A 49289-nucleotide genomic window follows, 5' to 3' on the forward strand; every position below is an offset into this window, starting at 1 on the left:
CATCCATAGTAGCAGATAGGTCCATCAATCACCAGTTTGCCGTGGGTTGTATCAATAACCGGTCCTAAGGAAACTTCGCCATCGGACCAAGCCATTGCATCGCCCGGATTTCTTGCGATACCACACTCGATGATCGGCTCCATCTGGTTCATTTCCATGTAAAGGTCTGTACCTGCCGGTGTGGTGATGTGAGCCATCTTATGACCTCTCCAGATTGCCTGCAGCTTCTCGCCGTCTGCATAAACTGCTTCATAATCTGCCAGTGCGCCGCCTCTTGTGAAGTTATCGATGCTTCTTAAGCAGATGGAAACCTCACGGAGTTTCTTCTGGTTGATGAGCTCTTTTAAGTGGTTATTGTAAATCGCTGCACCGGATGCAGTAGTCATGCCGACAAATACATCGCAGGCATCCATGCCAAGTTCCAGGGATTTCGGGAAGATGGTTGCTTTGTCTTTTCCACGAATCGGCATCATGTATACGCCGTACTCAGCGCCACAGTTTAAAGCGGCTGCTGCCATCGCCTGGGTCATTCTCTCATCGGTCTGCGGGTCTACTACGATTAAAACTTCCTCGCCCGGTTTTACAGCCATCAGGTTGCCAAGAAGATACTGTGCACGTTCCATACATTCGATAATTCTGTTATCACTCATAGTTTTAATCTCCTTTTCTTGTTTTGTCTGGTTCCCTTAAATTTTTGCACCTTTGCAAGTGGGAATTATTTCTGTTTTTTTCCTTTTTATCCGGAAAACGTGGACTTTTCAGAACCGGGTGTTCCATATTCCATCTTTGATTCACGTTCTGCACAAATTTGTCGTTTCCCCGCTTTCCGGGTTCCATACATAACTACTGCCCAGATATATTTCACATTTCATACGAATCCGGGATGTCTCTTTCTAAAACTCAAGCTGCCTTTTTGGCTTCTTCCTGATTGAAAATCTCGTGATCCAGTTCGCCTTCCATCTGAGAAATGCAGACAGATGCTACCAGGTCGCCTACAGAGTTAGTAGATGTGTGAATCTGGTCGATGATTCGATAGATTCCAGCTACCAGTGCGTATGCATCCAGCGGAAGTCCCATCTGGGTCATCAGGGTTAAACTGATAACCAGACCAATCTGCGGAGTTGCTGCACAGCCAACGCTTAAGAAGGTTGCCTGTACAACCAGCATAATCTGCTGCTGAATACTTAACTCTACGCCGTACAGCTGTGCGGCAAAGAGAACAACGATACCAAAGTATGCACATGTTCCGTTCATCTGAGCGGTACATCCAAGTGGAAGTACGAAACTCGCAATATCTCTCGGAACGCCCATCTTCTTCGGTGCTACTTCCATCGATACCGGAAGTGCTGCGGAAGAGGTACAGGTACTGAATGCGATCATCCAAGGTTCAAACGCTTTGCGCCAGAATTTCATCGGATTTACCTTTCCAATCACGCTAAGGAAAATGCTGTATCCAACAATACTCATGGTGATGCAGGCAAGATAGTCAGTTAAGATGAATTTCAGAACCGGTCCGAAGATGGCAACGCCATATTTTGCAAGTGCTACAGTCATCAAACTGAATACGCCGTAAGGGATGATTCCAAGAATCATATCGATAACCTTAAACATCGTCCGTGAGCAAAGGCTGATGATGTCACATAACGGCTGCGCTTCCTTGCCGATGCTGATGATGGCAAATCCAAGAAACAGGGAGAAGACGATAATCTGCATCATCTCGCCACTTGTCAGTGCCTGGAATGGGTTGGATGGGATTAAGTCAAGCAGTGTCTGGTAGATACCCGGAAGTTCTTTCACCTCCATTGCTGTCTCTGCCGTTCCCAGCTGCAAGCCGTGTCCCGGTTTGATAATATTGGCAAGTATCAGACCGATGGTTGCTGAAATACCGCCAGTTGCTAAAAACCAGATGATGGTTTTAACGCCGATGCTTCGAAGTTTCTTGATATCACCCAGTGAGAGCGCCGCGTCGATGATACAGAAGAACACCAGCGGAACGACAATCATCTTGATCAACTTGATAAACAAATCTCCAATGAACTGGAAGAACGGAAGGACATATCCGTTAATGATCTCATTCTCCACGCCGCCCATAAAATTTAAGACGTAACCAAACGCGATACCTGCAAACAATGCAATGAATATTTTCACGTACAACGGAGTTTCTTTTTTCTCCGCCCCATTTTTAGTTTTCTCCACCATGTGATACCCCCTTATGTAATGGTTTTTTATTTCTCGTGTTCCTCATGAGGTTTGACTACATAGTATCAAAAAGCCGGATTATTATAAACAAATATATCGAATCGCGAATAAGTTATAATAATTCAGTGATACAGAGTTAGTTCTGACTTACTTTTTAGGTATTATCTCCATAATAAAAACAATTTTATTTTTGCAAATCAGTTCCGTGCTGTTTTCTGTAAAATACCAAAAGCGGGTAAAAGTTTTTTCGCTTTTACCCGCTTCTTGCTTGAACCTTCTTCTTAAAGGTTTCTATTTTATTTCGTCTGCATCATCTGATTTTTTAGAAATGGCATTATATGTGAATCATTTTAGCTTTTACTGGTTATCCGAAACATAAACCGCTGCTTCTGTTCCTGCAGTCGAACCAAACACAACCGCCTCGGTCAGCTCATTGCCGGAGAGCACACCTTCACCGTCTACTGCCGCTGACAGGATCGGACCTGCTGCATAAAGACCATTGAGCAGCTCGCCGCTATCTTTGTTTAGCTGTTCCGCATTGTTGCTGACAACCAAGGCAGCTGCCTTTCCATCTGCCTCATATACCTGAGATTCCTCAAAAACCGGAATCAGGGAGACATCGGTCGCTACCAGTGCCAGGCAGTCAATCTCCTGATCCTTGCCGTCCACCGTCACAGTGATGCGGTCAAGCGCGCCTTCTTCATTGTAAGCGACGCTCTTTAATTCTGCCTTATATTCAACCGGAATCTTCAGCTCTTCGACTTTTTTAAGCAGCGCTTCCTGTGCAAGCTCGTTCAGATTTCCCTCTTTTGCCGGGAAACTGCGGGCTACCGTGGAACCTGCCTCCTGTGTCAGATCGCCGTACTCCATTCCCAGTGTGTCGGCAAGCCAGTCTTTCGCCTCTTCGCTGTTCTCCGATACATCTGCCGCCATATCCGAATTGTTCGTATTATTTCCTGCCGTCATAATATCCGACAGATAAATCTCAAAATCATCCGTAAGATTCGCCTGGAACTGCTCATCTGTATCGGCTGCATTGACATACGGCGCCATCTCCGCCATATCTGCCGCCAGCTCTTCGCCCGGTGCCAGAATCAGGATCTTCGACGGATCCATGCCCTCGGCTGCCGCCTGAACCGCCGCGATCAATCCGGCGCTGTCTCCGCCTGCGATGACAAGCTGTGCATCCGATGCTTCTGCCTCTCCGGCCGCTTCGGTTGCTTCCTCGCTTGCCGCTGCACTCTCTGTTGTATCTGCCTTACTGCCGCATCCCGCCAGTGCCGCTGTTCCCAGAACCGCTGCCGCCGTCAGAATCCCTGCCTTTTTAACTGTATGGAATGATTTTTTCATAATCGTTCTCTCCTTTCCCTCTCGCCGGAGTTCCTGCAGCCGTCTTCAAACATGCACAGTACCTCTCGGTTGTGGATTTCAGTCTAACATAGAACCTGCGGCGAATCAATTAAGGTTTCTTTAATTCTTACGGCGGAAAAAACGAAATTTTCTGTTACTTACACAAATCCGCAATCACCTGTGCAAAAATCTTCGCACTTGCCACCAGATCACTCACATAGGCAAATTCATCTGCCCCGTGCATCCGGTTGTCCACGCCCGGCATCGACGCGCCAAATGCAACGCCGTTTTTCAGGTCATGCACATATGTGCCGCCGCCGGTGTAGTTGCACTCGCCCTTGTTGCCGGTATAAAGCTCATAAGCATTCAGAAGTGTTCTGATAAACTCGGAATTGCCGTCTACAAAATGCGGCTCTCGCAGCTGCGGGGACTCTAACTTCATGCCGTGGGACGCAAGTTTTGCCTCCACCGGTTTCAACAGGTTGTCATCATTGCCGCCGATCGGGAAACGTCCGTCAAAGTACGCTTCCATCCGTGTCTCCGTCATCGTAAGCATCGTGAATGCCAGAGACAGCGCTCCGGATCCTTCTGCCTGCATCGCCACGCCAAGCGCCTTGCCCTCGGTATCATTCCACGGGAAGCACTCAGTCAGGCTGTGAATCAGCTTCGTCTGTCCGCAGGATGCAAATGGCAGGCGATCCAGAAGCAGAAGCAGAGATGCCAGCGCATTTTTGCCCTCCTCCGGTGTCGAGGCGTGTGCGCCCTCACCGACTGCGGTGATTACGATGGCATCTTCCTCTGCCTGAAGCTCAAACTGTACGCCGGTCTCCTTCGTCACGCCCTCTGCCATCGGACGTACCTCTTCCTCGGTCAGTCCTGTAATTGTCGCATGCGCCTTGCCCGGAACGACATTGATCTTGATGCCAGCCTCGATGGACAGGATCCGCGCTTTCTCCGTCGATACCTCAAAAGAAGCTGTCACATGCCCCGGGAATCGTCCTTTTTCGATATTGATAACCGGGAACGAAGCATCCGGGGAAAATGTCATCGGCGCTTCCTTCTCCACTTTATAATAATGTTCAATATCGCTGCTGCCGCACTCCTCATCTGTTCCCAGAATCAGGCGGACATTTTTTGTCACCGGGATTCCCAGTTCTTTGACCGCGCGCATCGCATACAGGGCTGCTACCGCCGGTCCCTTGTCATCCGCCGTGCCGCGTCCGTACAGTTTGCCGTCTTTTACAATCGGTTCAAACGGCTGTGTCACAGTCCAGCCCTCGCCTGCCGGGACAACATCCAGGTGTGCCAGAATATCCAGCTGGTGTTCACCGTCGTTTAAATCGGCGGTTCCTACATAATTATCGTAATTGTTGATGGAAAATCCATACTCTTCCGCCATTTTTAGTGCCTGTGCCAGTGCCCGGCTCGGACCTTCTCCGAACGGATCGCCCTCCTGGTATGCCGAACGCTCGCTGTTGATGCTGCACAGCGTGCAGATGTCATCTAACATCTCCTGCTTGTGCGCCTCGATATACTGCTCTATTTTCTTTTTATACATAAATCTTCCGCCTCGTTCTTTTCCTTCGGTTATTATTTGGACAGAATTCCAGCCAGTACCTGGTTCACTACCTTTCCGTCTGCCTTGCCCTTTACCTTCGGCATCAAGGTTTTCATGATTTTGCCCTTGTCAGACGGTGCCGGATTTTCAATGCCAAGCTCTGCCAGAACACTTTTGATCACCTCTGCGATCTGCTCTTCGGTCAGATCCTCCGGTGCAAATTCCTGATAAACTGCCAGACGTGCCTGTGCCTCCTCGCGGATATCCGCACGATCTGCCGGAGCCAGTTCCAGAGTCTCCTTCGTCTGCTTGATCTCTTTCTTTACAACTGCGTCCGCCTCTTCCTCAGTCAGCGGAGAACGCTTGTCGATCTCCGCATTTTTCAGTGCGGATAACAGCATGGATAAGGAATCTTTTCTTGCTTTGTCTTTTGCTTTCATGGCTTCTACCATGGCTGCACGTACTACATCTACTCTGCTCATATGAAATGTCTCCTTTTCTTTTTTTATGGTCTCGCCATGCCCAGATGGGACGATGGGGACTCTCTCTTGTTTCACCATGCCCAGTGGTGCGATAGGGACTCTCTCTTGTTTTACCATGCCCAGTGGTGCAAAACCTGCGGTTTCGCACCACTGTCCGGCTGCGCCGTATAGCAGAAATCCCCCTTTCAGCGCCTGAAAAATAAATTTTCCATTCGCTGAAACGGTGCTTTCCGCTACATGGCTTTAGTTACGCCCAAACTCGCTTAACTTAAGCTTCGGATTCCGCTCTTCCACCATTCCCACACTCCAGCTGTTGACAAACAGAAGCAGCGGATTGTCTTTGAGGTCTTTGATCCGCTTCATATCCGAAGTTCCCTGAATCTTGGCAACGTCGATTTCGTCAGCGTTTTCTACCCAGCGGATGTACTCGTATGGAAGCTTTTCCAGCTTGACTTCTACATTGTACTCATTTTCCAGACGGTAGGTCAGTACCTCGAACTGGAGGACGCCGACTACGCCGACGATGATCTCTTCCATACCTGTGTTGAACTCCTGGAAGATCTGGATCGCACCTTCCTGGGCGATCTGGCTGATGCCCTTGATGAACTGCTTGCGCTTCATCGTGTCCATCTGGCGCACGCGTGCAAAATGTTCCGGTGCGAACGTAGGAATGCCTTCAAATTCTACCTTTTCACCTGTACAGAGTGTATCACCGATCGAGAAAATACCCGGATCGAATACACCGATGATATCGCCCGCATATGCCTCCTCGACGATCTTTCGATCCTGCGCCATCATCTGCTGTGGCTGGGAGAGACGGATCTTGCGTCCGCCCTGCACATGCGTTACTTCCATGCCTGCCTCAAATTTGCCGGAACAGATACGCATAAATGCGATACGGTCGCGGTGCGCCTTGTTCATATTTGCCTGAATCTTGAAGACAAACGCGCTGAAATTCGGAGAGAACGGATCCACCATGCCGGTTGTCGTATTTCTCGGCAGCGGCGAGGTTGTCATTTTCAGGAAATGCTCCAGGAATGTCTCTACACCAAAGTTTGTCAGCGCCGAACCAAAGAATACCGGGGATAAATTTCCGCGGCTGACACGCTCCATATCCAGCTCATCGCATGCGCCGTCCAGAAGCTCGATATCATCCATCAGCTGCCGATGGTAGTCTGGACCGATGATGGAGTTAACCTCATCGCCCTCTAACGAGAACTCCTGAGATGCGACCTCCTTCTGTCCGCCCATTGCTGCTGTGAAGGTTGTGATCTTCTTTGTGGCACGGTCATACACGCCCTTAAAATTCTTACCGCAGCCGATCGGCCAGTTGACCGGGCAGGTACGGATGCCGAGCACGCTCTCGATCTCATCCATCAACTCAAACGGATCGCGCGCCTCGCGGTCCATCTTGTTGATAAAGGTAAAAATCGGGATGTGGCGCATAACGCAAACCTTGAAAAGCTTGATCGTCTGCGCCTCGACACCCTTAGAACCATCGATGACCATGACCGCCGAATCGGCTGCCATCAGAGTACGGTAGGTATCCTCCGAGAAATCCTGATGTCCCGGTGTATCCAGGATATTGATGCAAAATCCCTCATAATTAAACTGTAATACGGAAGAGGTAACCGAAATACCTCTCTCCTTCTCTATCTCCATCCAGTCAGAAACCGCGTGCTTGGCCGCTTTTCTTCCCTTGACCGTACCAGCCAGGTTGATCGCGCCTCCGTAGAGAAGAAACTTCTCCGTCAGGGTTGTCTTACCAGCATCCGGGTGGGAAATAATGGCGAATGTACGCCGTTTTTTGATCTGCTCCGCTATATTTTCCAAAAAAATCTTCCTCCAAACTTACTACCATTCTTTAACTTTGTCTAAACGTATTTATTCTATATTATTTTAAACGAATACGCAAGTCCAAGTTACGGTTCACTCACGCGCGATCGGTAACAGATCTTAAAAACATTTTTCATCTTCTTCTTGATCCTTTTCTTTAAAAAACATATAATCATACTATTAACGTGGATATATAATAAATAGTAACAGTTGAACATATGAAACCGTTGCGATAACTATACAATCAACATTTTATAAGAGATGTTAATTATTGTAGAGATGCAGGAGATATAAAGGAGTTATTTTATGATTCTAGCTATCGACGTTGGAAACACCAACATTATTATCGGCGTGATCGACGCAAAAAAAACGTATTTTGTAGAACGCATCACGACCACCATCGGAAAACCGAATCTGGAATATGCCGTGGCGCTGAAAAGTATTCTTGAAATTTACCATATCGCCCCAGATCAGCTTGATGGTGCGATCGTCTCCTCGGTCGTTCCGCCGCTTAACCGGACGATTCTTGCCGCCATCCGTAAAATAACGGGACTAAACGCAATGCTGGTCGGTTCCGGCATGAAAACCGGCTTAAACATCCTGATGGACAACCCGAAATCCGTCGGCAGCGATATGATCGTAAACGCAGTCGGTGCCCTTGCAGAGCATGAACCGCCAATCATCATCATCGAAATGGGAACCGCTACGACCATGTCTGTCATCGACAAAAACGGACGCTATGTCGGCGGCGCGATCCTGCCGGGACTTCGCGTTTCCCTCGACAGCATGAGCGCCAGCACTGCCCAGCTGCCGCGCATCAGCCTCGATACGCCGCGCCATGTCATTGGCAAAAATACCATAGACTGCATGAGAAGCGGCGTCATATTTGGCAATGCCGCGATGATCGACGGTATGCTGGATCGCATCGAGGCAGAACTCGGAGAGAAAACTTCCATCATCGCCACCGGCGGCATCTCCAAGATTGTCCTGCCGCTCTGTTCGCATACGATCACGTATGATGGGGCGCTGTTGATGAAGGGATTACTACATTTATATGAAAAAAACAGGAGAACCGAATAATCAAAAAGGCTGTCTCTCGGCAGATGCATCTATATGATACATTCTGATGGGAGACAGCCTTTTTATCACAGTTTATTATGCTGACATCTATTCATTACCGGTCACGGTCACAGCAGCATTTATTTTACAACCTTCAGCTTCATATTCTCTTTCTCAATCCGATCCAGCTTCTCGCCGTCCAGACGGAGTGCAAATCCAAACGGATTTACCACGATTCCATTCACGTAATCCAGATATTTTTTCAGATCGCGGAAGCGGACTTCCATTGCTCCAAACTGATGTTTACGGTCAAATTTGCCAAATTCTACTAAATCCGTAAATGCCGGGTAATAGCGTACACCCTTTCCGGTGGTCAGAACCGGCACTGCCGTCGTCTTCTGCGGGTCAGCAACCGGAACCAGCAGACGCGCACCGTAAAGCTCTTTGCACATCAGATCCTGCATCTGCGGGAATGCCTGGTGCTGTACCAGTGCCTGATAGAACTGATTTGCAGAACGGACCAGGGACGGGTTCATCACGATCTCGGATGTATCCTTTGGTTTCTCGATGATGCTGAACAGCGACATGGACATATGATTTTCCTGTCCCTTGTCGATCACAACTGCCTCAAAACCGCTGCGGTAGAGGTCGTTGAAAAAGGAAATACGCTGTAATGGGCGGATCTCCAGTACCTTCGTCTCTACACCGACCATCTCCAGCCCTTTCACGAACTCATCTGCATACTCGCGGCTGGTGTAAAGGAAAGCAGCCGCCTTGCCGTTCTCTGCACCCAGGAAGAAGTTTTTCGTCGCATGGACAGTCACAACAAACAGTCCCGGCTCTCTCTGAAGCAGCTCCAGAACCTCTCCCATAACTTTTTTATCTGCTTTATCCTGATGTTCTTTCATCAGCTCACGTAATTTCTCCATTTGAATTCCTCCGGCTCTTTTTAATGTACTCTCGGAATCTTTCTGTGCTTGATTTTGTGAGATGATTTTTTGTCAGCTGTGCCCAAATTTCTGGGGCGTACGCGGTGCGTACGTTGATGAAATTCGGGTACGGCTGGCGGAAAATCAGCCACAAAAGCGAGTGCAGAAAAGACTCCGAGAGTACATTTTATCATGCGCGAGGCTCAATCCGCCTGCGCCTGTCTTTTCTACTCTGTCTGCTGTCCATGACTGCCTGAACGCCGCATCGCCAAGCTGCCTTTATCACTATATCAGATGGCATATTCCGCTCAACCCCAGTTCAGATAACAGTCATCTGCTTGATTTTCAGATTCTTTTTGCAGACTATATCCTCTATATTTTAACACAGAGCCGCCAAACAATCAATCAGAAGAATCTCACACAATCTCTATAACACAATCCCTATCAACATTCAGCTCAAATAATGCTTCATGCTTTTTAACGCACTCTTCTCCAGCCGTGACACCTGCGCCTGCGAAATATGGATTTCTTCGGCAACCTCTGTCTGGGTCTTTCCCTCAAAAAAGCGCATATCAATAATGCGGCGTTCCCGGTCCGGCAGGCGCTGCATCGCCTCCCCCAGCGACAGATCCTCGACCCAATGTTCCTCTGAATTTTTCTTGTCACTGAGCTGATCCATCACGTAGAGCGGATCGCCGCCGTCCGTATAGACCGGTTCGTACAGGCTGACCGGGCTCTGGATAGCATCGAGCGCATACGCAATCTCCTCTTTGCTGACTCCCAATTCTTTGGCAATCTCGCAGAGTGTCGGCTCCTTTGACTGCTTTTTCAGCAGATTTTCACGGGTATAGATCGCTTTGTATGCCGTATCGCGGAGCGACCGGCTGACCCGGATTGAATTGTTATCCCTCAAATACCGTTTCACCTCCCCCAGAATCATCGGAACCGCATACGTCGAAAAACGGACATTCTGGGTAATATCAAAATTATCAATCGCCTTGATGAGGCCGATACAGCCAATCTGGAACAGATCGTCCACATTTTCCCGGCTGCCCGAAAAGCGCTGTATTACACTGAGCACCAGCCGCAGATTCCCCTTGATATACTGTTCTCTTGCCTCCCGATCACCCTTTAGAATCCGGCGAAACAGTTCTTCTTTCTCCTCATTACTTAAAAGAGGCAGCTTGGATGTATTGACCCCGCAGATTTCCACTTTATAGACCGGCATTTCCATTCCCTCCGTATGATGGACGATCAACGCAAGCGGTTGAATCGTTTTGATTTTTGTTTTGTCACCTATACATTAGAATGGACAATTCAAAGCTCATTTATACCCGGACAAATGAGAACCGTTTTCACTCATTCCAATTTCTTGCCTTTTCTGCCGTTCCATAGTAAAATATATTTTCAGGGATTTTACGATCAATATTATTTATAGAAAATAGAATTCAACCACAAGGAGATCCATTCATGAACACACAAAAAAAAGCCCGTTCCCTCTACTGGGATATCGTAAAGGGATGGGGCATTATTGCGATCGTGCTGGGGCATACCGGATATTTCGCCGGTGCGTTCGTCTATCTATTCCACCTGGCGCTGTTCTTCTTTATCACGGGCTATTTTTATAATGAAACGAAATACGGGGATACGCCGTTTCGCTACTTCGGCTCCCGTCTCGCTGGTGCATGGCCCAGGTATATGTTCTACACGCTGTTTTTTGTCCTGCTCCACAACTTTTTTGTAACGCACAGGCTCTATGCGGGACAGGAACTTTACAACCATACCAGAATGCTTACGGCATGGATGAGCAGTCTTACCTTCAACTCCCCGGAACAGGTTCAGGGTGCCCTCTGGTTTCTGCCGGTCTGGCTGGTGTCCTCCGGACTCTTTGCCGGATGCGTCTGGTTTGGACGCGCGGCTGCCCGCTTTACCCGGAAAGATAATGTCAAGCTTCCTGTATGTGCATTTGCATGCATCCTGATTGGTCTTGCCGGTGTCTTCTTAAATATGAGAAGCTGCCCGCTCCCTTACAATCTGCAGGCGGCGCTGCTCGTTGTTCCGGTCTATCTCATCGCCTGGCTGATGCAGCAGTTTTTCTCCAATTTCCGCCACTATACGGTCTGGTACGGCTGCCTGATAAGCGCCCTGCTTCTGCACCTGACGAACACAAAGCTTCACATTTTCATCGATCTGGCAAGCATGCACATTCCGGGCGTCTTATTTTATCCGATCTCCATCATTGGAATTTACTTCGTCCTTTCGCTCTCCGACCTGTCCGAGCGCATCAGACCGCTGGCAAAGGTCCTTGCCTTTTTAGGACGCCATTCCTTTGACATTATGGCGATTCATTTCACGCTGTTCAAGCTGATCGATTTTGCCTATGCCCGCTTCATTTTGAAGGAAATACCGGAAACGCTTTCCAACTTCCCGGTCTCCTTCCGCTATGAAATGGGTCCGTTTTACATCCTGATCGGTCTGTTTCTTCCAGCACTTATCGGCTGGTGTATAGACCGCATTGCTGCGAAATTTCTTTCTTGAGGCGTTTCATAATCTTCTTTTCCAGCCTCGATATGTATGACTGCGAGATACCCAGAAGGTCGGCAACCTCCTTCTGGGTCATTTCATCTTCCTGCTCTCTCCCCAGACCAAAGCGCAGCTTCACGATTTTCTGTTCCCGCGGATTCAGGCGGTCGATCGCCGCATTCAACAGTTTCCGCTCTGTCTCATCCTCCAGATCCCGGTAAATAATATCCTCATCCGTTCCCAAAATATCCGACAGAAGCAATTCATTTCCATCCCAGTCCACATTCAACGGCTCATCGATCGAAACCTCGAGCTTCGTCTTATTATTTCTCCGGAGATACATCAGAATCTCATTTTCAATACAACGGGATGCATAGGTCGCCAGCTTAATATTTTTATCCACGTCAAACGTGTTGATCGCCTTGATGAGACCGATCGTCCCGATCGAAATCAGATCTTCCACGCCCACGCTGGTGTTGTCAAACTTTCTTGCTATGTAGACCACCAGGCGCAGGTTGTGTTCGATCAGCGCCGAACGCGCCTCTTTATCCTCACTGGTTCCAAATTTTCTTAAAACCTCCGCCTCCCGCACACTGTCAAACGGTGCCGGAAGGATATCGGTTCCCCCGATATAATGAACTTCCCCGTCCCGGTGCATCAGAAATGACCGGAACGACGGCATCATTTTTAAACGAAACTGATCTGGAACTGAAACTTTTATAAACATACGCTTTCCCCCTTATGTTGTTCGCTATGGTTCGATTGTCTGCATGGTTTTCTTCACAACCAATATTTTTCATTGAGCAGCATCTGGTACTCGCCCTTCTGCGACAGCGCCTCCTGTGAAATGGCAATCCACGGCTTCTCAATCACCCGCATACCGCCCTGACCGGACACTTCCATCCGCTCCGCCTGATATGCCGGAATCACGCCGCCGCCCTTTCCGACACTCCGAAATGGGATGTATTGGACACCGTCCTCCCAGGAAAAAAATTTCTCTGCCGCACACGCATCCAGCACCTGCACCGGACGCCCCGAAAGCGGCATCGTCAGATGGTTGCCTGTGTCGAGAATCGCCTGCACATGCCGCTCCCTGCCTTTGTTAAAAAGCGTTACCGCGTACTGGTGTTCCAGCTTCATACACCGCTGCATACCAAACCGCCACACCGCAGATGGAATCAGAAAACTCCCCCCCGCGGTAAACAGCCAGAACAGAAGATTCACCCGTATTCCAAGCGGCTGAACCAGTTCCATGCAGCCAGCCGCCAGCATAGATGCTATGTAAAGCCCGATCGCAGCTTCTGCCGCCTCCGACTTCCTATGGATGGAAAATGCCGTCCATGCCATCAGCACGCTCATCGTGGCGCTTAGGAGCATCCGCCCGGCATATCCCAGCGGAATCGGAGCTAACACCATTCCTAACGCATACACGGCTCCCAGAAGACTCCCTGCCAACCGCCCATACCGGCGTTCCGGCAGACGCAGGCAATTCTTCACCACCGACAGAAGCAGGAAATCCGCTGCCAGATTTTGCAGCAGGATGACATCCGCATACACACGATAAGTCACTGTCTCTTCCCACCTTTCTGTCCGACACGGGATATTATAAGAAAAAAATTCCGCAAAATTTGTCAAACCGAGGGCGCAAAACGCCTGTTTTGATCGCCAAAAATCGGGGGAAAAACGTAAAATTTGAATAGATTCGACATAAGTCGAAGGTCTGAATCGACGATAAAAAAGAATGTGCCTTTTTGTGTAATAGGGGATTCCAAGGAATTTCCTATTACACAAAAAAACACGCATCAGAAATTTTCACTTCTAATGCGTGTCTCTTCCAAAAACAACTGCTTCTGTATATATTTTGTATTTTTGCTAAAGCAAGAGCAGTTCATCTCTCACTCTTATATTATTTCTTATTTCTCAGAAAATCCGGAATATTGATCTGTGTTTCCTGGCGCATCGGGCGGAACGGCTGTGCCGGTGCCGACTGCGGTGCTTCCTTCGGAGCGACTGGCTGTGCCGGTGCTGCTGCAGATGGTGCACGGAAGGTCGGTGCCTTGTAGGTCGGCTGCGCTGCCGCTGCAGTCTGTGCTGCCGGCTGAGCGTATGTATTGCCAGTCGTCTTTGCCTTGAACGGAGTCTTGAACTCAGTCATCGCTTTTGCGACCGGTGTGTTCACACCGTGGGAATCCAGTCCAGTCGCAATAACAGTGATCGTCGCCTCATCCTGTGCATTCTCATCGTACATCGCACCGAAGATGATATTGGCATCGTCGCCTGCAAGCTCCTGTACATAGCTGGCTGCGTCATTTGCCTCGATCAGGCTGATATCGCCGGAAATATTGATGATAACGTGGCTTGCACCCTCGATGGTTGTCTCAAGCAGCGGGCTGGATACAGCCTGCTTAACAGCCTCAAGTGCTTTGTCATCACCCTTCGCATGACCGATACCGATATGAGCGATACCCTTGTCCACCATAACGGTCTGAACATCTGCAAAGTCAAGATTGATAAGACCCGGAACATTGATCAGGTCGGTAATACCCTGTACTGCCTGCTGAAGAACCTCATCTGCTTTCTTCAGTGCATCCGGCATCGTGGTACGGCGGTCTACGATCTCAAGAAGTTTATCATTCGGGATAACGATCAGAGTATCGACAGCTGCTTTCAGTTTTTCGATACCATTGAGCGCGTTGCTCATACGGGTCTTTGCCTCGAAACGGAACGGCTTTGTGACAACGCCGACCGTCAGAATGCCCATATCTTTTGCGATACGTGCAATAACCGGAGCTGCACCTGTACCGGTACCGCCGCCCATACCTGCGGTAACGAATACCATATCTGCACCCTTGAGAGCCTGTGCCAATTCTTCCTGGCTTTCCTCAGCTGCTTTCTCACCGATCTCCGGCTTTGCGCCTGCACCAAGTCCCTTGGTCAGCTTCTCACCAATCTGCATAGCTGTGGACGCCTTGCAGAACTGCAGTGCCTGCTTATCTGTATTGATACCGATAAATTCTACACCGGCAATATCTTCATCGATCATACGGTTGACAGCGTTGTTACCGGCTCCGCCGACACCTACTACTATAATTCTGGCAGAGTTCTCTGCTTCATTTATCTTTATCTCTAACAAGATACTTCCTCCTTCATTTTCCCATCTATTCCGGTTTTATCATTTTTATACTAAAATTAGGGTCTTTTAAATCTAGCCTACCTAATACTATATTTGATTTTCAGCAAAAAATCAATCGTTTCTTTTATAAATTTTCAATAAACCAGTCACAATGTTACTGTTCACGCATACGTGCCAGTAACGGATTTTGCCGATTCTTCCTAGTTTTTATCAAACCGGTACATCGGATTTGCATTCGATTCATCGTAGCTGTCCAGATAGAGGGTTCCGGACAGATCCGGATAATCCCGCAGAATATCCGTCAGCTCCGAAAGTTTCCCGTTCATCTCACTGTTGCTTCCCAGCTCAACCTTCAAGCTCCTGATTTGAAGCGTCGCTTCCTTTTCCTTATTAAAACGGATCTCGTCCACCGCAACCTCGTTGACCGACAGCACCTGCGTCAGGTTCAGAATCTCGTTGAAAACGCTGATATCCTCGACCGGCAGCGGCTGATGCAGCACGATATGTCCAAAGGAAAGTCCGGCAATCTTCGGCACACCCGGCAATGTCTCGCTTGTGCTCTCCACAATGATGCCGTCCTTGTCAAAATACATCCGGCTGTTCATGTAGGAAACGTAACCAACCACACTCTTCTCGTAGACGATCACCTCCACGTCCGACGGGCTGCGGAACACCAGCTTGTAATCCTGCACGAACGGAATTGACTTGTGCGGCCGGAAGCGGTACTGCAGATAGCAGAACACCGGATTCCGGCTCAGCCGCGAATCGAAAATAGACGCCTCTATCTGCTCTGCCGTATATTGCCGGTTTCCACTGACATGGATTGTATTGATCTGAAGCAGCGACAGACCGACAAAAAACGCGGCTGCCACAAGAAGTGCTGCCGCCGTGATCCAGATATGTTTTTTTCCACGGCGGCGCCATACCTTTTCCTCTGTCTTTTTTTCAATCTGTATCTTCTCTATCTCCATCATCCTCCCGGCGCCGGATCTCTGCTCCTAATGCCCGCAAGTCCCGGCAAATATCTTCATATCCCCGCTCAATATGTTCACATTCTGATACTCTGGTCCATCCGTCCGCCCCCAGGGCTGCCACCGTCAGGGCTGCACCGCCCCGCAGATCACGGGCACGCACCAAAGCTCCCCGCAAGGTTTCCACTCCGTCAATCCGAGCAATGTTCCCGCTGCATTCGATGTTCGCCCCCATTTTTTGAAGCTCCGCCGCTGTGCCAAACCGGTTTTCAAATACCGTCTCCCGCAGCATACTGGTTCCATCTGCCCGTGACAGCGCCGCCATCAAAAACGGCTGCAGATCGGTCGGAAACGCCGGATACGGTCCGGTTTTCACCGATACCGCCCGCAGGCGCTGTCCGCTGTGTACATATATAAGTTCCGGTTCCTGATAAAGCGAAACGCCCATATGCTCCAGCACCCCGGTCAATGCACGCAGCTCCTGTGTCTGCACGCCGTCCACGATCACCTCACCGCTGCAGGACGCAGCAGCAAGAAGATAGGTCCCGGCTACGATCCGGTCGCCGCCGATCACAAACCGGCTGTCATGGAGCGGCAATCCGCCTTCTATGATCAGCGCATCCGTCCCAATCCCCCGGATCGATGCCCCCATACCATTTAGGAAATGGCACAGCTGTCCAATCTCCGGTTCCCGCGCGCATCCCCGCAGAACCGTCCGCCCCACCGCTGCCACAGCGGCAAACAGGGCATTTTCCACCGCGCCGACACTCGGAAACGGAAAAATAATCTCTGCCCCGCGAAGTCCCGTTGTCTGTGCATGCAGGAAGCCGTCCGGCTCCGGTTCCTGTATTTCCGCGCCCAGCGCACGGAGTGCCCGCAAATGCCAGTCGATTGGACGTTTTCCGATCATACATCCGCCGGGGCTGTAGACACCCGCCTCGCAAAAGCGTCCCAGAAGCGCTCCCAAAAGCATAATGGACGAGCGCATTTTCCCCATCGCTTTCTGCTCGATCCGCCAGCCATTCATCTTCGAAGTATCAATTTCCAGACGGTTTCCGTGCAACGCACACCGGCATCCCAGAGAATCAAGAATCCCCATCATACAGAACACATCCTGTATTCTGGGGACATTTTCAAGCACGGTAATTCCGCGGTTTAACACCGACGCCGCCATTATCGGCAAAACTGCATTTTTCGACCCCTGCACCGTGAGTCCGCCCTGAATCCGGCACGGTCCGTGAATCTCGATGAAAGCCAAACAATCCCCTCCCACCGGCATCTATGTATTATTATATGCCAACGAGAGAAAATGGTTCTCATTTTCTACATTTCCCGAAGTAAATATGTAACTCCGCCAAATATTCCTACTGCTCCAGCTTAATCTGGTTCGAGACGCTTAACACCATCCCCATCTCCAGCATCAGAAACATGACGGACGTACCTCCGTAACTGATAAACGGCAGCGTAACACCCGTGTTCGGGATCGTATTCGTAACAACCGCGATATTTAAGATAACCTGAATCGCGATGTGTGCCATCACGCCGATCACGATCATCGCACCCATCAAATCCGGTGCATTTCCAGCAATTACCATGAAGCGGTAAATCATAAACATGAAAATCAGAATGACCGAAATCGCGCCAAACAGACCTAATTCCTCACAGATAATCGAAAAAATCATATCATTCTGCGCCTCCGGCACGAAACCGAGCTTCTGGAGACTCTCGCCCAGTCCCTTTCCAAACAGACCGCCGGAACCGATCGCGTACAGACCCTGGAGCACCTGATAACCGCCGGAACGTGCATACTGCACCGGGTTGACCCAGACATTGATTCGTCCCAGCTGATAATCCTTCAGGATATGGAGCTTTACCAGCAGATGCCCTATATAGGGGGCGACCGCCAGAAGTCCGACGCCGCCTCCGATGCAGAGGAAAAACGGCCATTTGATCTTGCACGCCACAAACAGCATCACAAACACGATGCCGCAGATGATGATACCAGAACTTAAGTTGTTCGCCGTAACCAAAAGTGCCAGCGGCGCCGACAGCGCCACGATAAATCCGACTGCCCGCAGCTGGTTGATCCGCACGCCCAGATTGGCAATCAGAACCGCCAGAAGCAGAATCAGGGAAATCTTGACAATCTCGGTCGGCTGGAACTGGAGCGGTCCCAGGCGCAGCCAGCGCTTCTTACCATGCGATGCCACGCCCAGAGGTGTAAAACGCGTCAGAAGCAGCGTCACGTATGAAGCGATATATCCCAGCATCGCAAACCGCGCAAACCAGTGATAATCTATCTTGGAGACGATATACATCGCAACAAAGCTGACACCCGCGATGCCCGCCTGACGAAGCATAAAATATCCCGGATTGCCGTAATCAAGCTGCGCCTTATAGGAGCTCGCGCTGTAAATCATGATCAGTCCGAATACCGTCAGGAAAATGATGGTAAACAGCAGACTGTAATCATAAAACCGATGTGGTTTTTTCTTTTTAATTTTTCCCGGTTCCGGCATACTTCCACTCCCCTGCTTTTTGTTGTTACAGTTTCGAAATTCTGCCTGTAAACGACAGTTTTCCTTCAAATCAGGGCTGCCGCAGACAAATGCCGGCTGCGACAGCCCCCTTAAATACATTAAGCCTTTATTCGTTACTGTTCACGCATACGTGCCCAGTAACCTTTATTCTTCCAATACCGAATTGCTGCGTGCTTTGCACTCCGCAATTCTCAAAAGTCACAATTCCTCCTGCAAGCAATCTTGCGTCGGATTTCCGACCTTTGAACCTTGGTATTACAAATTTCTCACAAACTCTTTGAATTTGCGTCCGCGCTCTTCAAAGTTCTTGAACTGCCCCCAGCTTGCACATGCCGGTGAAAGCAGGACGTTATCGCCCGGATTTGCGTAGGATGCACATACCTGTACAGCCTCCTGCAGATCTTCCGCGTACATGATATCATTGAAGCCGTGGCGTTTTGCACACTCGGCAATCTTGTCGCGGGTCTGGCCGATCAGCACCAGATAGCGTACCTTTCCGCCAAAGCTCTCGATCCACTCGTCAAACTCGGAATGCTTATCATATCCGCCTGCGATTAATAAGGTCGGTCCCGGCATCGCCTTGATCGCCTGCATCGCTGCGTCCGGGTTGGTTCCCTTGGAATCGTTGTAGTATTTGACACCAAAACGCTCGGTTACGAACTCAATGCGGTGTTCAACTGCCTTAAATTCCTTGATCACCTTCTGGATCTTCTCCAGCGGAACGCCCATGTTCATACTGATAGCAATCGCTGCCATAACATTTTCATGGTTATGACGGCCAAGTAGCTTCAGATCGTGGATATTGACAATCACGGTCTCTTTCTCGCCGTCGTTGTATACAATCTCATCCTCTTTCAGATAGAAACCTTGTTTCAGGGTGCGCAGACTGGAAAAATATACCACCTTGATGTCTTTTAAAGTCTCACCAAATTCACGCAGTACCGGATCCTCATAGTTCAGGACACAGACATCGCCCTCTTTCTGGTTCTTGGTAATGCTCTCTTTCGTCTCGATGTAGCATTCCATCGTCTTATGACGATCCAGATGATCCGGGGTAATATTTAAAATAGCGCTTACATTCGGGTGGAAATCAGTCATGGTCTCCAGCATGAAGCTCGATACCTCTGCGACGGTTACGGTCTCATCCGTTGTCTCCAATGCATGGAATGCAAACGGCTCACCGATATTTCCAACTACAAATACGCTGTCATAGAATGACTTCATGATCTCACCGGTCAGGGAAGTCGTCGTTGTCTTTCCGTTCGTGCCGGTAATGGCTGCCATACGTCCTTTGGCACAGTGATATGCAAGCTGCATCTCGCCCCAGATCGGAATACCGGTTTCACGAATCATCTCTACAAACGGTGCATCGGTCGGGATGCCCGGGCTTAAAATTGCCAGCTCCACGCCTAACAAATCCGTCTTTTTCAGCTCTCCGAGGACGAACGTGATCGTCGCGCCTTCGTCAAATTTCTTTTTCAGCTCCTCTGGATCCAGTTTTTCATTGCCATCGTAAAGCACTACCTCCCCGCCTTTTGAGAGAAGGAGCTTTGCAGCTGCAATACCGCTGATACCTGTTCCTGCTACTAATACTTTCTGACTCATAATCTTCCTCCTATAATCCTAAGTATGCTATAAGGCAAAGGATTGCCGTAATAATCGAAAATACGCCTACGACTCTGGTCTCAGACCATCCGCAGAGCTCGAAATGGTGATGGATCGGCGCCATCTTGAAAAAACGCTTTCCGCCCGTCTTCTTAAAATAGGTTACCTGAATAATAACAGATAATACTTCCACCAGATAAATCAGACCCACGATCGCGATAAAGATCGGCATCTGCATCATAAAGGCACTGGAAGCAACAAAACCACCAAGTGCCAGTGAACCGGTATCGCCCATAAACACACGCGCCGGATAGACATTGAACAGAAGAAAGCCCAGAAGACTTCCAACTACTGCGCCGGTAATCGGGCTAATGCCGCTGTTCTCCCCGATCGCCACGATCGTAAAGAACGTTGCTACCAGAATCGTCACACTGGTGCACAGACCGTCCAGACCATCTGTGAAGTTCACGCCATTGTCAGTTCCCAGAATGATGAAGAACAGTGCCGGTACAAACAGCCAGACCGGAAGCTGTAAATACTTGCCGGTAAATGGAATCAGCATCCCTGTTCCGATGTCCGGTGAGGTTACAATATAATAGGCAAAAATACCTGTGATCACAAACTGTCCGATCAGCTTCTGGATCGGATTTAAGCCCTCCGAACGTTTCATCACGATCTTGATGTAATCGTCCAGAAATCCAACCACGCCGAATCCAACGGTCATAAACAGCACCGGAATGATCTTCGGATAATCCTGGATATAGAGCAGAGACGTAATGATGATGCTGGAAAGAATTACCAGACCGCCCATCGTCGGGGTTCCCTGCTTTTTCAGATGCGTCTGCGGCCCGTCATCGCGCACCTGCTGTCCAAATTTCAACCTGTGGAGAAACGGTATCACGATCGGGCACAGCACTGCGCTGACCACAAATGCGATGATAACCGCCAGTATTGTTTCATTTACCATGTCACACCTCTAACTTATCTTCCTATGTATACAGAGATAGTTCCTCAAATTATACACTTCAATAGTATACGTCTTTTTAGGGGAATAATCAACCTCTTTTCTCCACCCCCAGATACGGCAAAATGACCTCAAACAGATCGCGGATCACCGGGGCGGCAATCGTCCCGCCATAGTAGATTCCTTCCGGTTCATCGATGGTGATGAGCGCGATCACCTGCGGATCGTCCGCCGGTGCAAACCCTAAAAATGAGGAAATATATTTTTTCCGGCTCCTTGGAAGTTTCTCCGATGTTGCCGTCTTTCCGCCGATCCGGTAGCCCTCGATCCGGGCGTTTTTTCCACTCCCCTCCGCCACCACCTGTTCCAGAATATAACGCAGCGTCTCACTCGTCTGCTCCGATAAGATTCTCTCTCCTTTTGGATAGGCAAACACGTGGACTGCCTGACCATCTGCCCGCACGGCACGGATACCGATGTGCGGTGTGATGCGCGTGCCTCCGTTGATCAGGGAGGATGCCGTTGTAATGAGCTGGATCGGCGTGATCTGAAACGACTGCCCAAAAGAGACGGTCGCCAGCTCCACCGGTCCGATCTGATCCGGCTGGTGCATGATCGTCCCCGCCTCACCCGGCAGATCAATCCCAGTCTTTCCCAGCAGACCAAACTGCTTAAAATACTGATAGTACCGCTCCGGTCCCAGCCGCTGTCCGACATCGATCAGAACAGGATTGCAGGAATTCATCATTCCCTGTAAAAACGTCTCCCCGCCGTGTCCGCCCACCTTGTGACACCGAATCTTCCGATCTTCCACGATCCGGAATCCCGGGCAGGAAAACTGATCAGTCAGGTTGACCACGCCCGCCTCCAGTCCCGCAGCGGCAGTCACGATTTTGAATGTAGACCCCGGTTCGTATGTATCATTTAAACAGGGATTGCGCCACATCTGATTGAGGAGAGCTTGTTTATTTTGCGCTGATGCTGCGTGTGACTGCACTTCATTCTTCCAGGATATGTCTTCTTCTGTTTCTGAATCTTCGTTTTTTTTATCTGTCACCAGCTCAAACGGCTCATTCAATGAAAACTCCGGTGCATTTACCATTGCATAGATTTCCCCGTTCTTCGGGTTCATCACGATGATCGAGACGCGGTTCGCATTCTTTTTCTGCATCGTCTGGTACGCCGCCTGTTCCGCGTACATCTGGATATTGACATCCAGACTCGCCTGCAGATCCCGCCCTGCCTCCGGCTCGATGCGGTCCTCCGCCTCATTTTCCAGCTCGATCCCCGCCGCGTCCGTGAGCGTCAGAATCTTGCCGTCCGTACCCTTTAAATACTTCTCATACTGTACTTCCAGACCGATGATCCCCTGGTTGTCTCCCCCGGTAAATCCCAGTACCTTCGATGCCAGACGTCCATATGGATAATATCGCTTATAGTCCTCATCCACCTTGACCCCCTCCAGGCGCCTTGCCCGGATCGCATCGCCCCGCGTTTTCTCTACATTGGACTTGATCACCTCCCTGGAAGATCGTTTTTCCGTCTTTTTCCGCACCTCTGTCTCCGGAAGTCCCAGTTCTTCGCTCAAAACCCGGATAACTGCCTCCGGATCTTTTATCTGATTATGAATCACAGAGATGGTACACACAGTCCGGTTATCGGCGATCACCGTTCCGTTCCGGTCAAGGATCCGCCCGCGCGGCGCTTTGATACTGCGCTCCCGCCGATGCAGCTCCTCCGCCATCTGGCTGTAATAATCCGCTTTATACAGCATGAGGAAGAACAGTCTCCCCGCTAATCCTGCCATGCACAAGCAGATGGCGGCGCACAAAAAGACAGTTCTTCCTCTGTGATGCGTCCGGTTCCGATTCATACTGCTTCCTGTCTGATCTCATTGCTACAGTATATCATAAGAACCGTTTCTTTATTCTGTATTTTCGTTACTGTTCACACACGTGTGCCCAGCAACGGGATTTTGCCGATGCTACGCATTCCAAATCAGCAAAATCTGCAGCCAGAACTGTATCGTACGGATTTTTCAGTTCAGAAAATTCCTACCTGTGAACAGTTACGTATTTTCCACACAAGATAGATAACTCTTCCCGACAGGCACAATTCTTAATCTCCCGCTGCCTGCGCTTCCTGGGAAGCTGCCGTTTCTCCGGCATTATCCGCTGTTCCGGTGTCTCTGCCCGTTCCAGACATTTCTCCGTTTCCAACCGCCGCCGATTCATCCTGCACATTTCCCATCGTATCCGGATAGCTGTACTCGTCTCCGGAATCGATAAATTCCTCATCGTAGTTCGCCCAGCCGCCCTCCGGAGCCGGAGTCGTCTCTGCCGGTGTTTCAGCTGCATTCGGATCCTCGGTTGCTGTGCCGCTTATAATGCCTTCTTCCTGGCTGGAAAGATTGGTCTCGAGATCCTGTGCCGCGCCTCCTGCCGGGAATACATTCTTATATGGAAGGACTTCCGCCATGATCTTGCTGAAAATCTCGCTGGCAAAAGTCGAATGTGCCTGCTGCTCGCCCGGCAGATGCGGGGTATCTACTACCACATAGCAGAGTACCTGCGGATTGTATGCCGGTGCATATCCGATAAAGGAAACCAGATAATTCTTCTCCGCACGCGGCTGCTTCTGCGCCGTACCTGTCTTACCAGCCACTTCGTAACCGGCAACTGCCGCCGCGCCCGCGGTACCGCCATCACCTGATACTGTCTGGTAAAGCGCATTATTAATGAAGTTCGAGGTCGATTCCGAAACCGTCTCTCGCACCAGATTTGGGGAAACGGATTTGACAACGGATCCTTCGTCGTTCAGAATCTCTTTTACCACATGCGGCTCATAATAGGAACCGCCGTTGATTAAGGACGCATATCCAGCTGCCATCTGCACCATCGTACAGTTATAGTTCTGTCCAAATGCGTTGGTCGCCAGAGATGCCGGATCCATATTGGATGCCTGATAAATCAGACCGGACGCCTCGCCCGGAAGGTCGATGCCCGTCTTCTCGCCAAATCCGAAAATCTTCTGATACTGGACAAACTTCTCTTTTCCCTCCAGTGATACAATACGCATCATAACGACGTTGCAGGATTTCATCAATCCCTGTGTGATCGTCAGCGGTCCGTGGCCGGCTCGGGCAACACACCGGATATCCCAGTCTCCGAAATGCAGTTTTCCGCCGCACTCAAAGACCTCGTTTCCGGAAATCGCGCCTTCCTCGATCGCCCCGGCTACCGTAAATGCTTTCTGTGGAGAACCCGGCTCATAGGAGTCGCTCACACAGAAGTTTCTCCACATTTTATACCACGCCTCGGACTTCGTCTTTTCATCCATCGCCTGGATTTCCTCATCCGTATAGTAGGCACTTAAATTGTACGGATCGTTCAGATTGTAACGGGTCGTCGTATCCATCGCCAGGATCTCACCGCTGTTCGGATCCATGACGATCGCCGCCGCCAGATTACTTCCAATGCCCGCCTGCCACTCATCCAGATATTTCTGGACAATCTTCTGGATATTGACGTCGATCGTCAACTCCAGCGTCTTTCCGTTCTGCGCCGGTTTTACCGTTCGCTCGACGTTCGAATCGCCGTTTAAATAACCGTACTCACGACCGCTCACACCGTTCAGGATATCGTTATAATACTGTTCAACACCGCCGGATGCATTGCCATCCTTGAGGGCAAAACCAACCACATTGCATGCCAGCTCATTGTACGGATACGTTCTCTTATATTCTTCCTCGAACCATACGCCCGTGATACGCTGGTTGCCGCCTTCCTCCGTCGGCAGCGCCCGGTATTCCTTGTTCTTGTCCTTCTCATAAGTCTCAAACTTCTCTTTGTCTTCCGCTGGAAGCTGTTTCGCATAGATCACATACTGGCTGTCTTTTTTCTCCTCGATCATCGCCTGCAGCTCGTCCCGCTTGTAACCGAAGCACTCCACCAGCGCGTCCAGCGTAGCATCGAGATACTGGTAGTTCTCCTCCGTATCCAGAATCTGCTTCGGATCGACGACCAGATTGTAAACCTTCTCGCTAATCGCCAGATACGTCCCGTTCCGGTCGATAATATTGCCGCGCTTGTAGGGAATCGTGCGGCTCTCATAGTCCTGATGGCTCAGGACTATCTGATTGTACGACTCGCCCTTACTTTTTACCAGATTATAAAGCACCAGCACCAATGCAAACAAAGCCAGCATAATTACCAGGACGGTAATTGCCAGCTTTTCCTGCATATATTTCCGAAAGGTCTGTCTGCCGTTAGTGTTTTGGGATGTCCTCATACTGTCTTACATACTCGCTTTCCGTCTTGTCATATAAAAGAATCTGATCCTTATTTGCATATACCATGCCGAGCTCTTCGGTCGCCACTTTATATACATGATCCAGATCCACATACGTGTCAATCCGGGTCTGAAGTGCATCATTCTCGGACTTCAGGTTCTCCAGTTTCAGCTCCAGATCCTCAATGTGGTTAATACGGGTCGTGATCGACGCCTGCTTATGCAGATAATTCATACATAAAACCAGCGTAATCAGCGCAGCGATGGTCAGCGCCAGCACATACGGTCCGTTCATGTAAAGCGCCTTTTCCTGGTTGCGGCGCACGGCGTGTTTATGCCGGTACTCCTCTCTCTCATCTCTTTCTGGTCTTATCTCCACGGTTCTCTGAACTTTTCGCACGGTATTACCGTCCACATACGTGGAGGCCGATACATGTTGTCTCCTTCTGACAGACATAACGTTCCCTCCCTGCTCTTTCGCTTTTTCTCTCTTTTATCTCCCCCGCACCTGAAACGATCTCTGTTCTGCGGTGCAGTTATGCTTTTGTTTATGATTTTTCAAATACCCGGAGCTTTGCGCTCTTGGAACGCGGGTTTTCTTCCATCTCCTGATCGGTCGGAAGAATCGGTTTTCTTGTAATCACCCTGCCGCGGCTTTTGCGTCCACAGACACAGACCGGAAAATCCGGCGGGCAGATGCATGGATTTTCATTCGTCCGAAAACGGTTCTTTACGATTCTATCTTCCAGGGAGTGGAACGTAATGATCGAAAGCCGTCCGCCCGGTGCCAGGCGCTCAATCATCGTATCGATCGAATCTTCCAGCACATCCAGTTCCCGGTTTAACTCGATCCGGATCGCCTGAAACGTACGCTTTGCCGGATGACCGCCGGTCGCCCGGACCTTTGCCGGAATCGATGCCCGGATGATCTCCGTCAGCTCGCCTGTCGTCTCAATCTCTTTTTTCTGTCGTGCCTGAACGATGTGTTTTGCAATATTCTTCGCAAACCGATCCTCACCGTAGTCCCGGATGATCCGGTACAGTTCCATCTCACTGTAGGTATTGACGATGTCCTTCGCGGTCTGCTCATTTCTCTGATCCATCCGCATATCCAGCGGCGCATCGTCCTCGCGATAGGTAAATCCCCGTTCCGCTGTGTCAAGCTGGAAGGAAGAAACACCCAGATCCAGATAAATTCCATCCACCTGCGGAATCTCCAGCTCATCTAACACCTGTGCAATCCGCTCATAATTGCTCCGCACAACGGTTATCTTATCTCCAAAGGGAGCCAGACGTTCTGACGCAGCCGCAATCGCGTCAGCATCCTGATCAATCCCGATCAGGCGTCCGCCGTCTCCCAGCCGTGCCGCCACCTCGCTCGCGTGACCGCCGCCTCCCAGTGTCCCATCCACATAGATACCCTGGAGCTTTACACAGAGACTGTCAACCGTCTCATTTAATAATACTGATTTGTGATTAAATATCATATGCCAAGGCCTTCCATATTTTCTGCAATCTCTTCCATGTCATCATAGACATTCTTCTCCGCCCAGGTCGCCTTGTTCCAGATCTCGATCCGGCTTCCGACGCCGACCAGAACAACCTCCTTCTCGAGTCCTGCAAAATCCCGCAGAACCGAAGGAAGCAGGATTCGTCCCTGACGATCCACCTCACACGCCGAGGCACCTGCCAGAAAGAAACGGGAGAATTTTCTGGCATTCTGATTGGTAAGTGGGAGTGCCTGTAACTTCTCTTCGAACTTTTTCCACTCGGTGTTATCGTACACAAAAAGACAGCCATCCAACCCCTTTGTCACCACAAATTCGTCTCCAAGCTGTTCCCTGAACTTCGACGGAACGATCAAACGCCCCTTCGCATCGATTGTATGATTGTATTCTCCCATGAACATATCAATCACCCGTCATCCGATGTGTACCACTTTTGTGTCCCGAAAATCCATTTCGTTCCACTTTTCACCACTTTCTACCACTTGTTATGTTTATTTTAGTACATGCCCATCAAAATGGCAAGGTCTAAATCGAAAAAAAATCAGAAAACTCAGGCACCGGTTCTTTTTCCGAACACATGTACCTGAGTTTTCTGTACTTATCTATATTTGTTTCTATTTCCACTCTTATTTTATAGCGCCGTCTCCAGCCCTCTTTCAGTCTCCGTCTCCAGCCCGATATACTGATTTAAGAGTTTGTCAAGCTCCACACTGTAGTGATAAATTGTGTCATATGCTGCCTTTGTGTCAATATTTTGATTCAGCTGCTGTCTTGCCCGTTCAATCTTTTGAACTAATTCTTCTCTCATATCCGCCATCCTATGCATTCTCCTTTTCTATTCTCTAGTGCCATTCCTCCTTACTTCACTGTCATTTTACGTCTTCCACCAGCAAAAAGCAAACTATTTCGACCGATTAAATTCGACAAAAAACGACGTTTGTTACTGTTCACACACGTGTGCCCAGCAACGGGATTTTCAGTTCAGAAAATTCCTACCTGCGAACAGCAACCGACGTTTGCATATAACAATAGGGCAGGATCCCGAAGAATCCCACCCTACTATATAAATACATTATTCAGAATAAATCTGCTCGATCCTATTTCACGCCAAAGATAGCCATGAATGTACCTGCTGCTACGGCAGTACCGATAACACCAGCTACGTTCGGTCCCATTGCGTGCATCAGAAGGAAGTTGCTCGGATCTGCCTCAGAACCAACCTTCTGGGATACACGTGCTGCCATCGGAACTGCAGATACACCTGCGGAACCGATCAGCGGGTTTACCTTACCATGAGTTACCTTGCACATAATCTTACCGAAGATAACACCTGCTGCAGTACCCAGAGCGAATGCAATCAGACCCAGAACTACGATCTTGATGGTATCCAGGTTTAAGAAAGCCTCTGCACTGGTAGTAGCACCTACGGAAGTACCCAGGAAGATAACGACGATGTACATCAGGGCGTTGGAAGCAGTCTCTGTCAGCTGCTTAACAACACCAGACTCACGGAACAGGTTACCAAGCATAAGCATACCAACCAGCGGAGCAGTTGTCGGCAGAATCATGCAGACAACGATTGTAACAACAACCGGGAACAGAATCTTCTCCAGTTTGGATACCGGACGAAGCTGCTCCATACGGATCTCTCTCTCCTCTTTGGTGGTAAGGAGTTTCATGATCGGCGGCTGGATAATCGGAACCAGAGCCATGTAGGAGTAAGCTGCTACGGCAATCGGTCCCATCAGACCTGTCTGACCAAGTTTACCAGCCAGGAAGATAGAGGTCGGGCCGTCTGCACCACCGATGATGGAGATAGCAGCCGCAGCCTTATCGTTGAATCCCATGAAGATAGCCATGAAGTAAGCGCCGTAGATACCGAACTGAGCAGCTGCACCAAGCAGGAAGCTCTTCGGGTTAGCGATCAGCGGACCGAAGTCTGTCATCGCACCGACACCCATGAAGATGAGGGATGGTAAGATACTCCACTCATCCAGTAAATAAAAGTAATGTAAAAGTCCACCAACTCCGTTCGATGAGTCTTCAATCGATCTCATAATATCCGGATAGATATTTACAAGCAGCATACCAAAGGAAATCGGAAGAAGCAGTAACGGCTCGAATCCTTTTCCGATTGCCAGATACAGGAAAATCAGCGCTACGAAAATCATAACGATGTTTCCAAATGTCAGGTTTAAGAATGCTGTCTGCTGAAGAAGATTGGACAATGTAGTTGTTATATATTCCATATTAATTCCTCCAAACGGAATAACATATCCCGTATTTTTTCAGCCAGTTTTATAAAAATTAGATTAGTTTAATGTAGCAAGAACTGCGCCCGGTTCTACCATATCGCCTACTGCAACATTAACACTGGCAACGGTACCGTCCTGAGGAGCTACGATCTCGTTCTCCATCTTCATAGCTTCCAGAAGCAGGATAACCTGACCACGTTTTACAGCTGTGCCAGCTGCTGCCTTAATACCAAGGATCTTACCTGGCATCGGGGATGTGATGGTTACGCCGCCTGCTGCCGGTGCTGCTGCTGGAGCCGGTGCTGCTGCCGGTGCTGGAGCTGCTGCTGGAGCCGGTGCTGCTGCGCCTGCAAATCCCTCTTCTACGGTTACCTGATATGCTGTACCATTTACGGTGATAGTATAATTCTTCATTTTAAATTCCTCCAGATTTTATCGATGATTATTTACGTGTAATGGAGCGGATATTTACGCTGTCTGCCGGTACGCCGGTTGCTGCTGCGATCGCTGCAGTGATAACTGCTACCAGTTCTCCATCGTTTGCCGCATTGCCTGCTGCTGGTGCTGCGGTACGTGCCGGCGCTGCTGCCGGTGCTGCAGTCTGTACAGGTGCCGGTGCTGCTGCCGGTGCCTCTGCTCCTGCTTTTTTAGCCTTTACATTTGCCTCAATCTCGTTAACCTTCTTGAAGCTGCTGATAATTAAGCTGATGAAAATCAGTACCAGGAATACGGTACCCATACCCATCAGGGTATTTAATGCTGCCTTCTCCATCTTCTCACCGAAGCTGTAGTTTACAACAAAGGATAACTCGGTCGGTACCAGAGAAGTACCGCCGTAGCTGCTTACGCTCTCCTCAGCGGTCAGGGAGAAAGTCAAGTCTCTCTTCTCAAAGGAAGCCTGAACAACTGCTGTGTAGCTGTCATCATCGGCGCGCTCTACGGTCACGCTCTGAACCTCACCCATCTTGCCTAAATCGTCCTTAGAACTGGTCCAGGAAGAAATTGCAGACTCAATGACTGTGTTTTTCTGCTTCTCAGCCTGTTTCAGCTGTGCTGCCAGATCTTCGTCACTGTAGCTGGCGAACTGCTCCAGATAGCTCTTAGCGCCATCGCTCATGGTCTGCTCGATCTCCGGAGAAATCGGCTCTACCGCTTCTTCAGAAGCGCTACCACAGGCGGACAGAGCGAAAAAGCAGACTGCCATGCAAAGTACAAGCAGCATTCTTTTCATATTCTGTTTCATAAATGTGTCACCTCGTAATTAGATCGTTCCATGCTTTGACGGACGTCCCTCTTTCTTCGTGAATCATATCCTGACAGCATCCATGTTTCTTTCATGGCGCCATCCGTGATACTTCCCACCTATCTGTGTTTGCAGGTGTTTTTGCAAAATTTCCAGAGCTTGTCATCCACTCCGGGAATTCTCCATCTGACACGCTGCGGCAGCAGAGGATTGTACACTCTCCTCTGCATACATAAATGGCATGCACTTCCGTCTATGCGAATCCGACTTTAATAGCCATGCATACATAAACATCTGTACCACTGACTTGTTATTCGATTCTCACATAAGCGCTGTCCGGTGCCTGACTGATGACAAACACTGCCCTCATCCCTGTTTCCGGAAATGATTCCGGCAGCCAGCCGCACTGACATCCCTTTTTTAGCACTACAACTCCGCCGACGGTTCTGATTATATAATCATTATACAATATGTAAAAACACGCTGCTTCCATGCAGTACTAAATCCGGAATCTGCATTCTCCGACCTTTCCCTGCCTGCGTCTTAGCGCAGCTGTCTGCCTGCGAACCACTGCTTTCACAGTTTCCTGCTGACAAACGCCCCCGCTTTCGCACTACTTCTGTGCCCGCCATCCCGATTCTGCGCTTTTGCCGATATAACGCATACCGAGGCTCTTCCTAATTTGCAGCCAGAAGAGCCTCGCATCTTTCGTCAAATCCGCACCGGAACAGCCGCAGCTTATCTTGCACATACAGTTGATATAGCAGTTTGAAACGTCATGTTATGCCAGATTACTTATGCTGGTTTCCTCCATCCCATAAGCAAGTCCATTTTTTTGCCTGTTTAACATTGTATAATGAGGTCGGCAAAAAAGCAAGTTATTTCCGTTCGAATTTGTTTACTTTTTCATTTTTTTAACTGAATCAGCTCCAATATCTGGGTACTGGTTCAAATCATATTTATATTATACCCCTGCCGGACCGGACGGCTGCACCGGTGACTGGCTTCCGGTTATCGGAGTCTGTCCATCCGTCGAACCGCCATTTCCCGCCGCATTCTCCTCCGGCAGAACTACCGTGCAGCTTCCGTCTGCCGCTGCCTGCCAGGTATTTCCATCCATCTCGAACGTAATACCTGCATACATCGCGCCGCTGGCATCCAGGTAATATTTCTTACCGCCAAGATCCAGCCAGCCGGTCCGCATCACGCCGGACTCATTCATGTAATACCACTTTCCGCCGACTACCTGCCAGCCCGTCGTCATGGCGCCGGAGCCGTCAAAGTAATACCAGCTTCCGCCCAGGTTCTGCCAGCCCGCCTGCATCGCGCCGGATGCGTTCAGATAATATTTCTTGCCGCCTGTCTCCAGCCAGCCGGTCTGCATCAGACCATTGTCCGCCATGAAATACCAGCTTCCATCGACCGCACGCCAGCCCGTCGCCTGTTCGCCAGATGCGTCAAAGTAACGCCAGCCGCCGTCCAGCGTCTTCCAGCCGGTAATCATATGACCGTCCGCCTCCAGATAATACTTTTTGCCCGAAAGCTCCAGCCATCCTTTAGACGGATTGCCCGCCGCATTCATATAGTACCAATTCTGACCATCGTTGATCCACGCCGCTTTCTGCATCACATGGTTCTGATAATAGTAACGGTTCCCCGCGATCGTCCGCCAGGTATTGCCCGGAATGATCTGCGTATAATCTTTATACAGATAATCAATATCCACATTGCCGTTCACGCCCTTGACCGAACCGGTGTTGGACGCCTGCCACATCGAGGTCTTTGAATATGTATACTTCTGCTGGTATTTTGCCACCCATATATCATACGAAATCTTCGACATATCGATCTTATTGGCAATCCAGTATTCATTTGCATAGACCATCGGATAATATCCTGCATCCTGAATCCGCTTACAGAACGCGTTGATCACATCGCTGACCTGAGACTGCGTCAGGGTTCCCAGCGTATTAGCATCCTCGGCATCAAAGACAACCGGGAAGGAGATAGGATAATCCTTGATAAGATTCAGGACAAAATCCGCCTCCTGCTGCGCCATTTCGACCGAAGTCGCATACGAATAAATGTACGCGCCCAGCCGCAGCCCTGCCTGGCTCGCATTTGCCGCGTTCATAGCGAAAAACGGATCCACATTACCGCGGAACCGGGTTGCCAGCATCGCAAACTGTACATTATCCGATGCCACCTGGCTCCAATTTACATTCTGCTGCCAGTAAGACACATCCACGCCGCGCGCAATCGCACCGATCCCCTCATTCTCCGTCACCCGGTACACGCCAAGCCCCGATGTGACCGCGCTCACACCTCCATTGGAAACAGAAGTCGAACCGCCAGAGCTGCCTGTACTTCCCGAATTGGAGCTGCCCGAACCGCCGCCCGGCCCCGCATTCGAGGATGACGATGTAAGAGAAGAATCTCCCGCCGGTCCTGCCAGCGCTGTCATCGGCTGAAAGCACAGCGCTGCTGCCAGCATGCCAGCCGCTGCCCGTGAAAGCACACGCGCGCGCCCCATCCTTTTTTTGTTCATTCTATTCCGATTCATGCCAAAAAACCTCCTTGATTATCCTTTTATACCTGTTGTCTGTTCACCATTTATATACATTTCCCCGCCTGATCCGGCGGGGGCATATGCGAAACAAATATGGTTCATCCACACACTGTGTAACCAACAGCAGAACATTTCCTATTATAACCTAGTTTAACAGATACTCCCCATCCACTTCAATAGAGAAACTTTAAATAAAATCTGTCAAATTTATTACAGAATGCTTCCCTTTCTGCTAAAAGAATGAAGCCGTCCATGCCAAAAACAGGATTTTCAAGCAGAAAAACACAATAATGCCGGAACAAAGCTTTCCCCCGTTCCGGCATTTCATTTTTGCATATTCAGTTTTCCGAAAAATTCCACTTTTCTTTATTCCTGCAAAGGAACCTCTGTTCTCCTGAAAGATTTTTTCCTATTTCCGATTCCGGTTCATCAGGCGGATAATGTACAGAAACAGGTTGATAAAATCGAGATACAGCTGCAGCGCTGAGAATACCGATGCTTTCTGAAGCAGCTCCGGATCCGCAGAGAAAATCTGGTAATTATCCCGGATCTTGGTTGTATCATAAGCGGTAAAGCCTAAGAATACCACGATACCGGCATAGCAGAGCACTGTCTCAAAGCTGCCTAGATTTAAAAACATTGAAAGCAGACCAAAGAGAATCAGAAACAGCAGTCCGCCAACAAGCAGTGGACGGATTCCGCTCAAGTCCAGCTTGAAGATCAGGCTGACACCCGCCATCATTCCGAAGAACAGCGCGGTCGCTGCAAATACAAACACCATCTCCACAACACCGAAGATCAGGAAATACATCGAGAAAACGACGCCGTTTAAAGCTGCATAGAATAGAAACAGCCCTCTCGCCGCTCCCACCGATAACTTGTGAATCCGGGCACTCAGCCAGATCACCGTCAAAAGCTCCAGTCCCGTCAATGCGAGGGTCGCATACGGAACCTGAAATACATACAAAATCGCTCCCGTCACGTATCCGGCTAATGCGATGCCAAATGTCACAAGAAGCCCTGCAAACATCCATAAATATGTCTTCGCCACATACTGTCCCAGTGTCTCATGGCGTTCCCCCGCCATCTGCCAGGACTCATTCATTGGTTCATAGCCCATAATTCTGCCTCTCTTTCTGACCAGCGGCAAGTGCCTCTGCCCTCTGTTTCGAATCTCCGTTTTATCTGCCGCTTGCGCGGCATCCATCCAGGAAGAAACACTGTCACCTATCTTTTGTAACATAAGAATATCACACTTTCTGAAAAAAATCCAGTACCACCCCGTTTTGTCAATCATTTTCGAAACCATGCATAACTATTTACAGGTTATGAAGCTCCCGCCTCTTTTTCTTCCACGGAAGCGGCACATTCCATTTTTTCAGCGCACTGAAAAAATAATAATAAATATTAAAGAGAACCGTTGTGATCGTCCAGGTCAGCGGATAGCTGAATACCACTGTCAGGATATCCGGGCGGATCGGAACAGCGATCAGGATCCAGACAACCCGCAGGACGCACACGCCCAGCGCCGTCATAATCATCGGAATCCAGCAGTCTCCCACACCGCGCAGTGCGCCGGAATAAATCTCAATACAGAGGTATGTCACAAATGCCGGCACCAGGAAGTGAAGAATCTTCATGCCGATCGCGATTACCTCCGCATCCGTTGTGAACAACAGATAAATATAGCCGCCCGTCAGATACAGGATCGTGCTCAGCCCCACCGTGATAATACAGGAAATTCCCAGGCAGACGTACACGCTGCGTTTCACACGGTCCAGCCGCCCCGCGCCGTAATTTTGTCCGACAAAGGTCGTGATGGAGATCCCAAGCGCATTAATGATCATCCAGTAAGTGCTGTCGATCTTTCCATATGCAGCCCACGCCGCCACCGTGTCTGTTCCCAGTGCATTGACGCTGCTCTGGATCACGAGGTTGGAAAAGGAATACATAACCGACTGGAGTCCAGCCGGAAACCCAATCCGGATGATCCGCACCAGAATCACCGGTGTGATCCGCGTTTTCCGGATCTCAAACCGGTACGAGCCATCCGCACGCATCAGCGTTCCCAATACCAGACACGCGCTGACCACCTGAGAAAGGATCGTCGCCACCGCCGCACCACGCACGCCCATCCGAAGTCCTACTACAAACAACAGATCGAGCGCAATGTTTGTAAAACAGCTAATCACAAGGAAATAGAACGGTCTTTTGGAATCACCGATCGCCCGCAGGATTCCGGCCCCCATATTATATAAGAGGTTCGCCGTGATTCCGACAAAATAAATGTGCAGATACCCGCTTGCATTGTCCATGATATCCTCCGGCGTCCCCATCAGGCGAAGCGCCGTGTCAGAAAAAAGGAGTCCGCCAACCGTCATGAGGATACCGCACAGCAGCGAAAAGGCAATCGCCGTGTGGACTGCCTCGCTGACCCGCTGACCGCGTCCCGCCCCGTAAAACTGGGCGATGATAACTGTCGCACCCGAAGAAAGTCCTACAAAAAAGCCAACCAGCAGGTTCGTAAGCATCGATGTGCTTCCGCCGACCGCCGCCAGCGCTTCCTTTCCGACAAAACGGCCTACTACCACCGCATCTGCCGTATTATAGAGCTGCTGAAAAAAAGTTCCAAATAAAATAGGGAAGAAAAATAGCAGAAGCTGTTTCCAGATCACTCCCTCTGTGATCGCATTTGCCCGACCAGTCCCCCCGGTTTGTCTGACTCCCTCTTCCCGTCTGGTATCTTTCATCCAATCCACCCCCTCTTATGTTCTTTGTCTCTGTTTCCTGTATGCATCCTGCTCACAGATATTTCACCTATAGGAATTCATATGTCTTTTCGTTATTCTTCTCCCGCAAATCCCATTTTCAACTCAATTCAGCTCCGCAATCCGCGAGATCCCCACATAGATATGAGAAATCTTGTACCAGGTGGCAAAATCCACCACGCCCGTCTGTGGAAGTCCAAACACCGACTGGAACGCCCGTACGGACGCCTCCGTTCCGGATCCGTAGATCCCGTCCGGCGTAACCCGCGGGATCGCTGTATACACAGTCGCCACCGCGTCAAGCTGCTGCTGCAGCTGCCGCACCTTATCGCCGCTGGACCCCACTTTAAGCGGTTCCCCCGGATAGGAGATCGGGATTCCTGATATCTGTTCCGCAGTGTTGATGTAAATACTATTTCCATAGAAGCGCCGCAATATCTCGATCGCGCTGTATCCCTGTTCTCCCAGACTGCACGAACCCCACTGGGTCATCCAGCCCGGGCAGGACACCCGCCGCCCGTCGCAGTACTGTGTCAGAATCGGCTGCCGCACACCGGGGCGGGACAGATAGTTGTCAAAAATGTCATCCACCACCTCTGAGATCGGCTCAAAAATATCGCGCCCGTAAATCCATTTGTGATCGAATGCCGTTGAGGATGTAATCGTAAAATCGTAGCCCTGGTTCCGATACCACTCCGTATACACCCGGTTCAACGTAAACGACATGATTGCCAGCACATTAGCGACGATTGTGCTGCGCGGCCAGGTCGCATAAATCTCGCTCGATGCCACGTTCTTGATATAATCCCGGTATGCCACATAGTAATCTTTTGCGGACGCATTGGTCGGTGCACCGTCATGCACGACGATCGTCTGCGGCACCACCACGCGGCTCAGCACGATCTCTCCGCTCTCCTGCACTGGTTTTACCTCATCCTCGGCAATCTTGGGCGGATAGGAACCATATAAGGTATGGTCCGGAATCTGGATATTCTCCTCCGCTCCGGTCTGAGCCGGAAGCGGAATCATCCGGATCGGCTGGACTGCCAGCACGCCCGCCAGCACCTCCGTTCCCTTTACCTTCACCGGCCCATAGCCCTCTGCCCGCACTTCCACCGTATAATCCGCATACGGCTTTTCCCGGTTCTGTTCTTCCAGTGAAAGCGACGCAGGAGGCGCCGCTACCGCAATCTCCTCCGTCTGCCCGGATAAATTGGTTCTAAGCACTTCCTGCGTCTGTCCTGATTCTCCATAGCTGATCGAAGCCTCTGCTCCCTTAATTGGAAAATTGTTTTCACTGTTTACCACATCGATCCGCAGATAGCCGTCCTGCATTCCAGTTGTCTCACAGATTCGGACACGGTCGAACGAATGATAGCGCATACACGCAGCCTCGCATTTATTTTACATGGTCATTTACAGTTTATATCCGGCATCTTTTATCTATGCCGGTTTTTAACCGCTTTTTTAATGTTTTACTGCCGTATCTTCCTTGTTTTCCTCTTCTAAATTGCTCGCGTCGCCTCTGCCAGCCACATCTTCTCTTCCTCCATCATATACGGAGACAGCTTCTCATACACGCCCTTATGGTACGCGTTCAAAAGCTCGCGGTCGCGCGCTTCCATAAGCGATACATCGATCGTGTCCAGATCAATCGGAACCCAGGTCAGGTTTTCAAATTTCATGAACTGACCAAATTCATTCTTCACATCTTTCACACAGAGCATCAGATTCTCCGTCCGGATGCCAAATTTTCCTTCCAGATAAAGCCCCGGCTCATCGGAGGTAACCATGCCTTCCTCCAGAACCGCATTTTCAGCAGGCGATGTGAGCAGCCTCCATCGGATGGAATTCGGGCGCTCATGCACACATCCCAGATAGCCGACACCATGCCCTGTTCCATGGTTGAAATCCAGACCGTTTCTCCACAGGAGTTCGCGCGCAATATAGTCCAGGTTGATACCGCGACAGCCATACATAAACTTCGCATCCAGCAGACGCAGCATCGAACACGCCACCAGCGTACAGCAGCGTTTTTCTTCCTGCGTGATCGGTCCGACCGCGATGGTACGCGTCACATCCGTCGTTCCCTCATAATACTGTCCGCCGGAATCGACCAGATACAGCCCCTTATTCGGCACACTGCTCTTCTCTGTCTCAGAGGCCGTATAATGGCACATCGCCGCGTTCGGTCCCCACGCAGAGATCGTCGTAAAGCTCATATCCAGGCAGTTTTTTTGTTCCAGGCGCAGCTTATCCAGATATTCCCCTGCGGTCCACTCGTCCAGTCCTTTTTCGCCTGCATGTTCCTTCACCCAGCGCAGGAAACGGGTCAATACCAGACCGTCCTGCACATGCACACGGCGCATATTTTCCTGTTCCACTGAATTTTTGACTGCTTTTGCCGCTGCCGTCGGATTCATCGCCTCGATCACTTTCACGCTCGCATCCAGGCACCGGAACAGACGGTAATTGATCTTCGACTTTTCCAATAAAACTCGCTCATAGCGGAATGCGGATGCAATCTGGTATACCGCCTCATATGGCATGATCCGAACGCCCAGTCCATGCAGATAGGCACGTACTTCTTCGTTCAGCGTCTTCTCATGAATAAAGAGGAATAATTCCTGTTTTGTTACAATCAAGTAGGACAATACAACCGGCGTATGTACAATGTCATCACCCCGGATATTTAAAAGCCACGCGATATCATCAAGACTCGTCAGCAGATGCACCGTCGCCTGACGCTTTTTCATCTCCCCGCGCAGATCTGCAATCTTCTCCTCCGCCGATTTTCCCGCATACTTCTCTTCCAGAATCCAGACCGGGTTCATCGGAAGCGCCGGGCGGTCGTCCCAGATGCTTCCAACCAGATCCTCACCCTCCGAAATGCGTACCTTTTTCCCGGACAGTGCTTTCGCGATGCGCTCGCCCTCGGCCGTATCGACCACTCTGCCGTCAAAACCCAGAACACCCTGTTCCGGCATATGTTTTTTCAAAAATTCCAGCGTCGTCGGCACGCCCTCCTGACCGGAGCGGTAAAGTTCCACCCCGCTGCCGGAAAGCTCTGCTGCCGCCTGCACAAAATATCTGCCATCCGTCCAGAGACCTGCGTCCTCCATCGTAATGACCGCCGTTCCCGCCGAACCGGTAAAGCCTGTCATATATTTCCGGCATTTGAAATACCCGCTCACGTATTCCGAGCCATGGAAATCCGATGTCGGAATCAGATATGCGTCCATTCCACGCTCCGCCATCTTCTCGCGAAGCTGTTCAATTCTCGCCCGAACCTCACGTCCCATTTTTCTGCCTCCTGTTGTTTCTCTATTATCCATTTTTCAACGCATCTTTGATCGCCTCCGTGATCGCCTCACTGTACGTCGGATGCGCGCGCATCGCCGTCGAGAGCTGATATGCCGTAAGACCGTTGGCGATCGCCGTTGCCATCTCTCCGATCATGTCCGTCGCACGCGCACACATGATCTGCGCCCCGATCAGCGTGTTGGTATACGCCTCAAAAATCAGGCGCACAAAACCGCGGCTGTTTCTCGCCAGAAGCGCTTTTCCATTTTCCGTCATATATGCCACACCGCACTTGATCTTCATATTATAAAGGCGGGCGTCATTTTCCGTAAATCCAACCGCCGCAATCTCCGGCTCCGTATAAATACAGGTCGGCACAACCGGAAGCACGACATACATACCGTTCGGCACGACCGAAAGCTGCATCCGGTGTCCGCGTCCCGCCAGGTTTTCGACCAGATAAGCCGCATGGGACGCTGCCACATGGGCAAGACGTTTCCGCGCCACGGTATCGCCGATCGCATAGACATTTTCCTGCGTCGTGCGGTAGGTTCCCTTGATGAGCGGACGCCCATTTTCCAGCTGTACCTGACAATCGTCCGCCAGAACCTTCGACATATTCGGGCGTCTGCCGACTGCCACCAGCACGCGGTCCGCCGGGCTTTCCTTCCAGCCGCGCTCACAACGGTAATTGACCGACACCGTGTCGTTGCCGCGATCCTTGATCTCCATGACCTGTACATTGCAGTGGACTTCAATACCCTTAGAACGCAGATTTGCTTCCATCTGCTCGGAAATCATCGGATCCATCGACTCCAGCAGACGGTTTGCCTGCTCCAAAAGCGTCACGCGGGAACCGAGCGCCGCGAAGATCGTCGCGATCTCCACACCGATGACACCGCCGCCGATGACCGTCAGACAGTCAAAATTCCAGTCATCCATCCGCAGAATATCACGGCTTGTCATAACCTGCGGCAGATCAATTCCCGGGATATCCGGAATCACAGGGCTGGAACCGGTTGCCAGAATCACATTTTTTCCTTTCAGCGTCAATGCGCCTTTGGAGGTCGTCACACGCACCACATTATCCGCATGCAGGCGCGCATCGCCGTGAATCATCTCCACCTCCGCTTTTTCTAACATTCCCTGAATCATTGAGCGGAATGATTCCACGGACTCATTTTTATAAATCTGCATCTGCCGCCAGTCAAAGCTGACCTTCTCCGCCACGATGCCAAACCGGAATGCTTTCAACATATCCCGGTAGACTGCCGTCGCCTGCAGAAGCGCCTTGGCAGGAATACAGCCGGTATTGACGCATGAGCCGCCCAGCGCTTTTTTCTCGATCAGGACTGCATCCATCCCCATCGCCGCCGCACGCAGCGCTGCCGTATATCCCGCCGGTCCCGCACCGATAATAATTAAATCATAGATATGATCCGCCATATAAATATCCTATCCTCTCATTCTATGGGCTTTCCATTACACAAAAAACTGCCGCAGAAAATCACTTTCCCGGGCAGCTTTTCATCAATTTTATTTTTACAGCAGATGAATGTTGTGAGCCTCTGCCTCTGCGCGCACACCGTCCGGCCAGATCGACGCCTGCACCTCTCCGATATGTGCTTTCCGCAGGAAGAACATACAGATACGGGACTGACCGATACCGCCGCCGACTGTATACGGAAGCTCTCCCTCCAGAACTGCTTTCTGGAATGGTAGCTCCGCGCGTTCCTCACATCCCGCCTTTACCAGCTGCTCTTTCAGGGAATCCTCATCAACACGGATACCCATGGAAGAAAGCTCCAGTCCGATATCCAGAACTGGATAATATACCAGAATATCGCCGTTTAATTTCCAGTCATCATAGTCCGGGGCACGACCATCGTGCTTCTCACCGGATTTCATCTTGTCACCAATCTGCTCGATAAATACCGCACCGTGCAGCTTCGCAATCTTGTACTCGCGCTCCTTCGGTGTGCAATCCGGATACATATCTTCCAGCTCCTGGGTCGTCACAAATGTGATATTTTCCGGAAGATAACGTCCAATGTACTCATACTCATATGCCATATAGTCCTCGGTCACTTTCAGTGCCTTGTAAACCGAACGGACAATGGATTCCAGTGTCTCACGGGTACGATCTTTTTTACTGATGATCTTCTCCCAGTCCCACTGATCCACATAAATGGAATGGATGTTGTCTGTATCCTCATCACGACGGATCGCGCTCATGTCGGTGTAAAGGCCTTCACCTTCCTGAAATCCGTACTCTTTTAATGCCTGACGTTTCCATTTGGCGAGAGAATGTACAATCTCAGCCTTCCGATCTTTCTGCTCCAGAATCCCAAAGGATACCGGGCGCTCTACGCCGTTTAAGTTATCGTTCAGACCAGATTCCGGCAGTACAAAAAGCGGTGCGGACACACGGGTCAGATTGAGCTGTTTTGCCAGTTCTCTCTGAAAAAAGTCCTTGATTTCCTTGATAGCAACCTGTGTTTCTCTCAAATCCAATACCGGTTTATAACCAGCCGGAGTAATTAAATGTTCCATCTGTTACATCCTCTCTTTTTTCCCGGTGCGTGTCCGGTTCCCTGCCGCACTGCCGATTTCTGCAGCCGCAGTTCATCCTTTTAGTCAAAGCTTGCAGGCACGCGCCTTTTAAGTCATTTCTTGTTATTGTACTGCATGGAATTTCTACTCAAAGAAACTCACCTGTGGACAATAACCGTTTGGTAGCTATTATATCATTTATATAGGAAAATGGGAACAGGTAAAATAGGAAAATAACTTCTTTAAAATAAATGAAGGTGTTCGCACGCTTTATAAATTCCATCTTCCCCGATCGGTGCCGTCACGTAATCGGCTACTTTTTTAAGCGCATCCACTGCATTTCCCATCGCCACGCCGATGCCGGCTTCCTGCACAACCTCAATATCATTCATGCTGTCGCCAAATGCCACTGTATCGGAGAGATCTTCTTTTTCTCCAAAATACACCGCCAGCCTGCGGAGTCCGTCCGCCTTGGAATTGCCTTTCTCGACCACATCCGCGCCATGTCCGCTCGCAAACATCGGCAATTTCAGGGTCGGAAATTCCCGTTCCATCTCCTTCACCTGTTCACGGCTGCCGACAAACGCCAGTGTCCGGACCGGCATCGTGAGCATCTTCCACGGATCCCGGAACTGCCGCCCGCAGCTTCCCCAGAAGCGGATATCATTAGCCGCAATGATCTCCGGATGGATATAGTAATCTTCATCCCCCACCGTCATGCCGATTCCGAATCCCTTTTCATCGCAGAAACTCAGCACCCGGCGCAGGAGTTTCGGATCAAAGATGTGCTCAAACAGCAGCTTATCTCCCACTGTGATCTTCGTCCCGTTCATATGTACAATCGCATCCGGACGGACGATGTCCCGGTACGATGTACTGTAATAATTATCCATATCGCGCCCCGTTGCCAGCACAATCTTGTACTTCGGGCGCAGCTTTTCAATCGCCTCCAGCGCACTCGGTGTGATCTGATCCGTCCGGTGGTTTAAGAGGGTCATGTCTAGATCAAAACTTATCATGATGTTCTCCTTGGGGTTGGTTACTACAAAAGGTCACAGCCGAAGACTCTGCTATGACCTTTTCTTTTAATTATCCACGTTTTCATCATACCATTTTTCAAATTTGGAGTCAATATTGGGAAAATTTTCATTCTGTTGATCCATTCCATTGATTCGTAAAATTCCACTCAACCATCAAAATTACATCAAAAAACAAACATCCGGCAGCGAAAATTTAGAAGTCATAGTTGATTTTTGATGTAATTTTGATATAATGATATGCATATGATGTTGGGGGCAAAAGCTTTTGACCCCTCTGATACCGAATTGCTCTGCACTGCGTGCTCCCGCAATTCTCAAAAACATTCGCAATTCGCTCATTTTTCTTTGAAAAATGGCTACTTACTCATGTTTTTGGCGGGTCAAAAGGTCAAAAATTCTCCTGCAAGCAAGCTTGCGTCGAACTTCTGACCTTTTGACCCTGGTATCATGCATATAATATTTCAACAAATGGCGGTATATGTCAGCTGAACATTTGGCAAAGTACAGCTATGATTTATTTTCGGGGTATGGCGTAGCTTGGTAGCGCGCTCGGCTGGGGGCCGAGAGGTCGCAGGTTCAAATCCTGTTGCCCCGATTTTTAGCGTATTCTTAGAGTTCTTAATAACTGAAGGGAAGAAAGCCGGGCAGCTCTCACCGCCCGGCTTTCTTTCCCTCAGTTCACACCTCATGCAAATTGAATCGCCCTCTCTAGTTTCCGCAGCCACAGCCGCCATTATTGCCGCAGCCGCAGCCAGACTGGCTGTCTCTTCCGGCATCATAGCCATCCCGATAGCCGATTGCATAACCATCGTTGAAACCTCTCCGATAGGAATTTCTTCCGTTATTTCCACAGCTATTCCAGCCCCATCCATTATTTCCACAGCCGCCGCATCCTCCGCAGTGTCCACAACCATTACCCCAAGACCAACACATATGATAATCTCCTTTTCATTTTTCATTGATACTATATCATATGCCTGTCAACGCAAAGTGTGTCCCACTTCCCCGGAAGCCACACTGTCAGCCGTTTCAAGCATCTGTCCCAAAACAAGCCACCAGCCATTTTCTCTGCATCATGGCAGCAAAAATGGGCGCATGCCAGACACATCACGCCCACTTTTATCTACTTACACCCGGAAGTTCCGGCTCTTAAACACATACACATGTGCGAACAGTGTCACCAGCACAACTGCCGCCAGCACCAGATCGCCCGTACCGCCGCCCAGATGAAACGCCATGCCAAACAGCGACAGCGTATCAATCGCAAACAGCCATTTTTCAACTGCATACACCTTTTTCAGGTTATATTTCTTCGGATCGATCGAATCCGATATAAAAATCAGGAAATCTTTGCCGCAGAACAAATCAATTGTCTCTGCCAGTCCCAGACACCCCGTCAAAAAGAACAGTATATCCATCCGTATTCTCCTCCCCTAGAACCGTTTCCAGGTTTCCCTTGAAAACAGCAGAAGTAGCGGAAATATCTCCAGACGTCCTGCCAGCATATCAAAGATTAAAACCACTTTTGAGAAATTACTGAAAAACCCAAAGTTTCCGGTCGGTCCGACCAGTGCCAGACCCGGTCCGATATTATTAAACGTAGCCGTAACCGCCGTAAAATTCGTCACCAGATCGTATTCATCCAGAGAAATCAATAGAACAGATACCGCAAAAATGAGCACATACGCAACCATAAACACATTCGTCGAGCGCACAACCTCATGCTCTACGATCTTTCCATCCATTTTGATCTTCTCCACTACACTCGGATGCAGGTACTGCTTCAGTTCCTTTTTTACCGATTTAAGCAGAATCAAGACGCGCGACACCTTGATACCGCCGCCTGTACTGCCCGCGCAGGCGCCGATAAACATCAAAAGTACCATAATCGTTCTTGAAAGCTGCGGCCATTTATCAAAATCCACCGTGGCGTAACCGGTCGTCGTGATAACCGAACCGACCTGGAATGCCGCATCCTGGAATGCCTGCAGTGCATTGCCGCAGAGTGATACCGTATTGACTGTAATGATGCCAACCGCCGATGCAATGATTAGAAAATATGCCCGCACCTCCTGCATTTTAAAGGCCTGTCCTATTTTTCGCATCAGCAGGAAGAAGTAAAAGTTAAAATTCACTCCGAACAGAATCATAAACACCGTCACGACATTTTTCTGAAATGCCGTGTAGCTCGCCAGACTATCATTCCGGATTGCAAAACCACCCGTACCTGCTGTTCCGACCGTGATCGTGATCGCGTCGAAAATCGGCATTTTCCCAAGAATCAGAATCACAGCCTCGAGGATCGTCATTCCCAGGTAAATCTGGTATAACAGCTTCGCCGTCATCTGGACCTTCGGAACGAGACGGCTCACGATCGGTCCTGGGCTCTCCGCCTTCATCAAATTCATATGGGAACCGCCCACCATCGGCAGGACACTCAGAAGGAATACCAGAACGCCCATACCGCCAATCCAGTGCGTAAAACTCCGCCAGAATAATAAGCAGTTCGGCAGCTGCTCCACACTGCTCAGAATACTTGCACCGGTCGTCGTAAAGCCCGATACCGTCTCAAACAAGGCGTCGATCGGATTCGGAATATAGCCGCTTAATACAAACGGCACCGCTCCCATCACACTGAGTAAAACCCAGCTTAGAGAAACCGCCACAAAGCTCTCCGCCACATAAAAGATCTGATTTTTCGGTTTCCGGCGTACCAGAATCATACCAACCATCAGGCATACTGCCATCGTTGCCAGAAAGCACCATACCTCCGACTCACGGTAAATCAGTGCCACTGCCGTCGGAAGCGCCATAAAAGCCGCCTCAAAATTCAGGATCCAGCCTATGATATAAAATACAATCGAATAATTCATCTATGCCGCCTACTTTCTCAGGATGTCACGGATATCCCGCAGACCTTTCTGGCTCGTCAGGACAATCACTGTATCGCCCTGCTGGATGCAGTCCTGTCCACGCGCGATCTTGATATTGCCGCCGCGGTTGATGCATCCGATCAGCAGGTTGCTCTTGAGATTCAAATTCATCAGCGGAATGCCCGTCACTTCCGACTCCTCGCGGATCACAAACTCCAGTGCCTCCGCCCGACCATCGAGAATATGATACAACGTCTCCACATTGCTGCCGATCGTATTCTGCATCGCGCGCACATACTGTAAAATGTAGTCCGCCGTGATGTATTTCGGATAAATCAGACTTCCCAGGTCCAGCTTGCTGATCAGCTCGTCAAAAGCGATCCGGTTAACCTTCGTCACCAGCTTCGCGCTGGAATTTTCCTTCGCATACAGCGCAAGGAAAACATTTTCCTCATCCATATTCGTCAGGGTGACAAATGCCTCCGCCGTCATCAGCCCCTCTTCCAGAAGAAGCTGCCGATCCGTTCCGTCGCCGTTGAGGATCAACGCATCGTCCAGAAGCTCTGTCAGAACCTCGCAGCGCGCTTTATCTTTCTCCACAATTTTAACCCGGATCTTCATCGCCGCCAAAAGTTTCGCCAGATAATAAGCAATCGTACCGCCTCCGACAATCATCGTATTTCTGACCTGGTTTGTCTGGATGCCGATCTTGCGGAAAAATTCTGCCGAATTTGCCGGGGAGGCGATAATCGACACCATATCCCCGTTTTTAATCACAAATTTACCATCCGGGATCGCCACCTCATCACCGCGCTCAACACCTCCGATCAGGACATCGCAGCGGAATTGGCTGTCAATATCCATGACCGAAAGCCCGTCCAGCTTAAACTCCGGTTTTACCTTAAATTTCAGAAGCTCTACCTTTCCCTTGGCAAATGGATCGATCTTGATCGCTGACGGGAAGCGCAGAATTCTCGAAATCTCCGTCGCCGCCGCATATTCCGGGTTGATAATCATGGAAATTCCCAGCTGCTGCTTGATAAAGGTAAGCTCGTTGCTGTAAATCGGATTCCGCACACGCGCAATCGTGTGGCAATGCCCCACTTTTCTCGCAATCAGGCAGCAGAGAAGGTTCATCTCATCCGACCCTGTCACGGCAATCAGCATGTCCGCCGTCTGCACACCTGCCTCGATCTGCATGGAAATGCTGGCACCATTTCCCACCAGCTTGATCGCATCGATATCATCTGACACCCGCTGCATCCGCTCCGCAGACGTATCGATCATCACCACATTGTAATCCTCCCGGACAAGCTGCTCCGCCAGCGTCGTACCAACCTTGCCGCATCCGATAATGATTATATCCATAGTTTCCTCCGTTATTTTCTGTTTATCCGCCATACCGATACAGAAAATCTCTATTTTATATACAAAATAAAAAATGTGCCTTAACACTTTCCTATGACGGAAAAAGGGTGCCTGAAAACCGCGCCCTAATCCATACGGAATTATTATAACACCTTCTGCGAGTTTTTGAAATATAAATTGTGTTAAGAGGGCATTTTGTGGGTGTTTTGAATATATTTGTCTCTTTCGGTCCCAAAAGTGCCTACCCGTGTACAGTAACTTTCCTCCCTTTTTGGCAAGATAAATTTCTTGACTTTTTCAGAAAAAACAGTATACTTAATATATATTTGCAGATATGGTTCATCGGTAGAACGCTAGCTTCCCAAGCTGGAAAGGCGGGTTCGATTCCCGTTATCTGCTTTTTTTGATGGATGCGGGAACCCTTGTAAATGCTGGATTTTTCCTTTATTTACAAGGGTTTTTGGTGTTTTTGGAGCATCTACCACGAAAGCATATTTCAGTATAAAGAACCCCCTTTTCCGGGGAAATATCACACGAAAAAAGGGCTGTTTTTCCTTTATTTTCAAGGAATGACAGCCCCTTATTATGCGCTTATATTGTGTTTTTCATCATATTTTATCGTATGTGTCCGTCCTCTGCTATCCGATCTGCGGTAATCATCCAGCCATCCGAATCAAACGCATACGCCTGTCCGTCAATCTGGCAGACTGCATCGTGCCGGTAGGTGTACCCACTCAGCAGATACCACCAGCGCCCGTCCTGGCACACCCAGCCAGTAAGATACTTGCCAGACACCCAGCCGTCCGCAGTCTGGATCCACGGTGCGCCGCTGACAAAACACTTCCGGATCGGCTGCACCTGCTGATCCTTACTGTATCGCTTGCCAGAGTCAGCACCTGCCGGAGCTGTCCGGATGATGAGTGAGGACGCAGTGATGCTCAAGCCGTGTGCGCCGCTCTTGATGTCCTTGAGATCCGCCGCTCCGGCATCGCTGTCGGCTTTGACTGGCGCTACATCCATTTTAGGCCAGGTCTTTTTAAACGCCTCAAAGGTGCCGTAACGCTGTTTAAGAATGTTGGTGGCGCTGCCCCAGTCCGGCAGATAAAGATGTGGCTTGTCTACGATGCTACGCCAGTCTCCGCCCCAGGCAAGTCCTAAAGCTTTTGCCAGCTCTGCGGCCTTTTTAAACATACCTGTGCTGTCATTGTAGGCATCGTCTGACACGCTGCCATCGCCGTCCACATCCATCTTAAGATAAAAATCAAAGGCAATCCCCCACTGATGCTGACTGCTATAGCTACTGCCTTTGGCATTGGTTACAATGTTGCCAGGCTTGGTACGTCCTTGCGCGTACAGAGCGTCCTGCTCCGCCACCGTCCGCAGTGTCTCTCCGATGGCTACTGTGATACCCTCGGTCGCACAGGCTTTGATCCAGGCGGACGCAATGCGCTGGAGACGTGGATGACATAATGTGATATCTCTCATAGATTTGTCCTCTTTTCTTTATGATATGAAAAATATGACATTTTGTTTTCCGGGGGTATCTTGCAAAGAATTTTCGCATATACTATAATGCCGATAGGCTAAGAGATAGTAGTTGTCCATCACAGGCAACGACAAAACCCCCAAGGATCGCGACTCCTTGGGGGTTTTTATTCCTACTATCGGCTTTCGTCGATTTTCCCCTATTGTTGCGATGTCGCAACGGCAGCCATGCCCCGAACTGCCGCGGGAGATAGTCGGATCGCCTCCTTCTACTCTTCTTTTCCTGACTGCTTAAAAATCTGGTTTACATACGTAGACAATCCCGCCACAAGGACGCCCTGTGTAAGTGCCGTGAAAACTGCCAGCGCGATATCCTGACCACTGCCGCAGGCACAGGTGGCGAACACATAGATGGCACAAATCGCAACGCCAATCAGCCCATTAATGAGTGGGATGTATTTGTCTTTCACTGTCTCACTCCGCTTCAGCCACATCCCAATAAAGTACAGCACTACTGCTACCACAAGTAATTCCGGCTTTACATAATCTTTAATCTGCATACCTTATCCCTCCATCTGCTTTTCCAAATCTGCGATCCGATGGTTTGCTACCCGGATCTGTTCCTGCATCACTGCCTCGGTCTCCTCTAATTTATATGTACGCTCAATTACTGTATGAAAGCAATTATGAATGATGAAGTCATGGAACGACTGATTGATACGCTGATGTAGTTGCAGAAGAAAGAAAGCACCGATCTGCCTCTTTTGAAAAAGCAGCTTGCAGAAACGGAAAAAGGTATTAACAATATGCTCAACGCCAGTGAACCTCACATGGCTAAAGTCACGTGCTTCTCAGCCGTTTTAAACGGCAAGACTAAATATCGGC

The 49289-nt window shown here is 49.8% G+C and carries 40 protein-coding genes, 2 tRNA genes and 1 pseudogene; 4 read left to right on the plus strand and 39 right to left on the minus strand.

Features of this window, described 5'->3' with window-relative positions; genetic code table 11:
* From DXB70_RS12715 to DXB70_RS12740, 6 genes and pseudogenes are all read right to left on the minus strand, one after another.
* A pseudogene (locus tag DXB70_RS12715) lies at positions 1-650 on the minus strand (leucyl aminopeptidase); the annotation flags it as partial.
* 250 nt (positions 651-900) lie between these two features.
* On the minus strand, positions 901-2199 hold the full coding sequence (locus tag DXB70_RS12720; protein WP_118637465.1) for a dicarboxylate/amino acid:cation symporter: 1299 nt from the start codon (positions 2197-2199) through the stop codon (positions 901-903).
* Between the two features lie 357 nt (positions 2200-2556).
* Positions 2557-3549 carry an FAD-binding protein gene (locus DXB70_RS12725; protein WP_118673432.1) on the minus strand — a complete coding sequence of 331 codons (993 nt, stop codon included), beginning with the start codon at positions 3547-3549 and terminating at the stop codon, positions 2557-2559.
* 154 nt (positions 3550-3703) lie between these two features.
* A complete protein-coding gene (gene pepV / locus DXB70_RS12730) occupies positions 3704-5107 on the minus strand; it encodes a dipeptidase PepV (RefSeq protein WP_118673433.1) in 1404 nt (467 codons plus the stop codon).
* Positions 5108-5139: 32 nt separating this feature from the next.
* Positions 5140-5589 carry a GatB/YqeY domain-containing protein gene (locus DXB70_RS12735; protein ID WP_022360228.1) on the minus strand — a complete coding sequence of 150 codons (450 nt, stop codon included), beginning with the start codon at positions 5587-5589 and terminating at the stop codon, positions 5140-5142.
* A gap of 243 nt (positions 5590-5832) precedes the next feature.
* Positions 5833-7422, minus strand: coding sequence for a peptide chain release factor 3 (locus tag DXB70_RS12740; RefSeq protein ID WP_106999734.1), 1590 nt, complete (start codon positions 7420-7422; stop codon positions 5833-5835).
* 309 nt (positions 7423-7731) lie between these two features.
* On the opposite strand from DXB70_RS12740, the gene DXB70_RS12745 reads away from it, so the two are divergent.
* On the plus strand, positions 7732-8505 hold the full coding sequence (locus DXB70_RS12745; protein ID WP_118570578.1) for a type III pantothenate kinase: 774 nt from the start codon (positions 7732-7734) through the stop codon (positions 8503-8505).
* Between the two features lie 119 nt (positions 8506-8624).
* On the opposite strand, the gene DXB70_RS12750 is transcribed toward DXB70_RS12745, so the two are convergent.
* Both DXB70_RS12750 and sigG read right to left on the minus strand, forming a co-directional pair.
* The gene (locus DXB70_RS12750) at positions 8625-9413 is read right to left on the minus strand and encodes an SseB family protein (protein ID WP_022360225.1); all 789 of its coding nucleotides are present in this window, start codon (positions 9411-9413) and stop codon (positions 8625-8627) included.
* A gap of 451 nt (positions 9414-9864) precedes the next feature.
* Positions 9865-10641, minus strand: a complete 777-nt coding sequence (gene sigG / locus DXB70_RS12760) for an RNA polymerase sporulation sigma factor SigG (protein ID WP_106999731.1) — start codon at positions 10639-10641, stop codon at positions 9865-9867.
* Between the two features lie 242 nt (positions 10642-10883).
* On the opposite strand from sigG, the gene DXB70_RS12765 reads away from it, so the two are divergent.
* Positions 10884-11951 carry an acyltransferase family protein gene (locus tag DXB70_RS12765; protein WP_118628886.1) on the plus strand — a complete coding sequence of 356 codons (1068 nt, stop codon included), beginning with the start codon at positions 10884-10886 and terminating at the stop codon, positions 11949-11951.
* On the opposite strand, the gene sigE is transcribed toward DXB70_RS12765, so the two are convergent.
* From sigE to DXB70_RS12895, 25 genes are all read right to left on the minus strand, one after another.
* The gene (gene sigE, locus DXB70_RS12770) at positions 11905-12663 is read right to left on the minus strand and encodes an RNA polymerase sporulation sigma factor SigE (RefSeq protein WP_118673434.1); all 759 of its coding nucleotides are present in this window, start codon (positions 12661-12663) and stop codon (positions 11905-11907) included. The two genes, DXB70_RS12765 and sigE, sit on opposite strands and share 47 nt — an antisense overlap.
* A 53-nt stretch (positions 12664-12716) precedes the next feature.
* Complete coding sequence (locus DXB70_RS12775) at positions 12717-13505, minus strand: sigma-E processing peptidase SpoIIGA (protein ID WP_182435361.1); 789 nt, start codon at positions 13503-13505, stop codon at positions 12717-12719.
* Positions 13506-13842: 337 nt separating this feature from the next.
* A complete protein-coding gene (gene ftsZ / locus DXB70_RS12780) occupies positions 13843-15069 on the minus strand; it encodes a cell division protein FtsZ (protein WP_022360220.1) in 1227 nt (408 codons plus the stop codon).
* Positions 15070-15269: 200 nt separating this feature from the next.
* Positions 15270-16043 carry a cell division protein FtsQ gene (locus tag DXB70_RS12785; RefSeq protein WP_233430135.1) on the minus strand — a complete coding sequence of 258 codons (774 nt, stop codon included), beginning with the start codon at positions 16041-16043 and terminating at the stop codon, positions 15270-15272.
* Positions 16015-17298 (minus strand): UDP-N-acetylglucosamine 1-carboxyvinyltransferase, encoded by a 1284-nt coding sequence (gene murA / locus DXB70_RS12790; RefSeq protein ID WP_118570575.1) that lies wholly within the window; start codon positions 17296-17298, stop codon positions 16015-16017. Before murA ends, DXB70_RS12785 begins: the two co-directional genes overlap by 29 nt.
* A gap of 106 nt (positions 17299-17404) precedes the next feature.
* On the minus strand, positions 17405-18559 hold the full coding sequence (locus DXB70_RS12795; protein WP_022360217.1) for a putative peptidoglycan glycosyltransferase FtsW: 1155 nt from the start codon (positions 18557-18559) through the stop codon (positions 17405-17407).
* A 276-nt stretch (positions 18560-18835) separates the two neighbouring features.
* Entirely contained in the window at positions 18836-20185 is a 1350-nt protein-coding gene (gene murD, locus DXB70_RS12800) for a UDP-N-acetylmuramoyl-L-alanine--D-glutamate ligase (RefSeq protein WP_118673436.1), read from the minus strand.
* A gap of 10 nt (positions 20186-20195) precedes the next feature.
* Positions 20196-21152: a phospho-N-acetylmuramoyl-pentapeptide-transferase gene (mraY, locus tag DXB70_RS12805; RefSeq protein ID WP_118673437.1), complete on the minus strand. Its 957-nt coding sequence runs from the start codon at positions 21150-21152 to the stop codon at positions 20196-20198.
* Positions 21153-21240: 88 nt separating this feature from the next.
* On the minus strand, positions 21241-23022 hold the full coding sequence (locus DXB70_RS12810) for a penicillin-binding transpeptidase domain-containing protein (protein ID WP_118673438.1): 1782 nt from the start codon (positions 23020-23022) through the stop codon (positions 21241-21243).
* 245 nt (positions 23023-23267) lie between these two features.
* The gene (locus tag DXB70_RS12815; RefSeq protein ID WP_243099969.1) at positions 23268-25439 is read right to left on the minus strand and encodes a penicillin-binding protein 2; all 2172 of its coding nucleotides are present in this window, start codon (positions 25437-25439) and stop codon (positions 23268-23270) included.
* A complete protein-coding gene (locus tag DXB70_RS12820; protein WP_337502477.1) occupies positions 25417-25839 on the minus strand; it encodes a cell division protein FtsL in 423 nt (140 codons plus the stop codon). Before DXB70_RS12820 ends, DXB70_RS12815 begins: the two co-directional genes overlap by 23 nt.
* Positions 25840-25987: 148 nt before the next feature.
* A complete protein-coding gene (gene rsmH / locus DXB70_RS12825) occupies positions 25988-26926 on the minus strand; it encodes a 16S rRNA (cytosine(1402)-N(4))-methyltransferase RsmH (protein WP_118673440.1) in 939 nt (312 codons plus the stop codon).
* Complete coding sequence (mraZ, locus tag DXB70_RS12830; protein WP_022360210.1) at positions 26923-27348, minus strand: division/cell wall cluster transcriptional repressor MraZ; 426 nt, start codon at positions 27346-27348, stop codon at positions 26923-26925. The genes rsmH and mraZ overlap by 4 nt, the downstream gene beginning before the upstream one ends.
* Before the next feature lie 230 nt (positions 27349-27578).
* Complete coding sequence (locus DXB70_RS12835) at positions 27579-27764, minus strand: aspartyl-phosphate phosphatase Spo0E family protein (RefSeq protein ID WP_106999723.1); 186 nt, start codon at positions 27762-27764, stop codon at positions 27579-27581.
* Positions 27765-28044: 280 nt separating this feature from the next.
* Complete coding sequence (locus DXB70_RS12840; protein ID WP_022360208.1) at positions 28045-29196, minus strand: sodium ion-translocating decarboxylase subunit beta; 1152 nt, start codon at positions 29194-29196, stop codon at positions 28045-28047.
* Between the two features lie 63 nt (positions 29197-29259).
* Positions 29260-29616: a biotin/lipoyl-containing protein gene (locus DXB70_RS12845; RefSeq protein WP_106999722.1), complete on the minus strand. Its 357-nt coding sequence runs from the start codon at positions 29614-29616 to the stop codon at positions 29260-29262.
* A gap of 28 nt (positions 29617-29644) precedes the next feature.
* Complete coding sequence (locus DXB70_RS12850; RefSeq protein ID WP_118472910.1) at positions 29645-30445, minus strand: OadG family transporter subunit; 801 nt, start codon at positions 30443-30445, stop codon at positions 29645-29647.
* Positions 30446-31409: 964 nt separating this feature from the next.
* Positions 31410-33008 (minus strand): GH25 family lysozyme, encoded by a 1599-nt coding sequence (locus DXB70_RS12860; RefSeq protein WP_243027598.1) that lies wholly within the window; start codon positions 33006-33008, stop codon positions 31410-31412.
* 415 nt (positions 33009-33423) lie between these two features.
* Positions 33424-34134, minus strand: a complete 711-nt coding sequence (locus DXB70_RS12865) for a Bax inhibitor-1/YccA family protein (RefSeq protein WP_107000382.1) — start codon at positions 34132-34134, stop codon at positions 33424-33426.
* A gap of 199 nt (positions 34135-34333) precedes the next feature.
* Positions 34334-35764 carry an MATE family efflux transporter gene (locus DXB70_RS12870; protein WP_118628891.1) on the minus strand — a complete coding sequence of 477 codons (1431 nt, stop codon included), beginning with the start codon at positions 35762-35764 and terminating at the stop codon, positions 34334-34336.
* 123 nt (positions 35765-35887) lie between these two features.
* Complete coding sequence (locus DXB70_RS12875) at positions 35888-37165, minus strand: peptidoglycan-binding protein (protein ID WP_279221363.1); 1278 nt, start codon at positions 37163-37165, stop codon at positions 35888-35890.
* 122 nt (positions 37166-37287) lie between these two features.
* On the minus strand, positions 37288-39084 hold the full coding sequence (locus DXB70_RS12880; RefSeq protein WP_118673441.1) for an aminopeptidase P family N-terminal domain-containing protein: 1797 nt from the start codon (positions 39082-39084) through the stop codon (positions 37288-37290).
* Positions 39085-39109: 25 nt separating this feature from the next.
* On the minus strand, positions 39110-40531 hold the full coding sequence (lpdA, locus tag DXB70_RS12885) for a dihydrolipoyl dehydrogenase (protein WP_117795214.1): 1422 nt from the start codon (positions 40529-40531) through the stop codon (positions 39110-39112).
* 96 nt (positions 40532-40627) lie between these two features.
* Positions 40628-41638: an aspartate--ammonia ligase gene (asnA, locus tag DXB70_RS12890; protein WP_022360200.1), complete on the minus strand. Its 1011-nt coding sequence runs from the start codon at positions 41636-41638 to the stop codon at positions 40628-40630.
* Between the two features lie 242 nt (positions 41639-41880).
* A complete protein-coding gene (locus DXB70_RS12895) occupies positions 41881-42657 on the minus strand; it encodes an HAD family hydrolase (protein ID WP_118673442.1) in 777 nt (258 codons plus the stop codon).
* A 542-nt stretch (positions 42658-43199) separates the two neighbouring features.
* Between DXB70_RS12895 and DXB70_RS12900 the strand changes: the two genes are divergently transcribed.
* Positions 43200-43273: transfer RNA gene (locus DXB70_RS12900), tRNA-Pro, on the plus strand.
* Between the two features lie 113 nt (positions 43274-43386).
* On the opposite strand, the gene DXB70_RS12905 is transcribed toward DXB70_RS12900, so the two are convergent.
* The 4 genes from DXB70_RS12905 to trkA form a co-directional block, all read right to left on the minus strand.
* Positions 43387-43611, minus strand: coding sequence for a hypothetical protein (locus DXB70_RS12905; RefSeq protein WP_106999714.1), 225 nt, complete (start codon positions 43609-43611; stop codon positions 43387-43389).
* A gap of 194 nt (positions 43612-43805) precedes the next feature.
* Positions 43806-44096 carry a hypothetical protein gene (locus DXB70_RS12910; RefSeq protein WP_022359095.1) on the minus strand — a complete coding sequence of 97 codons (291 nt, stop codon included), beginning with the start codon at positions 44094-44096 and terminating at the stop codon, positions 43806-43808.
* Positions 44097-44111: 15 nt separating this feature from the next.
* Entirely contained in the window at positions 44112-45551 is a 1440-nt protein-coding gene (locus tag DXB70_RS12915; RefSeq protein ID WP_118673443.1) for a TrkH family potassium uptake protein, read from the minus strand.
* 9 nt (positions 45552-45560) lie between these two features.
* Entirely contained in the window at positions 45561-46919 is a 1359-nt protein-coding gene (gene trkA, locus DXB70_RS12920; protein ID WP_022359093.1) for a Trk system potassium transporter TrkA, read from the minus strand.
* A gap of 328 nt (positions 46920-47247) precedes the next feature.
* Here trkA and DXB70_RS12925 point away from each other — a divergent pair.
* A tRNA-Gly gene (locus DXB70_RS12925) sits at positions 47248-47318 on the plus strand.
* A 216-nt stretch (positions 47319-47534) separates the two neighbouring features.
* Here DXB70_RS12925 and DXB70_RS12930 read toward each other — a convergent pair.
* Positions 47535-48404, minus strand: a complete 870-nt coding sequence (locus DXB70_RS12930; RefSeq protein ID WP_118673444.1) for a M15 family metallopeptidase — start codon at positions 48402-48404, stop codon at positions 47535-47537.
* Between the two features lie 269 nt (positions 48405-48673).
* Positions 48674-48964 (minus strand): phage holin family protein, encoded by a 291-nt coding sequence (locus DXB70_RS12935; RefSeq protein ID WP_118673445.1) that lies wholly within the window; start codon positions 48962-48964, stop codon positions 48674-48676.
* Between the last annotated feature and the right edge of the window lie 325 nt (positions 48965-49289).

The sequence above is a fragment of the Clostridium sp. OM05-5BH genome (genome assembly GCF_003481505.1).
Classification (GTDB): Bacteria; Bacillota; Clostridia; order Lachnospirales; family Lachnospiraceae; genus Otoolea; species Otoolea fessa.

Bases quoted from the DNA above. Each gene is read 5' to 3' on its own strand.
- sigE (WP_118673434.1), bottom strand. From the start codon at position 12,663: ATGTTTATAAAAGTTTCAGTTCCAGATCAGTTTCGTTTAAAAATGATG.
- DXB70_RS12915 (WP_118673443.1), bottom strand. From the start codon at position 45,551: ATGAATTATTCGATTGTATTTTATATCATAGGCTGGATCCTGAATTTT.
- DXB70_RS12865 (WP_107000382.1), bottom strand. From the start codon at position 34,134: ATGGGCTATGAACCAATGAATGAGTCCTGGCAGATGGCGGGGGAACGC.
- DXB70_RS12910 (WP_022359095.1), bottom strand. From the start codon at position 44,096: ATGGATATACTGTTCTTTTTGACGGGGTGTCTGGGACTGGCAGAGACA.
- DXB70_RS12720 (WP_118637465.1), bottom strand. From the start codon at position 2,199: ATGGTGGAGAAAACTAAAAATGGGGCGGAGAAAAAAGAAACTCCGTTG.
- DXB70_RS12870 (WP_118628891.1), bottom strand. From the start codon at position 35,764: ATGAAAGATACCAGACGGGAAGAGGGAGTCAGACAAACCGGGGGGACT.
- DXB70_RS12745 (WP_118570578.1), top strand. From the start codon at position 7,732: ATGATTCTAGCTATCGACGTTGGAAACACCAACATTATTATCGGCGTG.
- DXB70_RS12875 (WP_279221363.1), bottom strand. From the start codon at position 37,165: ATGCGCTATCATTCGTTCGACCGTGTCCGAATCTGTGAGACAACTGGA.
- mraZ (WP_022360210.1), bottom strand. From the start codon at position 27,348: ATGTTCATGGGAGAATACAATCATACAATCGATGCGAAGGGGCGTTTG.
- DXB70_RS12835 (WP_106999723.1), bottom strand. From the start codon at position 27,764: ATGGCGGATATGAGAGAAGAATTAGTTCAAAAGATTGAACGGGCAAGA.
- trkA (WP_022359093.1), bottom strand. From the start codon at position 46,919: ATGGATATAATCATTATCGGATGCGGCAAGGTTGGTACGACGCTGGCG.
- rsmH (WP_118673440.1), bottom strand. From the start codon at position 26,926: ATGATATTTAATCACAAATCAGTATTATTAAATGAGACGGTTGACAGT.
- DXB70_RS12785 (WP_233430135.1), bottom strand. From the start codon at position 16,043: ATGATGGAGATAGAGAAGATACAGATTGAAAAAAAGACAGAGGAAAAG.
- DXB70_RS12905 (WP_106999714.1), bottom strand. From the start codon at position 43,611: ATGTGTTGGTCTTGGGGTAATGGTTGTGGACACTGCGGAGGATGCGGC.
- DXB70_RS12935 (WP_118673445.1), bottom strand. From the start codon at position 48,964: ATGCAGATTAAAGATTATGTAAAGCCGGAATTACTTGTGGTAGCAGTA.
- sigG (WP_106999731.1), bottom strand. From the start codon at position 10,641: ATGCCGGTCTATAAAGTGGAAATCTGCGGGGTCAATACATCCAAGCTG.
- DXB70_RS12860 (WP_243027598.1), bottom strand. From the start codon at position 33,008: ATGAATCGGAATAGAATGAACAAAAAAAGGATGGGGCGCGCGCGTGTG.
- DXB70_RS12725 (WP_118673432.1), bottom strand. From the start codon at position 3,549: ATGAAAAAATCATTCCATACAGTTAAAAAGGCAGGGATTCTGACGGCG.
- asnA (WP_022360200.1), bottom strand. From the start codon at position 41,638: ATGGAACATTTAATTACTCCGGCTGGTTATAAACCGGTATTGGATTTG.
- DXB70_RS12795 (WP_022360217.1), bottom strand. From the start codon at position 18,559: ATGCCGGAACCGGGAAAAATTAAAAAGAAAAAACCACATCGGTTTTAT.
- DXB70_RS12815 (WP_243099969.1), bottom strand. From the start codon at position 25,439: ATGAGGACATCCCAAAACACTAACGGCAGACAGACCTTTCGGAAATAT.
- murD (WP_118673436.1), bottom strand. From the start codon at position 20,185: ATGAGTCAGAAAGTATTAGTAGCAGGAACAGGTATCAGCGGTATTGCA.
- pepV (WP_118673433.1), bottom strand. From the start codon at position 5,107: ATGTATAAAAAGAAAATAGAGCAGTATATCGAGGCGCACAAGCAGGAG.
- DXB70_RS12840 (WP_022360208.1), bottom strand. From the start codon at position 29,196: ATGGAATATATAACAACTACATTGTCCAATCTTCTTCAGCAGACAGCA.
- DXB70_RS12880 (WP_118673441.1), bottom strand. From the start codon at position 39,084: ATGGGACGTGAGGTTCGGGCGAGAATTGAACAGCTTCGCGAGAAGATG.
- DXB70_RS12735 (WP_022360228.1), bottom strand. From the start codon at position 5,589: ATGAGCAGAGTAGATGTAGTACGTGCAGCCATGGTAGAAGCCATGAAA.
- DXB70_RS12850 (WP_118472910.1), bottom strand. From the start codon at position 30,445: ATGAAACAGAATATGAAAAGAATGCTGCTTGTACTTTGCATGGCAGTC.
- DXB70_RS12750 (WP_022360225.1), bottom strand. From the start codon at position 9,413: ATGGAGAAATTACGTGAGCTGATGAAAGAACATCAGGATAAAGCAGAT.
- DXB70_RS12765 (WP_118628886.1), top strand. From the start codon at position 10,884: ATGAACACACAAAAAAAAGCCCGTTCCCTCTACTGGGATATCGTAAAG.
- DXB70_RS12895 (WP_118673442.1), bottom strand. From the start codon at position 42,657: ATGATAAGTTTTGATCTAGACATGACCCTCTTAAACCACCGGACGGAT.
- lpdA (WP_117795214.1), bottom strand. From the start codon at position 40,531: ATGGCGGATCATATCTATGATTTAATTATTATCGGTGCGGGACCGGCG.
- mraY (WP_118673437.1), bottom strand. From the start codon at position 21,152: ATGGTAAATGAAACAATACTGGCGGTTATCATCGCATTTGTGGTCAGC.
- DXB70_RS12810 (WP_118673438.1), bottom strand. From the start codon at position 23,022: ATGAATCGGAACCGGACGCATCACAGAGGAAGAACTGTCTTTTTGTGC.
- DXB70_RS12845 (WP_106999722.1), bottom strand. From the start codon at position 29,616: ATGAAGAATTATACTATCACCGTAAATGGTACAGCATATCAGGTAACC.
- DXB70_RS12930 (WP_118673444.1), bottom strand. From the start codon at position 48,404: ATGAGAGATATCACATTATGTCATCCACGTCTCCAGCGCATTGCGTCC.